Origin of the sequence: Caldicellulosiruptor bescii DSM 6725, assembly GCF_000022325.1 — a bacterium.
GTDB lineage: Bacteria > Bacillota > Thermoanaerobacteria > Caldicellulosiruptorales > Caldicellulosiruptoraceae > Caldicellulosiruptor > Caldicellulosiruptor bescii.
This window is the reverse complement of the sequence record NC_012034.1, coordinates 1-57671: the sequence shown is the minus strand read 5'-3', so window position 1 is coordinate 57671 and position 57671 is coordinate 1. Positions and strand designations below refer to the sequence as shown.

The 57671-nt window shown below is 34.4% G+C and carries 38 protein-coding genes and 5 pseudogenes (1 of these 43 running past the window's edge); 8 read left to right on the top strand and 35 right to left on the bottom strand.

Annotated elements, in window-relative coordinates:
* The 7 genes in view from ATHE_RS00200 to ATHE_RS00170 are tightly spaced (at most 16 nt apart) and all read right to left on the bottom strand, a layout consistent with a single transcriptional unit that may run on beyond the window.
* Positions 1-1244, bottom strand: the 5' portion of a protein-coding gene (locus ATHE_RS00200) for a vWA domain-containing protein (protein ID WP_012660716.1). It extends 577 nt beyond the left edge of the window; only the first 1244 of its 1821 coding nucleotides appear in the window; it begins with the start codon at positions 1242-1244; its stop codon lies off the left edge, out of view.
* A complete protein-coding gene (locus ATHE_RS00195) occupies positions 1241-2143 on the bottom strand; it encodes a DUF58 domain-containing protein (RefSeq protein ID WP_231503206.1) in 903 nt (300 codons plus the stop codon). Before ATHE_RS00195 ends, ATHE_RS00200 begins: the two co-directional genes overlap by 4 nt.
* Positions 2137-3114: an AAA family ATPase gene (locus ATHE_RS00190; protein WP_012660714.1), complete on the bottom strand. Its 978-nt coding sequence runs from the start codon at positions 3112-3114 to the stop codon at positions 2137-2139. The genes ATHE_RS00195 and ATHE_RS00190 overlap by 7 nt, the downstream gene beginning before the upstream one ends.
* A 7-nt stretch (positions 3115-3121) precedes the next feature.
* Positions 3122-4576 carry a hypothetical protein gene (locus ATHE_RS00185; RefSeq protein WP_012660713.1) on the bottom strand — a complete coding sequence of 485 codons (1455 nt, stop codon included), beginning with the start codon at positions 4574-4576 and terminating at the stop codon, positions 3122-3124.
* A gap of 16 nt (positions 4577-4592) precedes the next feature.
* Positions 4593-5534: an ABC transporter permease gene (locus ATHE_RS00180; protein WP_012660712.1), complete on the bottom strand. Its 942-nt coding sequence runs from the start codon at positions 5532-5534 to the stop codon at positions 4593-4595.
* Complete coding sequence (locus tag ATHE_RS00175) at positions 5524-6456, bottom strand: ABC transporter ATP-binding protein (protein WP_012660711.1); 933 nt, start codon at positions 6454-6456, stop codon at positions 5524-5526. Before ATHE_RS00175 ends, ATHE_RS00180 begins: the two co-directional genes overlap by 11 nt.
* Position 6457: 1 nt before the next feature.
* Positions 6458-8842, bottom strand: coding sequence for a hypothetical protein (locus ATHE_RS00170; RefSeq protein ID WP_012660710.1), 2385 nt, complete (start codon positions 8840-8842; stop codon positions 6458-6460).
* 297 nt (positions 8843-9139) lie between these two features.
* Here ATHE_RS00170 and thiT point away from each other — a divergent pair, with 297 nt between their 5' ends.
* On the top strand, positions 9140-9772 hold the full coding sequence (thiT, locus tag ATHE_RS00165; protein WP_012660709.1) for an energy-coupled thiamine transporter ThiT: 633 nt from the start codon (positions 9140-9142) through the stop codon (positions 9770-9772).
* 66 nt (positions 9773-9838) lie between these two features.
* On the opposite strand, the gene ATHE_RS00160 is transcribed toward thiT, so the two are convergent.
* The 4 genes from ATHE_RS00160 to ATHE_RS00145 form a co-directional block, all read right to left on the bottom strand.
* Positions 9839-10414 (bottom strand): Uma2 family endonuclease, encoded by a 576-nt coding sequence (locus tag ATHE_RS00160; protein WP_012660708.1) that lies wholly within the window; start codon positions 10412-10414, stop codon positions 9839-9841.
* A 25-nt stretch (positions 10415-10439) separates the two neighbouring features.
* Positions 10440-13778: an SNF2-related protein gene (locus ATHE_RS00155; protein ID WP_012660707.1), complete on the bottom strand. Its 3339-nt coding sequence runs from the start codon at positions 13776-13778 to the stop codon at positions 10440-10442.
* 129 nt (positions 13779-13907) lie between these two features.
* Positions 13908-14768: a TPM domain-containing protein gene (locus ATHE_RS00150; RefSeq protein ID WP_012660706.1), complete on the bottom strand. Its 861-nt coding sequence runs from the start codon at positions 14766-14768 to the stop codon at positions 13908-13910.
* Positions 14769-14785: 17 nt separating this feature from the next.
* Positions 14786-15355 carry a LemA family protein gene (locus tag ATHE_RS00145; protein WP_012660705.1) on the bottom strand — a complete coding sequence of 190 codons (570 nt, stop codon included), beginning with the start codon at positions 15353-15355 and terminating at the stop codon, positions 14786-14788.
* Positions 15356-15598: 243 nt separating this feature from the next.
* Here ATHE_RS00145 and ATHE_RS00140 point away from each other — a divergent pair, with 243 nt between their 5' ends.
* A complete protein-coding gene (locus tag ATHE_RS00140; RefSeq protein WP_012660704.1) occupies positions 15599-17122 on the top strand; it encodes a WG repeat-containing protein in 1524 nt (507 codons plus the stop codon).
* Between the two features lie 28 nt (positions 17123-17150).
* On the opposite strand, the gene ATHE_RS00135 is transcribed toward ATHE_RS00140, so the two are convergent.
* On the bottom strand, positions 17151-18506 hold the full coding sequence (locus ATHE_RS00135) for a TrpB-like pyridoxal phosphate-dependent enzyme (protein ID WP_012660703.1): 1356 nt from the start codon (positions 18504-18506) through the stop codon (positions 17151-17153).
* Positions 18507-18533: 27 nt separating this feature from the next.
* Here ATHE_RS00135 and ATHE_RS00130 point away from each other — a divergent pair, with 27 nt between their 5' ends.
* From ATHE_RS00130 to ATHE_RS00120, 3 genes are all read left to right on the top strand, one after another.
* A complete protein-coding gene (locus tag ATHE_RS00130; RefSeq protein WP_232421990.1) occupies positions 18534-18833 on the top strand; it encodes a hypothetical protein in 300 nt (99 codons plus the stop codon).
* A gap of 100 nt (positions 18834-18933) precedes the next feature.
* A complete protein-coding gene (locus ATHE_RS14050) occupies positions 18934-20229 on the top strand; it encodes an AAA family ATPase (protein ID WP_012660702.1) in 1296 nt (431 codons plus the stop codon).
* Entirely contained in the window at positions 20219-20815 is a 597-nt protein-coding gene (locus tag ATHE_RS00120; protein WP_012660701.1) for a hypothetical protein, read from the top strand. The genes ATHE_RS14050 and ATHE_RS00120 overlap by 11 nt, the downstream gene beginning before the upstream one ends.
* A 55-nt stretch (positions 20816-20870) precedes the next feature.
* Here the strand turns inward: ATHE_RS00120 and ATHE_RS15310 are convergent.
* The 5 genes and pseudogenes from ATHE_RS15310 to ATHE_RS00100 form a co-directional block, all read right to left on the bottom strand.
* A pseudogene (locus ATHE_RS15310) lies at positions 20871-20957 on the bottom strand (peroxiredoxin); the annotation flags it as partial.
* Positions 20958-20986: 29 nt separating this feature from the next.
* The gene (locus ATHE_RS00115; protein WP_012660700.1) at positions 20987-21421 is read right to left on the bottom strand and encodes a type II toxin-antitoxin system VapC family toxin; all 435 of its coding nucleotides are present in this window, start codon (positions 21419-21421) and stop codon (positions 20987-20989) included.
* Positions 21405-21644, bottom strand: coding sequence for a type II toxin-antitoxin system Phd/YefM family antitoxin (locus ATHE_RS00110; protein WP_012660699.1), 240 nt, complete (start codon positions 21642-21644; stop codon positions 21405-21407). Before ATHE_RS00110 ends, ATHE_RS00115 begins: the two co-directional genes overlap by 17 nt.
* A 306-nt stretch (positions 21645-21950) precedes the next feature.
* Positions 21951-22532 (bottom strand): Uma2 family endonuclease, encoded by a 582-nt coding sequence (locus tag ATHE_RS00105; protein ID WP_012660698.1) that lies wholly within the window; start codon positions 22530-22532, stop codon positions 21951-21953.
* 241 nt (positions 22533-22773) lie between these two features.
* Complete coding sequence (locus tag ATHE_RS00100; RefSeq protein WP_012660697.1) at positions 22774-23436, bottom strand: peroxiredoxin; 663 nt, start codon at positions 23434-23436, stop codon at positions 22774-22776.
* Between the two features lie 256 nt (positions 23437-23692).
* On the opposite strand from ATHE_RS00100, the gene lexA reads away from it, so the two are divergent.
* Both lexA and ATHE_RS00090 read left to right on the top strand, forming a co-directional pair.
* Positions 23693-26152: a transcriptional repressor LexA gene (lexA, locus tag ATHE_RS00095; RefSeq protein ID WP_012660696.1), complete on the top strand. Its 2460-nt coding sequence runs from the start codon at positions 23693-23695 to the stop codon at positions 26150-26152.
* 108 nt (positions 26153-26260) lie between these two features.
* Positions 26261-26934, top strand: a pseudogene (locus ATHE_RS00090) (IS256 family transposase); the annotation flags it as partial.
* A 379-nt stretch (positions 26935-27313) separates the two neighbouring features.
* Here ATHE_RS00090 and ATHE_RS00085 read toward each other — a convergent pair.
* Positions 27314-27757 carry a hypothetical protein gene (locus ATHE_RS00085; protein ID WP_012660695.1) on the bottom strand — a complete coding sequence of 148 codons (444 nt, stop codon included), beginning with the start codon at positions 27755-27757 and terminating at the stop codon, positions 27314-27316.
* A gap of 23 nt (positions 27758-27780) precedes the next feature.
* A complete protein-coding gene (locus ATHE_RS00080) occupies positions 27781-29700 on the bottom strand; it encodes a hypothetical protein (RefSeq protein WP_231503204.1) in 1920 nt (639 codons plus the stop codon).
* A 279-nt stretch (positions 29701-29979) separates the two neighbouring features.
* On the opposite strand from ATHE_RS00080, the pseudogene ATHE_RS00075 reads away from it, so the two are divergent.
* Positions 29980-31107 (top strand): annotated as a pseudogene (locus ATHE_RS00075) (IS256 family transposase); the annotation flags it as partial.
* A 159-nt stretch (positions 31108-31266) separates the two neighbouring features.
* On the opposite strand, the gene ATHE_RS00070 reads toward ATHE_RS00075, so the two are convergent.
* The 16 genes and pseudogenes from ATHE_RS00070 to dnaA form a co-directional block, all read right to left on the bottom strand.
* Positions 31267-32040: a hypothetical protein gene (locus tag ATHE_RS00070; RefSeq protein WP_012660693.1), complete on the bottom strand. Its 774-nt coding sequence runs from the start codon at positions 32038-32040 to the stop codon at positions 31267-31269.
* A gap of 3 nt (positions 32041-32043) precedes the next feature.
* On the bottom strand, positions 32044-33354 hold the full coding sequence (locus ATHE_RS00065) for a hypothetical protein (protein ID WP_012660692.1): 1311 nt from the start codon (positions 33352-33354) through the stop codon (positions 32044-32046).
* Positions 33355-33795: 441 nt separating this feature from the next.
* Entirely contained in the window at positions 33796-34578 is a 783-nt protein-coding gene (locus ATHE_RS00055) for a hypothetical protein (RefSeq protein ID WP_012660690.1), read from the bottom strand.
* An 8-nt stretch (positions 34579-34586) separates the two neighbouring features.
* The gene (locus ATHE_RS00050; protein ID WP_012660689.1) at positions 34587-35834 is read right to left on the bottom strand and encodes a hypothetical protein; all 1248 of its coding nucleotides are present in this window, start codon (positions 35832-35834) and stop codon (positions 34587-34589) included.
* A 110-nt stretch (positions 35835-35944) separates the two neighbouring features.
* Positions 35945-45028, bottom strand: coding sequence for an S-layer homology domain-containing protein (locus ATHE_RS00045; protein WP_012660688.1), 9084 nt, complete (start codon positions 45026-45028; stop codon positions 35945-35947).
* Between the two features lie 709 nt (positions 45029-45737).
* Positions 45738-45800 (bottom strand): annotated as a pseudogene (locus ATHE_RS15305) (hypothetical protein); the annotation flags it as partial.
* 181 nt (positions 45801-45981) lie between these two features.
* Positions 45982-46185 (bottom strand): hypothetical protein, encoded by a 204-nt coding sequence (locus tag ATHE_RS15300; protein WP_408605153.1) that lies wholly within the window; start codon positions 46183-46185, stop codon positions 45982-45984.
* 14 nt (positions 46186-46199) lie between these two features.
* Positions 46200-46322: pseudogene (locus ATHE_RS15295) on the bottom strand (hypothetical protein); the annotation flags it as partial.
* 252 nt (positions 46323-46574) lie between these two features.
* Positions 46575-48485 (bottom strand): beta-propeller domain-containing protein, encoded by a 1911-nt coding sequence (locus tag ATHE_RS00035; protein WP_012660685.1) that lies wholly within the window; start codon positions 48483-48485, stop codon positions 46575-46577.
* Positions 48486-48773: 288 nt separating this feature from the next.
* Complete coding sequence (gyrA, locus tag ATHE_RS00030; RefSeq protein WP_012660684.1) at positions 48774-51203, bottom strand: DNA gyrase subunit A; 2430 nt, start codon at positions 51201-51203, stop codon at positions 48774-48776.
* A 238-nt stretch (positions 51204-51441) separates the two neighbouring features.
* On the bottom strand, positions 51442-51567 hold the full coding sequence (locus ATHE_RS14540; protein WP_012660683.1) for a DUF2281 domain-containing protein: 126 nt from the start codon (positions 51565-51567) through the stop codon (positions 51442-51444).
* Positions 51568-51584: 17 nt separating this feature from the next.
* Positions 51585-53492, bottom strand: a complete 1908-nt coding sequence (gyrB, locus tag ATHE_RS00025; protein ID WP_041727272.1) for a DNA topoisomerase (ATP-hydrolyzing) subunit B — start codon at positions 53490-53492, stop codon at positions 51585-51587.
* A gap of 41 nt (positions 53493-53533) precedes the next feature.
* On the bottom strand, positions 53534-53818 hold the full coding sequence (locus ATHE_RS00020; protein ID WP_012660681.1) for an extracellular matrix/biofilm biosynthesis regulator RemA family protein: 285 nt from the start codon (positions 53816-53818) through the stop codon (positions 53534-53536).
* Positions 53819-53849: 31 nt separating this feature from the next.
* Positions 53850-54911, bottom strand: coding sequence for a DNA replication/repair protein RecF (gene recF, locus ATHE_RS00015; protein ID WP_012660680.1), 1062 nt, complete (start codon positions 54909-54911; stop codon positions 53850-53852).
* A 25-nt stretch (positions 54912-54936) separates the two neighbouring features.
* Entirely contained in the window at positions 54937-56043 is a 1107-nt protein-coding gene (gene dnaN, locus ATHE_RS00010; RefSeq protein ID WP_012660679.1) for a DNA polymerase III subunit beta, read from the bottom strand.
* 219 nt (positions 56044-56262) lie between these two features.
* Positions 56263-57627 (bottom strand): chromosomal replication initiator protein DnaA, encoded by a 1365-nt coding sequence (dnaA, locus tag ATHE_RS00005; RefSeq protein ID WP_012660677.1) that lies wholly within the window; start codon positions 57625-57627, stop codon positions 56263-56265.
* Positions 57628-57671: the final 44 nt, after the last annotated feature.

The following is a 57671-nucleotide window of genomic DNA, read 5'->3' as shown; positions in this document are numbered from 1 at the left end:
TCAATATACACAGCCTTTTGCACAGCAAAATCCATCCCAATAATGTTTTGTGAAATAGCTGACTTTACAAACCTTGCATATCCTTCATTGCTTGCATTTTTCCCTATCTTTATCCCTAAAAGCTTCAAGGCACTGCTGTTCTTTGGCAATACAAATATGAAAGCTCCTTTTTGAGGAAACTTTTGTGGTATGCACTGGTCGAATATGTATATATCAAAATCACCAGCAATGTTTTTGACATCTTGAGTTTTATAAAATTCAACGTCATCAAAAGTAAGCCACACTTTTTCAAAAAAGAAATTTCCTTTTCCTACATACAAAACTTTTTGTTTTGCCATCAAGGGCTCTAAAACTGTCCAAAAGACATTGTCTTTTGTTACTTCGTCTGGATAATTTATTCTCCCCCACACAACCTTGTAATTTCCTTTGATATTTTCAAACAAAAAAGTACCCATTTTCCCTGGCAAAAGGGAAATGCTTTTCAATCCTACCAGTCTGCTGTCTGCAAAAAGTTCAAGATCAAAACTCGCTTTTTGAATTCCTCTGTTTTTAATTTCTACCAGAGCATCAAAACCATCTTTTCTTGAGACACAAGATATATTTTCAATGCTAACATTATCTTTTGGTTTTGGAAACTTGTAAAGTTTTGCATTTTCTAAGTGAGGCATATTCTTGTCGGTAAATATAAACAAAGTTGTATCTGAGGGTTTGAAAAGCTTTGAAATAATATTCAAGCTCTTTTTCACATCTGTTACATAGTACGTCTGAACTATCCTGTCAATCGCATCCTTGGCAAAGCTGCGCGTGCCTTCTTTTTGCAAAATCTCGACTGTGTCTGAAAAAGTCACAATGCTGACCTTTGTTGTGCCCGGCAGTGTATCTATTATCTCTCTTGCTATCTCTTTTGACTTTTGAAGATATGACTTAGAATCATCTGCCACACAGCTCATAGAAGCACCATTATCAAAGGCAAAAACTACATTTTTGCGGGTATTTTTTATAAATATATTAGGAGCTGCAAGATACATTGAAAAACTGAAAAGTGCAAAAATCCCCAAAAGTAAAAGCAGGCTGAATCTTAACTTTTGCGCCGGCTTTACAACTCTTTTTTGTTTTTTCAATCGCTCCCATAAAAACGTGCTTGGAATGGTTACTTTCTTGTGCCTTGGTTTTATCATATACAAAAAAATTAATATCGGGATTGTCAAAAGAAACAAAAGAAAAAGTGGCTGTGAAAAGTTCATCTTCCCACTCCAATCATATTCATCACAGTTTTTTCAAGTGCACTTGAGCTCAAGACCTCATAAAACCTCCCATTTGCCTTTTTTAAAATTTCTTTGAGCCCATTTTGATACCTTCTCAGCTCTTCAACATATTCTTTAATTAAACTATTTGACAGCTCCACATCAATAGCTTTTGCGCTCTCACTGTCAATCAGCTGACAAAATGTATGTTCAAATGAAGGATATGCTTCAATTTCATCTAATATCTGACAGCAGCATACAAAAGAGCACCTTGCAGAAAGCATTTTCAAAACTTTAGCTGCTCCTTCAAACAAAAAATCAGAAAAAATAAATGAGATGCTTTTTCTTGGAATATAAATATTTTTAATATTTTCAAAATTTGCTGTACCCTCGAAATTAGCATCCTCTAAAAACCTCACAATCTTTGGAAGGCTTTGCTTACCTTTAAGATAACCTGATGATAAAATGCCATTTTCCTGCACCAAAAATATATTGACACTGTCAAGCCGCGAAAGAGCAATGTATGAGAGGCAAAAAGCTAACGCTTTTGCCATATCACCTTTTTTGACTTTGCTTCCGAAATCCATCGATTTTGACATGTCAATGAAAAAATTATAAGTTGTCTGTCTTTCCTGTTCAAAAAGCTTTACATAAAGCCTCTGGGTTGCCACAAAAATCCTAAAATTTACCTTTCTAAAATCATCGCCCGGCATGTACTCCCTGTGGTCGCTGAACTCAAGCGAATTTCCCCGCCCTTTTGATTTCTGCTGCCCTTCAAACTGTGAAATTATCTCGATTCCAAATTTAAATTTTAAAGTGCTAAGTTTTTTCAGCGTTTTGTCATCAACAAGCCCGCCAAACATCAAAATTCTCACCACTTTTTTAAATTTTTCTACCACTCTTTTTGTCTTTGCAAAATCATATCCACAACGTCACTTTGAGTAAGACCCTCAGATATTGCTTCAAAGTTCAAGCCAATCCTGTGACACAGAACGCTTTTTGCAAGGCTTTTTATATCATCAAACGCAACGTTTGGTCTTCCCTCAAAGAGCGCATTTGCTTTTGCACCCAAAACAAGGTGCTGAAGAGCTCTCGGTCCTGCACCAAACTTAAGATACTTTCTTGCAATGTCGTTCTCTTCAATGTGCGGCTGTGTGCTCAAAACAAGCCTTGTTGCATATTCCAAAACAGGCTTTGCAATGGGTACTTGTCGAACAATTCTGCCTATGTTCACTATCTCTTTCCCTTCAATGACCTTTTGAGGCTCGGGCATTCGACTTTCCACCGTCAGGTTTACAATCCTTATCATCTCATCAAAGCCTGGAAGTGGAACATCAATTTTAAACAAGAACCTGTCTTGCTGTGCTTCTGGAAGTGGATATGTCCCTTCTTGCTCAAGAGGATTTTGTGTTGCAAGAACAAAAAATGGTTCATCAAGCTTGTAGGTCTGCCCCATTACAGTGACCGTCTTCTCCTGCATTGCCTCAAGAAGTGCTGACTGCGTCTTTGGTGTTGCTCTGTTTATCTCATCTGCCAATACTATGTTAGCAAAGATAGGACCTTTTTGGAATGTAAAATTCAAACTTCCGTCCTTGTCTTTTGAAATTATATTTGTTCCCACAATATCTGATGGCATGAGGTCAGGTGTAAACTGAATTCTTGAAAATTTCAGGTCCAGCACCTTTGCAATTGACTTTACAAGATGAGTCTTGCCAACGCCCGGCAATCCTTCAAGAAGGATGTTTCCACCACAGAATATGGCAATCAAGACCTTTCTGATAACATCCTTCTGGCCAATTATAACCTTGGAAATTTCGCTTTCTACTTTGTTTAAAACCTGCATTGTATATTCAATATCCTGCAAAACCAAATGCTGATCACCTCATGTTCTCTAAATTTTCAAAATACCGTTTGGTTATTTCCTTTGCCCATAAAGGAACTTCATCTGCTTCGATATATTCATTTGCCTCCTGTTTGTATTGTGAAAAAACCCTGTCAAAACTCAGTTTCTGCCCTCTTTCTCCAATGCCCTGTTTTTGGGATACTCTTCCACTTTCCTGTCCTATGTCCGCCAAAACCTTTTTAGATGCATCAAGGCTTAGAAGATTTTTTGTATAAATGGAAGGCATCTGTACTTTATTTGAAGTTCTGGGAATGGCTGCACCAAGCCCTTTGCCTTTGTTATTTAAATTATCAACTTGGCTTATCCCTTCACCTCTTCCTTGCATGCCACCAGGTGCACTAGCTTGACCAGATGCATTTTGCACACTATTTGCACTTGCGCCTGAGCCTGAGTCGTTTGAAGTTCCATTTGCCTCGGCAGAGGAAGACTGCACTTGCTCTTGCTGGGCCTGTCCTTGATCATTTGATGCAGTCAAGCTGCTGCCTGCATCCTGGGAGTTTTCACTTTTGGAAAAAGCAGAGATGCTCTTACTATTTTCACTCTTTTGTGCACTACTTTGTCCATTTGAACTGGGAGATGAGCTTCCACTTTTATTGTCGCTTTTTGTATTAGCATTTGCAAGAAAATTTTTTGTACCACTTTGGGCTGACTTGTTGTCCTGTGTAATAGAATTTTTGAACTTTTCCACTGCTGAATAAAACTGGGGGCTTCCAGGACTATTTTTCAAATCATTGAGCAAAAACCATGCCTTTTGCTTTGCAAGTTCTATTTCGCTTTTGGTTTTGGCAAGTTTTATTTCCTTTTTAAGTTTTGACAATACTTCATCAATCTTTCTCTTTTCAACCTCATTAAGCTTGTAACTTTTTAGCACCTCTTTTTTCTGCTTTTCTATCTTGAGTATTTCCTTTTTCTTAAGGCTGCTCAGAAGATGTAATCTTTTTGCCTCATCCATTTTAGGACTTTGAACATTTGTTAAAATGAAAAATACAATGAAAAGTGATGCTACAAACATCCATTTATTTTTTTCAAGCTTAGGTTTTATCAGTTTTTTTATGTCTATATTTTTTATAATCTGTGCCGTTGTTTGCTTTATATATCTTGAGATTTCGGTATCAACGCCAATGAGTTCCAATGATGTTGTCAGCCTTTCTTTCAAGCCAAAACTGTCAACTATAAGTGCTGAGTGCTGAAGAGTTGGCTTCCTTGAGATAACAAAAACTACATATATGCCTAAAGACAGCAGCAAAATAAATATCTGGTAGAAAGCTTTGTAGTACATTGGGACAATCTTTGATAAAGCTTCTACCAAAATAACAAAAGACAAAGAAGCAGATACACACTGCCACAGACGCGTCAAGAGGCTGCAAAGTATCTGCCTTCTTTGCACTTTTTTCAAAAAACTCAAAATCTGCATTTCACTTTCATGCATAAATTACCATCCCCACCTAATTGGACTTTCTTCTAAATATTCTGATTCTTCTCAGAGGACTTAAAAATAGCGCACTCAAATAAATGTTCAATATTGTTCCAACTATGCAAATGATAAGGTGTATCTGATACCCTTTAATTTTGTATGAGTATTGAAAAAAAGCAGCTGGAGCTGAATTTAAACGAATACTTATAAGCTCAATTAGAGAAAAAGCTGAGCTTAATGAAATTGATATTAAACTCCAGAAATTTTGAGCTTTTCCAGGCTGGGGCGAGTTGGCAACCAATACCTGTGCACCAGTCAAAAAGATAAAATAGCTAAAGATGGTAGAGGCAATGACAATGCTTACCACAATCACAGTTGCTGCTATGCTCTTTTTGATAACTGTTGATAACAAAAGGCTCAGCGAACCATAAAAGAGGATGAGCACAAAAACATAGAGCATAATAAGCAAGATATTCCCCATAGATGTTATACCATAAAAATATAGAAGTACCAATATCGGAACTGCAGAGAAGAAAAGTATTACCGCTTCACCAGCTGCTGCTATCATCTTCCCAACAACAATTTCAAAATTGGTCAAAGGCGTTGAAAGAAGTATGTCAAGTGTTTGATTTTCTTTTTCCTTTGCAATTGCCTGGGAACTCAAAATTACAACCAACAGCCCGAAAAACCCAGCAAACAGAAAAATAAGTAAGATACAAAAGGTAGTGAAAAAACCTCTGTAGGAACTTACCACAACAACCGGCTTAGCATATGATGTTAAAAACATTATTGTAAATAGAGTCATAAGAAGTAGCCACCCAGCAATGGTAAACGAAAACTTAAGCCCTCTTGTCCTCTGTTTTATCTCTTTTGTGACAATAGGATTTGAGAAAATGGCCATCATAAATCTTTTTATGTTTTTCAAAACTTTTTCACTCCCCTGTTTTTTTGAAATAATCTTTCTAATTTTCACTGCCTAAAACTACCTTCATAAACGCTTCTTCAAGGCTGCCCTCTACCGTGCTTACTTCACATACCTTTGCACCTTTGTCAATCAAGCTCTTTATCAATAAAAACAAATCATTGTCATCACCATCAAAACTCAAAATGTACCCACCTTCAATGACTTGAATATCACAAACCGATGGAAACTCTTTAAACACCATATAAGCCTCATCAAAGCCATCAACAAACCTTATCTTAATCCTCTTTGTGCCGTGCGCAAGCAGGGTAATCTGGTTGATATCACCTTGGGCAACCATCCTGCCGCCATTTATTATCCCGACATGTGTGCAAAGCTCTGATAGCTCAGGAAGAATATGTGAGCTTATTATTATGGTCTTTCCCATATCTTTTAAATTTTTCAATATCTCCTTCATCTCAATTCGAGACTGCGGGTCCATACCAGATGCAGGCTCATCTAAAACGAGAAGTAGTGGATTGTGAATCAGACACCTTGCCAAACACAGCCTCTGTTTCATGCCTCGTGAGAGAGAATCAACAAAGTCATATTTTTTATCGGTTAGCCTCACAAGCTCTAAAAGGTCATCTATCAGTTTTTGCACCTTTGTCCCGCGTATACCATATGCCAAAGCAAAGAATTCCAAATATTCGTTCACTTTAAGATTGTCATACACACCAAAAAAGTCAGGCATATAACCAATAAGAAATTTAATCTTATTAGTCTTTTTAGCAACATCAATCCCATCAATTTTAACTATTCCACCGTCAGCCCTCAAAAGTCCGCACATGATTTTCATTGTGGTTGTTTTGCCCGCCCCGTTTGGACCAACAAAACCAAATATCTGCCTGCTGTCAACCGCAAATGAGAGGTTATCTAAAGCCTTCTTTTTCCCATAAAATTTTACAAGCCTCTCTACCTCAACAAGAGCCATGTTATTTTTCACCACCTTCTGCAGAAATAAGAGGAATGGCAGTCACAGACCTGTCATCTTTGCCAACAATTCTAATTTTTATTTTGTAATCTTGGAAATATTTTTCTATTTCATCTTTTCCAAATGCAAGTGGTTTTTCAAAGCTTGTCTTATCCCATTTTTGTGTTTTAACATTGAAGATAAATTCCTCAACGTTATATCTTCCATACTGCATTGGCATTTGTATCAAAACCTTTTCTATTCTGTCCAAATACCCCGAAAGGTCATATTCAAGCACCAATTCACCCTTGCCATAAAATGAGATTGCATAGTTGGGTGTAATGTAATTTGCATTTGGGAATGTGTTTTTTATCAAATTGGGAATAACAGAACCTGGGAGAATAATTCTTTTGTCTTTAACAATGGCTACTCTATCGAGGTCTTTTCTGAACACAGCTTCGCTGTGGACTTTTAGAATCTCTGAATTTATGTTCAGCTTATCATCTTTGTAATTTTCTATATGCCCTATCAAAAACGGGTTTGACAAATCCTTGGGCAAAACGCTGTACAAAAGGTCTATTTCTCTGTTAATAAGTTGGAAATCTCTAATTCTTGGGGTCTGATTGTTATAAAATGTGTTTCTTATTTCGTCTGCCAACATACTGTACACATTTGAGATTGTCTTTGTGACCTTGCTGTGCGGTTTTAATTCTTCTATGTAAACATAGCTATTATACAGAACTACAAATATATTTTTTATTTCATAGTCAGACCTATTGTTTATTTCCACAGTTATCTTTGACATATCCTTTATGTTAAAATTCACATCAAGAGGAATATCATCCACTTTGTAAACCGTTTGATCCTTTATACTTTTCATAAAAGGTGCTGTCAAACCTTTGAAAGCTATTTCTTGCCATGGATAGTATTCATAACCATTAGTTGGACTTTCACCCACTGGCAAATTCTCGTATTCAAGCAAAAGCGGTTCTATTTTTTGATTTTCTATTCCCTTAATTTTTATGTCTGTTTTGAAAGGAGCAAATATCTGATAATACTTGTCCACCACATACCCTTTTCCATCTGAATTATAAACAATAAAATTCAAGGCATTCACATTGGGCTGATTTATCCTGTAAAAAGTTGCAGCACCAAATATTATTGCTGTCCAAACAATACTTTCAACTAAAATCAGCTGCCATGTCAGGTGACGCTTGTTAAGTCTTCTTAAAATAAAGTAATTGCCAAAACTTACAAAAATAATATATATAGCTATCAGTATTAATATTATGGTGTTGTTTGGCCACTTCACATTCACAGCAGTGTAAAGGTGGCTGTTGCCTGCATATCCCATAACAGCATTTGAAGGAATGTAAAAGTTAGTGTTTATGTTTTCAATTATTATGTTAAAAATCTGCTTCTTTTCTTCCCCAGTCATTTGTCCATCAAATGGATCAAATGAAGTTACCAGAACTGTCCCTTTTCCATACCTTATCTTCTGCATGTGTTTTTGGTTTATCATTTCAGCATTTTTAAGTTCAAACTCCGCATATTTAATCTTTTTAAGTACTATATCCTTTTGATTGTTTGACCCAACCACATTTCGGGTATAATCTTTTTTGCTTACCCTCTTTAGTAGTATATCTCCAGTTTTTATCTTGCCAATACTCCCTACAAGAAAATCATCTGTAAACACAGAAAGATTTTTTTGATAATTTTCGCCCAAGGTTATTATAAGATTTCCACCTTTTGCTACATAGTCCTTTAAAGTTTGATACTGCTCAACTGTCAAATTTGAAGTTTTGTAGTTGTGAATGATAATAAATTCAAACATCTCAAGCAATGACTCTCTTGTTGGAAATTTTTTGCTGTCTAAAATAACAACATTTGCAGCTTTTCCGCTATTTTCTAATACATACGAAAGGTCACTTGCTGCACCTCTATAAGAAAATATTCCCACACAGCTTTTTACATAAAAAGGTTTAGGTTTTACTTTAACTGAAGAAATTAATCTGCCATCAGAAGTGTAAATTTTAAAATATTGTTCACTAACACCATCATTACCAAAGAACACAGGAAGAGCAATTACTTTTTTTGAATTGCCTGCTATCTCAAATTGCTTAGAGAAAGAAAAAGCTTTTATTTTTGTCTTCTGAGAACCTCTGTTTATAATAACCGCATTATTATCAATAATCCACCTCTCAAAAGAAACCTTACCTTTGAAATTGTTCGGATTTGAGTTTGTCAAAGTGATTTTTGCCTCGGCCATTTTTTGGAGTTTTAATGTATTATCAATTCCATATTCAATATTTTCAATATTTATAAAGCTATCCGCTGGAGCAATTTGAATATACCATAAAAAGATAAAAATAATAACAGCAAAAGCTGTGCAAAGTCTTTTCTTCATTGATTTTGCCCCTTTCACTTGAAATTGTTATTAAGAAATTATTTATCAATTTTTACTCTCTATCATTTTATCAAATTTTATTTTTTTGTCAATGATAGAAATAATTATGTTAGCTTGCTTCATTAATTATTTTGCCATATCCTTCTTCTCCATAATATTACTATCATTTTGCTCCGTCATTTGTTTTTTTGGTTTCTATTCTCTACTTTATTTTTTACATCTCAAAGGGATAGTTCTTGTGATATAATTATTGAAGCCGCAAATTTATGCAAACTTTAAAAAAGGAGATGAAAGCTGATGAGTTATATTGCAAGCATATTCAAAGACTTTGCAAAACTAAAATGGTATTCACTTGCGATAGTCATCGTTTTGATATTTATTAGCGTCTTTTTGTTCCTTGCGCAAAAACGACAAAAGTTCACAACAAAAGCTCTTGTATATGGTGGGGTAGCTATATCACTATCGTTTATACTTTCGTTTATAAAATTTTACAGAATGCCACAGGGCGGTTCAATCACACCTGCAAGCATGCTGCCACTCTTTGCATATGCTTATATGTTTGGTCCATTTGCGGGTATTGTTGCAGGAATGGCTTATGGAATACTGCAGCTAATACAAGACCCCTATGTTGTCCACTGGGCACAGCTACTTTTAGACTATCCACTATCCTTTGGTGCTCTCGGATTTGCAGGATTTTTTAGAAAGAATCTGCCTTTGGGAATTTTAGCAGGTGGCTTTGGAAGATTTGTATTTCATTTTATATCTGGAGTTGTGTTCTTTGCATCATACGCGCCAAAAGGTACAAGTCCGGTTGTGTATTCTGCCATCTACAATGCAACTTATCTTGGTCCTGATCTTGCCGTGTGTTTGATAATAGCCTTTATCCCGGGCTTGAGAAGTGCTATTGATAGATTAAAGTCCCAGGCTTAGAGAAGAAGTGAACTTTTTAAAACAAAAATTTTGGGCAGGCAGGCTTTTCACCTGCTTGCCCCGCTGTTATATTTTAAAAATCTCATCCACATGTACTTCTAAATCAGGAAAAGTAGCAACCTTTATTATGTCCCCTTCTGAAAACATCTTTGGTCTTCCATAGCAGCCGTCTGGCTCTAATACCAAACAAGTGATTATTTTATTTTCCGGTTCTACAACCCAGTATTCTTTTACACCTGCCTCTTCATATTTGTTGAACTTCAAAACTCTATCCAACTTAACTGTAGAAGGCGAGGTTATCTCTATTATCATTTGCGGGGCACCTATATACCCTGTTTTTGCAAGTTTTGATTTGTCACAGATTATAGTCAAGTCTGGCTGAACAACGGTTGTGGCATTTTCAACTTCATGTTCATCCTTTGCCTCCAAAAACACATCAAATGGTGCTGAGAATATTTCGCAGTCTTTATCTTTCAAATAGTTACCAAATATGATCATCAGCTCTTTCAAAACCTTTTGATGCTGCCAGCTTGGCGCAGCATGCAAAAACAAAGTTCCATCAATCAAGCTATATGCTTGATTTTCAGAAATTCTTTTCAAATCTGAATAAGTGTTAACATCACTTTTTTGCATTTCTTCCATAACAATCACCCTTTGAAATACTTAATTACTCTTCAAGAAGCTGCATGAGCTCATCTTCAGAAAGCTCTGTGAGGAATGTCTGGGCTGAAGAAACTATGCTGTCAAAAAGATCCTTTTTCTTCTGCTGAAGTTCAAAGATTCTCTCTTCAATGGTGTTTCTGGTAATGAGCCTGAAAACTTGAACAGAGTTTTCTTGACCAATCCTGTGTGCTCTGTCCATGGCTTGATTTTCAACAGCAGGGTTCCACCAAAGGTCATACAGTATCACAACATCAGCTCCAGTAAGATTTAGCCCAAATCCGCCTGCTTTGAGCGATACTAAAAATACCTGTTTTTGCCCACTGTTGAACTTGTTTACCATATCAATTCTCTCTTCTGATTTTGTTGACCCGTCCAGGTAAAAATATTCAAAACCTTTTTCTTTTATCCTTTCTTCTAAAATCTTCAGCATCTCTACCCATTGAGAAAATACAACAACTCTGTGCCCGCTTTCTATAACATCTTCTAAAATCTCTTCAAAAAGTTCAATCTTGCCAGATGAACCTTCATAGTTTTGCAAAAACAGTTTCGGATGACAGCATATCTGGCGAAGCCGTGTAAATATTGAAAATATTTTAATCTTGCTCTTTTCAAATCCTTTTAGATCTATCTCTTTTTTGATATCCTCTCTTGCCTTCAAAAGATACAGCTTATATATATTTTCCTGTTCAGGTGTCATATTAACTTCAAGGTTAGTCTCAATCTTTTCTGGAAGCTCAGACAAAACATCTTTTTTGAGTCTTCTTAGAACAAACGGTGCTATCATCTTCTGAAGAAGCTTTAAAGCTTTTTCATCATTTTGTTTTTCAATCGGTTTTTCAAACCTCTCAGAAAACCTTGTGTGCGTGCCAAGATACCCTGGCAGCACAAAGTCAAATATTGACCACAGCTCAGACAAATTATTCTCTATCGGCGTGCCGGTCAAAGCAAAACAGCATTTTGCGTTTATTCTGCTGACAGCTTCTTTGCTGAGCGACTGCGGGTTTTTGATGTGCTGAGCTTCATCCACCACGCAAACTGAAAATTCTAAGTCTTTGTAAAGGTCAATGTCTCTTTTCAAAAGCGAATATGAGGTAATCACTATATCATAATCTTTGAGATTTTCAATGATTTCGCTTCTTTTTGCAGGAGTGCCATCAACCACAACTGTTTTTAAATCAGGTGTAAACTTTTGTGTCTCCTGCTGCCAGTTGTAAACAAGTGAGGTCGGCGCAACAACCAAACAAGGTCCTGCTATCTTATCCTTGCATGCTGATATAAACGACAAAACCTGCACTGTCTTGCCAAGACCCATGTCATCTGCCAAGATGCCGCCAAAGCCATTCAAATAAAGATGCGAAAGCCACTTCACACCAACTTTTTGATATTCTCTAAGCATACTATCCAAATGTTCAGGAATTTCAATTGTGGTATCTTCTACCCTCTTCATCTTCTGAACATAAATATCAAAAGCATCATTTTTTGAAACACCAATGCTTGACTTCTCGAGCACTTCAGCCAAGTAAAGAGCATGAAACTTGCTGAAAACCGCTTTTCCTTTCTTGAGGTCTTTTTTGGAGATGTCAAGCGCTTTTACAATCTCATGAATATTTTCAAGCTCTGGGTCACTCAAGAGCAGGATTGTACCGTCTTTGAGCCTGTGGTATTTCTTTTTCTCTTCCAAAGAAGCCAGAACATCCGGCACTTCATCCTGCGGAATATCCTCAGCTGAAAGCCAAAACTCTATCGATGCATGATTCAAACTGACTTTTACATTGAATTTTGCCTTCTTTTTTATCTTAAAACTCTTGAAAGTCTCTGAATAGTACACATCTGCAATGTTCATCAGAGCTGAAAGTCCACCGGTCACAAAGCTAAAAATTTTTTCATCATCTTCTAAAACATATAACCCTTCTGGATTTTTATCAAAACCATAAGCTAAAAAGATGTTATGAATTTTTAGCTCTTTTATTAAATCTCTTTTTATTCCCGTTTTTTGGGGTTCTAAATCCTTTGAACCATCTGTATATTTCACTTGCGCAGAAATTCCTTTTTTATAAGTATCAAACAAAATCTTTAATTTTAGTTCCGCATCATCTTTTATGTTTAAAAATTCTTTTACTTTTGGTGATATCTCAAACTTGCAGCAGTCTTTTGCAATAGGATAAGTATATGCTATAAACTCTTTTAAATCTTCTTTATTCAGCCTTATTTCTCCCTGAGGCTCATCCTCTACAAATTCAACAGCGTTAAAGTAATGAAGTGGATAGATTATAAAGTTTTGAGGTTCTTTGAGTATAGTCAGAGTATCTTTGTATACTATAAATCTTGCTTGTTCTGTCCAATCAAGTATATCTGCCTCTTTCAAAAACTCAGATTTTACAACTGCCTCTTCTCCATCCAAATCGACAAAAATGTCAATTTCAACTGGTCTGTGAATGTCAACTCTTATTTTTCCATATTCATCTGTTTGGCTATGAGCTTCTTCATAGGAAATAAAAATCTCCTGCCCATTGATAATTTTGAAAAATTCATCCCACCAAGAATAAGGAATATTAAAATAATCTCTGTGGATAATAGTTGGTTTTATCTTCTGTAATTTATAGATAAATTCTAAAAGTTCCTTGTCTTCTTCTGGAAAAATGTGAATATACGGATTATATGTAAACTTTTTGCTAATCTGAAATTCATTTTTCTCAAAATAAGCTTCTAAAAAAGATTCTATGTCTCTAACAAAATATTCTTTTCCAATGTTCTCAAGGTGTATCTTGAGCCTTACATTTAAAACATCAATAGATACAGACTCAATTATTTTTTTCAAACTTACATTAGGTTTTATATTTGTCTCTGATATCAGCCTTGTTGCTGCATAGCTATATGCCTTCTTTATTTTTTCTAACCTCACCTTAAATTCTGATTTTCTTCTTTGTTTTTCTTCTTCCAATACCTGCCTTTTGATTTCTTCAAAAATTGGCGTTGGATAGTCTACAACTTCCACATCGCCTTTAGAGAGAGCTTTTAAAAGTGCAACCGAATGCTTGCAAAGTCCTTTATACGTCTGAGCAGCCTTACATTCACAATAAAATCCCACCTTATAAATGCTTATTTTTATCTTATCTTTTTCTTGTTTTATATCAGTGTCAAGTTCTAACATGACATTATAAGTGCCTGTATCACCTTCTACCCTTGCTTCGACTATCATAAGCTCTGGATTAAATTTTGGATTTCTCACCCTTTTGTGGTTGTAAAGCTGCACTCCGCGAATATAAACATTATCATTTGAAGCAAGTCTTCTCATCATATCATCTGTTATTGAATCATATATTTTTTGTGCAAGCTCTTGCATCCTGTTCTCAGCTCCAGTGTTCTTTTAATAGTGTTCTTTTAATTTTGAAAGCTCTCGAATATAAATCTTTTTATACTTATTAATTTTACCATATCAGAAAATCAAAATAAAACAAAAAAAGCAGGCTTTTTACCTGCTTGCACCGCCACCGCCAGATGACCCTCCACCAAATCCGCCAAAGCCACCACCAGAAGAGCCACCACCGCCACCAAAACCACCAAACCCACCAAAATGGTGATGGTCTTTATCCCAAGGGTCTTGTCCCCACCAGTATGTTCTTCTTTGTCTTCTGTTTATAAGTGAAAAGATTATTATCAGAAATACAACAATAAAAACACCAAATCCAGATATATCTATTTCTTCATCTCCTACATAGACTGTTGTGGAAGAACTATCTTGAGCAACATCTTTCGAAGCACCATACTCTGAAAGCCCATTTACTTTTATCCCATACTCATTTGCAACCTCGCTTGCCACTGCAAAAAATGTATCTTTTATTCCCTTCGAATACTCTTTACTCTCAAATGCAGGTATAGCGTACTCGTCAAGTATCCTGCCTGCCTTTCCATCTGGAATTGCACCTTCCAAACCATATCCAACTTCTATTCTTATTCTTCCTTTTTTGCCTGAAAGTAAATTCTCTTTATTGACAAGAATCAAAACGCCATTGTTAAGATCCTTGTCACCAATTCCCCAGCTATTGAATAGCTCATTTGCATACTCTTCTATTGTGTAGTTTCCAAGACTTTCTACTGTCACAACCACTATCTCTGCTTTTGATTTATCTTCTATCTCTTTTGCCAAAGCCCTCATTTCATCTTCATCAGAGCTATCAATCAAGTCTGCATAGTCAAAAATGTAGACATTTTCAACAGGCTTTTTGGGAATCTGAGCAAGAGCTTCAGCAAAAGATGCAAACAGAAGGCTTAAAACTGCAATTACAAACACTGCTGCAAGTACTCTGAGAACTAAACTTGGTTTTATTTTCATCACCAATCTTCTCCTTTTCATTTCGAAAAGTCAACAGAAGGCACACTCTTAGCTTGGCTTGATGCTTGAAAATACTGGCGCTCTTCAAACCCAAACATCCTTGCAATCAAAACGTTCGGAAAAACCTTAATTTTCATATTGTATTGTTTTACTGCATCGTTGTAATCCTTTCTTGCAACCGCAATTCTGTTTTCTGTACCAGATAGCTCATCCATAAGCTGCACAAATGTTCTGTCGGCTTTAAGATTTGGGTAGTTTTCAACTATCATCAAAAGCCTTGAAATTGCCGAGGAAAGCTCATCGTTTGCCTTTGCTTTATCTTCTACTGTTGAGGAATTTAAAAGCTTTGACCTTGCCTGAGCAAGAGTTTCAAAAATCTCTTTTTCGTGTTTTGCATATCCTTTGACAGTGTTAACTAAATTGGGTATGAGGTCTGCCCTTCTTTGCAGCTGATTTTCAACTTGGCTCCATTTGCTGTCAACATTTTCTGCCAAACGAACAAGGCTATTATACGTCGAAAAGGTGTACATAACAGCTACTACAACCAAAACTAAAGCAGCTAAAAGGATCTTTGTGCTTTTCTTCAATTTTTCACTTCTCCTTCCTATTATATTTTTTGACTACATGTATCTATATACCCACTATTTTATTGTACTAAATTTCATGCTAAAAATTAACTGTGCACTTTTTACTTTTTGGTTGAATGTATTTGATAAATTGCTTATAATATCCTTAGAGTTATTTTTTATCAAATTGATTTGATTTAGGCAGATTTAAATGTTACAGAAGAAAAACATGGCAAGAAAAATAGTGAAATGGAGGAGATTTTTATGAGAAGGATTAAAAGTTTTATATGTCTTGTATTGGTATTTATCTGGCTCACTTACAGTCTGACTTTTGCGCATGCTCAGCAAGCCTCTTCTCAAAAGTTTGTGTATATAAAACCGCAGTTTGAAAATGTAATGTTCTGGGAAAACGGCTGGATTTCTTATTTTCAAGGTGGCAAATGGGGAATTCTTAGCTCATCTGGCAATGTTCTTTTAAAGCCTCAGTTTGATAAGATAGAACCTGTAGTTTACGACAGTCCTTCAATAATGGGTATTGAGGATAAATTTTACAAAGATATCTTTGTTATCTGGCAAAATGGCAGAGCAGGTTTTGTGGATACAAGCGCCAAAATTCTTGTAAAACCAGAGTTAGATTCTCTTGAGGTTTTAAATCCTTGGCTAAATTTATATTTTTGCAAAAAAGAGGGCAAATACGGTTTTTTGAATCTGGATAAAAAAATCTATGTCAGTCCTCAGTTTGACAAAATGTACTTTGTGGTTGTACTCCCATATAACCCAAATGGAAAATATCCAAATCCCCATGCCAAGTGTACTTTGTCAGATGAAAACAAAAAAGAGTTCTGTCTTTATGCTCTTGATTTGAAAGATGGAATATGGCCAAATTCTTATTTAGAATACATTCTTGTATCAAAAGATGAAAAGTGCGGAGCTGTTAATATAGATGGAAATGTGTTTGTAGATTTTAAATATAATTCTTTTGAAGAAGCTTTATCAGACAGCAAGTTTACAGAAGCTGTGAAGAATATGTTAGCAAATGAATCAAAACCTGCAACATCTTTGAGTAAAAATGAGTCAAACAAAACATCACCTGATTATATTTCCAGCGAAATTATTGGCAATAAATACTTCCTTGTGTTTCAAAAAGCAACCAGTAAAGGTTATACACAAACTAAAAGCAAAGAATACTATGATAATGTCAAAAATATTGGGTTTACCAATTTCATTGCAGTTTGTAAAAATAAAAAATGGGGAATTGTTGATATAAACGGAAAATACGTAGTTAAGCCTCAACTTGATGATATAAAAGAACTCAGCGAAGGAAAAATAGCTTTTAAACAAAATGGAAAATGGGGATTTATGGACAAAAACTTTAAAGTAGTTATAAAACCTCAGTTTGATAAAGCAGAAAACTTTTCTGAAGGATACGCTGCTGTAATGAAGTCAAATTTATGGGGATATATTAATCCTTCTGGAAAGTTTGTTATAAAACCTCAATATACTCAAGCAGGTCCATTTTTTGCTCAGATGGCTGCTGTTGCTACAAAGGATTATGTAGGGCTTATAGATACAAAAGGCAGTTTTGTAGTAAAGTTTTCAGCTAAGAATTCTCAATATTCTTTTGTGGACAGTGAAACCTACAGGTTTAGATATGCTCCAGATTCCATAATAAACTCCAGAGCTTATGAGCTTTATAAATATACACTTAAATTCCCCAAATTTGGCTATGTTGTGATTGATAAAAAATCAAAAAAGGTTGGACTTGTTTTAAGAGGGCAAGGAAAATAACCTTGCCCCCTTGGTTTTTTCTTCTGTTTTATGGCAATTTGATCAATGATTTTTTAATATCTTCATCAGAAATCTCAATATCCTCAAGCCTGCCGTTTAAATAATCATCATATGCAGCTAAATCAAAGTTACCATGTCCGCTCAAGGAAATTAAAATTGTCTTTCTGACACCTTCTTCACGTGCTTTGATTGCTTCATCTATTGCAGCTTTGATAGCATGAGCAGATTCAGGCGCTGGAATAATGCCTTCTGATCTTGCGAATAAAATAGCTGCTTCAAATACTTCTCTTTGTTTATATGCTCTTGCTTCAATTATTCCATCCTTATAAAGTCTGCTAACAATCGGCGAATCACCGTGATATCGGAGCCCTCCTGCATGAATACTTGGTGGAACGAATTGGCTTCCTACCGTGTACATTTTAAGAAGAGGTGTGAGCCCTGCAACATCTCCAAAGTCATATGTATACTTACCTTTTGTTAAAGTTGGACATGCCGCAGGTTCAACTGCTATTGCTCTTACATTCCTTCCATTTCTTAATTTATCCCTCAAGAAAGGAAAGCTAATTCCTGCAAAGTTGCTGCCACCTCCGCAGCATCCAATAACTATGTCGGGATATTCATCTATCTTTTCCATTTGTAGTTTTGCTTCTTCTCCAATTATAGTTTGATGCAAAATAACATGATTTAAAACACTTCCTAAGGAATAGTTTGTATCAGGATGAGTTGCGGCATCTTCCACTGCCTCGCTTATTGCAATGCCAAGGCTTCCGGGTGAGTTCGGATCTTGTGCAAGAATTTTTCTTCCTGCCTCTGTAAGTTCACTTGGACTTGGTATTACCTTTGCTCCGAATGTTTCCATTAATATCCTTCTGTAAGGCTTTTGATTGTAGCTTACCTTTACCATGTATACTGTGCAATCAAGTCCAAAGAAGTTGCAGGCAATTGCCAAAGCAGACCCCCACTGGCCCGCACCTGTCTCTGTTGCAAGCCTTTTTATTCCTTCTTTTTTGTTATAATATGCCTGTGGTATAGCAGTATTTAACTTGTGGCTTCCAGATGGAGTTGCACCTTCATACTTATAAAATATTTTTGCAGGAGTATCAAGAATTTTTTCCAGTCGTTTTGCTCTGATAAGCGGAGTTGGTCTGTACTGTTTGTAAAACTCTAACACTTCCTCTGGAATTGGTACAAATGCCTCTGTTGTCATCTCTTGTTTTATTAGCTCTTCAGGGAAAATTGCTTTGAGTTTACTTGGGTCAATCAATTCTTTTGTTGATGGGTCAAGCGGCGGGTCAAGTGGTGTTTTTAAATCAGCAGTGATGTTATACCAGCTATGAGGTATCTCATCTTCAGTTAAAAAGACCTTGTAAAACTCCTCTCTCATCTTATCTTTCTCCTCTCATCTTGAGTTTTGGTTGATAGTTTTATTTTATACTTAAAGCTTGAGGATTGTCAAAATGTTATTGATGTATTATATAAAATCTACCGTGCTTTGAAACCAAATGGTGTTCTGTATGCGTCATTTAAATATGGAGATAAAGAAGAATATAGGGATGACGGTAGGTTTTTTAACTATTATGATGAAAAGTCTTTTTCTGAATTAATAAAAAATCTTGCATACTTTGAAATATTGGAAATTTTGATAACAAACGATGTCCGAAAGGGCAAAGAAAATGAAAAGTGGTTAAATGTGATTTTGAAAAAATTTTAGATATCCTAAATTACAATATTTATAGCTGTCTAAAACTTCATTGAATAGTCAATAATTATAATGTATAATAAGAGAAGCAAACAAATTTGAGGTGAATTAAATGGAATTATCAGTAAAAAACGTAGGAATTATTGAAACTGCTAATATAAAGTTAAACGGACTAACCGTGTTAACAGGCGAAAATGACACTGGGAAAACTACAATTGGTAAAATTTTATTTACTATTTATTTTGGCTTTAATGATTTTATGAAAAACATGGAAAAATATAAAGTACAAATATTTAGAGATGACTTGATAAGAATATTTAAATTAATAAGGATGGTTAAAATTCCTTTTGAAAGAAAATTTAGAAATCTAATTCTTGATGATTTTCTTGCCTTCGGAAAAAACAATGAATTACTTTCATGGCTCATGGAATTAAAAAATGCAGTAGAAAATTCAAATGGCATTGACAAAAACTTAGAAAAAGAAATTGTGAAATATATCAATCAAGCAATAGAAAAAATTAACTTATTAGAAGATAAAGAAACTCTTAAAAAATTTGCTCTTGACAAGATTTTAAATAGAGAATTTTACGGACAGATAAATAATCTTTTTTTTGAAAAACCTGCACAAATAATTATTTGTCAAGAAGATGAAAACGAAGCATTTATCAGTATTGTTGAAAATTCAATATCAGAATGTTTTATTAATGATTTTTTATCTTTCAAAGATGCTACTTTTTTAGATTTAGCTATAGATGCTTTTCCTTTAGCTATTGATATTTTTCCTTTCGATCCTTTTGATTTTAGTACTCATGGAAATAATTTAAAATCGAAAATTTTTTTTAAAATACCAAATGAGAATATCTTAGGCTTATATTTGAATACAAAGAAACATAATCTAGAACCTATTGAGAACATTTTTAGAAATGTTCTTACAGGAAACATTGTCAAGAAAATTGATGGTAAAATTTTGGAATATAATATCAATGGGAAAAATATAAAAATAGAAAACTTGGCATCTGGTTTAAAAGTATTCATAGTTCTAAGATTGTTATATGAAAATGGCTATATATCAAGAGAATCTCTATTAATAATCGATGAACCTGAAACTCATCTGCATCCTAAATGGCAGTTAGACTGCGCAGAACTTTTAACATTATTCGTCAAAGAATTAGAAGCTAACATTTTGTTAATTTCCCATAGCCCATATTTTATTGAAGCTATTGAAGTTTTTAGTGAACATTATAAAATTGAACATAAGACAAATTTTTATTTAGCAACAAAGAAAGAACCGCACTTTGTAGTTTTTGAAAATGTAAATCAACAATTAGAAAAAGTTTATGAACTTCTTTCATTCCCTTTTGATAAATTAGAAGAAATAAGAGAGAGGGATATGATGAATGGAAATTGAAAAATGTATTGAAGCTTTTTCTCAAATTAAATCTAACTTTTTTACTCATTTAGCCACAATAAGTAAAAGTAAACAAAAAACTGTTCTGTGCAATGATACGAATTTTCTTGTTATTAATTTAGAAAAAATTCAGTCGGAGATAACAAAAATAGGCTGTTGTGTGGCAGATGGGTTATGGTTCGATAAAGAATTAGGATTAGTTATCATAGAGTTTAAAAGTGGAGAAATCAATGATAATGAAAAACATCGTCTGAAATTACAATTATATGAAAGTATATTATTTGTTATTCCTGAAATTATTTCTAATCGGCTTAAAATTAATGTTACTTTTAGAGATATATGGAATTTAAACAAATGTTTTATAATCGTATATAACTCAGAAAAACACATTTTATATAGTAAAAATTTTTCTGTTCACGCTCATATAAAGAAAAAATCACAATTAAACTCTGATAAAAAATCATTAACTTTAAATACAGACTACATATTAAAGAGCAAACTTTTTGATAAAATTTTTGTTTGGTCTGAACATGAATTTCAACAGCGTTTAGACGTTTTTAGAAAACGCAAATTGTTTCCAAACTGAAAGGGCTGCTCATATATTGAGCAGCCCTTTCTTGATATACTTCTTTAAAGTATTCTCACAGCTTCTTATAACAAAACCACCAGTCAAAACATTCAATCTCGCCATCTTTAGCTTTTTGAAGTCTTTCTTTATGACAGTTTTCTGGAACTTTCGAAATATAGACGTTATCATCTAAAGAAAATCTTTAAGGTCAGTTTTCTGTAATCTTTCAACAAACTCAGAAGGTGAAATAGCTTCCATTGTAAGTTTTTTAAGTTTATTATCACGCGTGATAACAAAGTCTGCTTTTATTTTTTTAGCACATTGAATCTGCAAGGCATCTTCAAGACCATTTATAGTCGAACTTTCCATGGCTTTTTCAATGTCTTTTTTTGTTACTGAAACCAATTTAACAATGTTTAAAAGTCCTTTTATTGCTTTTGTTGCTTTGTCATTTCCCAATTCCTTTGCAATAAAATAATAAAGGTCAGTGACAACAAACGAAGCAATGTAGCCTTCAATAAGTCCTTCTTCAGCATACTTTAAAACTTTGTATGAATCTTTTTCAAAGGGAGACCTTTTAAAAATAACATCCAGAATAATATTTGTATCAATAAGAACTTTCATACTTTTTTATCCTTTCCTCTCTTATTTGTTTTATTGTCACCTCTTTATTTGGATAATTCTCCATAAGCCCATATAGAAAATCGGCATTTGGTGTGCCTTGTTTTTTTATAGGAACAATCTTTGCTACTTCCTTACCATTCTTTGTTATAATTATTTCTTCTTTTTCTGCCATCTTTAAATATTTTCCAACTCTCATTTTAAATTCGGTAGCATTTACTACCATGATTATCACCTCTTTTAAATATAGCTATTTTGATTATAATAAGATTAGCTATCAATTTCAACATTATATTTGCCTATGTTAGTGTCAAGATACTGTAGATGAATTTTAAGCAACAAATTCTTAAAATAAATCCTTATGTCTTTAGCCAACAATTGATTATTCTTGAGCAATTCCTCGTTCAAACTTTGAAAAACTTAAATCTTCCTTATTTCGAAAACTAAATCCCAAAAATCAAATAAGACTTCAAAAATAAACATCAATTGATAATAAACAATATTCGAAAGAATAAAGAGATGGATATAAAAATTATTCTACAACTCCAAAAATTTCATCTAAATTTATTATTAAATCTTCAAAGATAGAAACTTTGATTTTATTGCCTACAGTGTATACATCAGGTCTACCATATCGACCATTTTCTTGTAGAGTAAATACACTTATAATTTTATTTTCAGGTTCAACTATCCAGTATTCTTTTACTCCATGCTTTTCATATAAATTAAATTTCTCTATTTTATCTTTACTTGCAGTTGAAGGTGAGGTAATTTCAACAATCAAATCAGGAGCACCTTTTAATCCTTCATTGTCTATTTTTGATTTGTCGCAGACTACTACAATATCAGGTTCTACAACTGTTTTTATTTCTTCATTGTTTTTTTCATTTGCAGAAGGAAACCTTACTCCAAAAGGCGCACTAAATACTTCGCACTGCTTGCCCTTAAGATACATTGCAAAGTTTATAAATAGTTCTCTTAATATTCTTTGATGAATTGTGGATGGAGGAGCCATTAAATAAACCTTGCCGTCAATTAATTCTATCCTTTGATCATTTGGCCAGTTTAAATAATCTTCATAAGTGTAAATCTCTTCTTTTTTAGGTAAATACATAAAAAACACTCCTCAAATTTTCTTCTTTTTATTTTTTACTTATTATTTTATATCATTTTTTTACTTTTACCAAGAGTAAGGTTTTATCTTAAATTCTATAAATATTTTTTCCTTTTAAAATTTTAAATACTTGGTTAGTAATCTAATCCTTACTTTTAGCAAAAAATTCATACTTCAAAAACACAAAATTAGAGAGGCAATCCACTCTCCTTTTGGATAGCCTCTCTCAAAGCTATTTATTTTACAGCTTCTTATAACAAAACCACCAGTCAAAACACTCAATCTCGCCATCTTTAGCTTTTTGAAGTCTTTCTTTTGCTAAGTCTTCTGTTGCAGCAGGTGGAATTATTACCTTGTCGCCAATCAACCCGTTGTTTGGCCAGTTCTCTGGCAATGCAACACCGTTTTGGTCTGATGTCTGCAATGCTTTTAGCGCTCTTAGTATCTCGTCAATGTTTCTTCCAACCTCTTGAGGATAGTACATCATAAGCCTTAAAATTCCTTTGTCATCTACTATGAAAACAGCTCTGACGGTGTTTGTCCCTTTTGCCTCATGAAGCATTCCCAAAGTGGTTGCCACTTTCCCAAGCTCATCTGCAATGACAGGGAACGGAATTTTTACACCAAGCTTTTCTTCTATCCACTCAATCCACTTTATGTGAGCAAAAACTTGGTCAACCGAAAGGCCAATCAGCTCGCTATTTAGTTTCTTGAATTCTTCAGCCTTTTTTGCAAAGGCTACAAACTCTGTTGTGCAAACTGGTGTGAAGTCGCCTGGATGCGAAAAGAGCACAAACCATTTTCCTGCATAGTCATCAGGAAGCTTTTTCACACCATGAGTTGTTTTTACCGTCATGCTCGGAAACTTCTCTCCAAGCAGCGGGATTCTGTTTGTATTTTCCATTATAACCACTCCTTTAAAACTTTTTTGTCCAATTTATTAATACCATCGTGAAAAGACTTATAAACACAAATTAATAAACGAATTTTTATTTTTTATTCTCTTCAAATTTGTATAAATTGCAAAATTGAAATGATTTTTTCTCCTCTCATTTGCAATATTCCTTTCTTGCTATGGATTTTGTTTGCAAAGAATACAAAATTGGTTTATAATAATATCAAAAATAAAAAACGTTTGTTTTTGTGTGGGGGTAATCTTGGTGAATTTGAACATTGAGCAGAAGAAACTGTCTCAGGCAAAACCAAATGGGCATATGCTGGTAAAAGGTGTTGCAGGTTCTGGAAAAACAACAGTTGCAATATACAGAGTAGTTTATCTTCTAAATGAATATTGCTTTGCGCCCGATGACAAAATTCTAATGGTAACTTTTAACAAAACTCTGGTAAATTATTTGAAATACCTCTATAACAAGTTGGAAGATGCATATATTTCATTTGATGCTCTGGTAAATGACAACAAGGATAAGGTTAAGATAGCTTCAATTGACAGCATAATCTATGGATTTTTCCAGGAATACAAAGAATATTCTGGCGAAAAACTTGAGATTGTCAACAACAAGGCTACAAAATATAATTTTCTCAATCAGGCAATTGTTAAGATCAAAGAAAAATACCCAAAGGTTCAATATATAGACCTTTCTTTTGCCAATTTTCTTTTAGATGAGATTGAGTGGATAAAATCATGTAATATAAGAGAATTAGAGGAATATCAGAGCACTGATAGGATAGGTAGAACAGTTCAAAATCAGAAAGACATACCTCAGAAGATAGCAAAGAATTCAGAAACAAGAAAAGCTATATTTGAACTTATGCAGCTTTATACCTCGCTTTTAAAAGAAAATGGACTTGTCGATTTTAAAGACATGGCTTTGATTGTACTGGATTATTTGAAAGCAAACGAACACAAGATTACAAAATATACGCACATTATAATAGATGAAAGTCAAGACCTCACAAAAGTTCAATTAGAAATTTTAAAGCTTCTTTATAACTCCGAAAAAAGCTATTCCAGCATAATGTTTATTGCAGACACAGCCCAGAGCATTTACACACACTCATGGCTTATCAGGGGAAGGTCGTTTGCAAGCATTGGATTTGACATGACAGGAAAAAGCTATACGCTGTCTAAAAACTACAGGACAACTGTCCAGATTGCAAATCTTGCATATAGCTTAATAGAAAAGACACCAGAAATAATAGAAGATGAAAATTTTGTAAAACCTGCTTTAATAGACAAGCAAGGACCTTTGCCTGTACTAAAGATTTTCCAAACCGAAGAACAAGAAGCAGAGTTTGTCTACAATGAAATTGTGAACAACTTAGCATTTGAATTTCAACTAAAAGATATTGCAGTGATTTGTAAAAATAGAAAATATTTGGAGTCTTTTTACAATTATGTCTCTTCAAAAGGGCTGAAAGCCATATTTTTAAACTCAGATTCGGGTGAAAACTTTGAAGAAGAGGGTATAAGGCTTATCACCATGCACTCTATAAAAGGTTTGGAATTCAAAGTGGTTTTTATCATTGGACTTAATAGCAACATCATTCCATACTCATCATGCGAAGACAATGAGGTTGCAAAGCTGCAAGAGACAACTGACAAAAAGCTCTTTTACGTTGGTATGACAAGAGCAAACGAAAGGCTGTATTTGTGCTGCTCAAGAAAACCATCAAAATTTTTGAGCGAGCTTAATACAAAACTTCTTCGAATTGATTCTAAATGCAATCTTCGCAGTTTTTACAAGCTGAGGATTGATGATTACAGATACATAAACAAAATCAGGGATATCTACTGCAAAGAAGAAGAGGTTCGCCAGTGGCTTATAAATGAACTTATTGAAACTTATAAATACCCTGAAGAGTTGATTGATGTTGAGTACAGGATAAACGTATTTTCAAAACCTGCATTTGTGGATGTTGTTGTGTTCAGGTATGATTCAAATAAAGAAAAGGTACCATTTATCATTTTTGAGGTAAAACCATATCTTTCTGGAATAGGTCAGGGGGCAGAGCAGCTGAAAAGTTATTTGAATGTGGTTCCAAGATGTTCTTTTGGAGTTGTAACAGATGGAAACAGCATTTTAATATTTGACAGCAGATTTGAAATTGTTGACGATTTTCCTCACTTTGATATAAGTATGCTTCCTTCTCAAATTGAAGAATATGAGGTTGTAGATTTCAGAAGGTCAAAAACTTACAGACTCAGAAAATTGGTAGACACAGGACATATTGACTTAGTTCAAGATGGACATCTCATAGAGATAAAATCAGAAGATGTGCTCACGATAAACCTTTATGAAAAGGTTGCAGCAGGAACACCCGTTGAAACATCTGATGAGGCAATTGGTAAGGTTGCCCTGCCGACTTCTATTATCTCTGACCCTGAAAGATATTTTGCTATTAAAGTTAAGGGCGATAGTATGGTGGAAGCAAATATAAAAGATGGAGACATTGCAATTGTGCAAAAATGCAATACTGCGGAAAACAGAGATATTGTTATTGCATGGCTTGACGGTGAAATAACTGTGAAAAGATTTTGCAAAATGGGAAGCACAGTCCTGCTCATTCCCGAAAACAGCAAATATGAGCCAATAAACATCAAAGAAGGGGAACTTCGTATAGTTGGAAAAGTTGTCGGCGTAATTAGGAAAAAAAGATGAATTTTCGTTCATAACGAGACTATAAATAATTTTGTGTAAAGCATAAGAGCCTCCTTCTTGGTAAGAATCAGAATATAAACAAAAATAACCAAGTGGGAGGCTTTTATTATGGAAAATGTTTTATCAAAAGAACAATTACTCGAATTCATAAGAAAAAATAACATCCAGAGTGTAAGCGACATTTATGAAAGCTTGAAGGATCTATTCAAAGACTTACTACAAAGCTTTTTAGAAGCAGAAATTGAAGAAAGTTTAGGTTACGAAAAATATGATGTCAAAAACAAGCAGACAACAAATTCACGAAACGGTTATAGTCAAAAGACTGTCAAAACCAAGTTTGGTGAAATGGAACTTGATATTCCAAGGGATAGAGAAGGCGAATTTGAACCCAAGATAATTCCTAAGTACAAAAGAGATATTTCAGAGATTGAAGACAAAATTATAGCCCTGTATTTCTGTAGAAATGACAACACGAGACATTCATGAGCAAATTAAAGATATTTTATGGTATCGAAATATCTAGCGAAATGGTTAGCAAAATTACAGAGAAAATTATTTCTGAGATAAGAGAATGGCAAAATAGACCTTTGGAAAAGATATATCCGTTTATTTTCATGGACGCGATTCATTACAAGATAAAAGATGAGGGTAAAATTGTAAATAAAGCTGCCTATGTTGTTTTAAGTGTTAACATTGAAGGATATAAGGATGTTTTAGGGATATGGATTGGAGAGAGTGAAAGCTCTAAATTCTGGTTGGGTGTTTTGAATGACTTGAAAACAGAGGTACAGAAATTGGGATATAATATTAAATCAGCTTTTGATAATGTATCCTGAGCGTTTGAAAGAGTATATAAAGTAGATAGCGATTACCAGTTCGCATTTTAAACTGCTTCCATGGAAGCAGTTTAAAGCAACAAATAAAAACAGAGCAAAACAGCCCAGTATTAAATTTTGTCCAGGATTTTAAAAATTTATGCATAAAAATTTTTAAAATGGTAATACTAAAAAATAGAAGGTAGACAAGCTTATCCTTGAATGATTTCTTACCAAGAAGGTTGGTTTAATTTAAATACACAAAATTATTTACAGACCCTACTAAAAAGCTTATATTCTAACCAAAGGGGATTTTACACAAAAATTTGGACTTGACCTAATTCTCTCATAAATAATCACTATCAAAATAATCTCCTTCATCTTTTTCTTTAATAACACCTGCAATTAATACTAATATAATGCATATAATTAGAAATCTTTCAACACTGTGCGCTCCCCAACTAAATATTTTAATTACAGCTCTAAATAAAAATGGATATAAAAAATATGCTAATACAAAGAAGGCCAATACATACATTATAGATGCTGTAAATGCTACAATATTCAAAAATAATACGCATAATTTTTTTGCTGATTCACTCTCTATTCTTCCTAAAATTAAAGATAATATCCACAAACTTGTGCTGATTGCTAATATAAAAATCAACAACTTATGATTTTCTTTCCATGGCAGTTTAACTGGTAAAAAGAAAACTATTAATAAAGATATATAAATTCCCATCATAACTTTTATCGAACCCTTAATCATGTCCGAAATTTTGCATGCCATAACAAACTGCTTCCCTTCTTATACTATTTTTCACCCATTTCTATTATCTCGCTTTCTAATACTCTGTAGACAAAATCATATGCTTCACCATTTATTTTATCTCTAATCTTTTTTTGATACTTTTTTACTGCTAATCTAAAAAATATATCAGGTATACGGAAAGCTCTCAAAAAGAGCAATATTATTTCCATCAGCACACTTCCAACACCAAATAGAAACCCAATTAGTCCTAACATAACTATTACTATATTAATATCAAAAAAATGAAAACTCCAAAAACCCTTCAGTATTTCTCCTTTATATCTACTATTGTATAACTTTGCATTAGGAAATGTTTCTATAAACTTAGTCCATTTTATAAATTCTTCTTTGGGATTACCACCTAAAATAAAATTTAATTTGTTAAGCAGTATATTACTTATAGTATGTATCTTCAGCACCTCTTGTTCTGCCAAAATATCTCTCACAGGCTCTAAAAATGTCCCTGCTGGTGGTACAAATGGAAATTCTACTATTGATTCACTCGGATAGCCTACATCTGAATCTGTTAGTGACAACTCAAATGCTAATGTCTTCCCAAAACCTTTTTCTTCAACGTCTTGCCAATTTATATTTTTCTCTGCCCAATCTTTAGCATATCCTGCAGTCATCAACATTGCCACCAACACAACCATAATCGAATTAATTATAATTGTAATTACCCAGGTTTTAAATTTTTTCTCTACAACTTTTTTAAACATACTCTTTAGTTCTTCTAATACTCTACCACATTTCTTTTCTGCTTCATTCAGATTTATCTTTATTTTCTCCCCTAATTCAATATTCCCTCTGCCTTTCAACCTTATCCATTTTCTCAGCTTACTTTCTTTTCTTATAGGTAATTCACTTATATCTTTTTCTTTTTCTCTAATTAATTTTATCTCATATATATCATCTAATGTATATTCCTCCAATTTATATAACTCACTATTAAAAAACTCTCCGCTCTCATAATATTCTTTTTCAACCAATACTATTTCTCCACCTTCAAGCCAAAGCTCTCCTTCTTCTCTCATCTCTTTTGCATTTCTTACTCCAATTAAACATTTGTTTATACCCTCTATTTCAATATAATCCCCATTCCATTCTTCATCCTCTTTGCTACCTACTAAAGAACCAACTGCTCTTTTAAACCTTTTGATTAACCATATCATAATTACTACCATTAGAATTACCACTATACTACATGTTATAAACCATATTGCTGTCAGTAAATTTCTTTCACCTATATACGGTATCAAATTCCACATATACTCCAAAATAACCCACATACCCAAAATTACCGCTAATATTAACATAGGTATTGGTGATATATAAAAGAGACCTCTAATATCTACTTCCCTTTTACTCTTCTCTTTTAGTAAGTTTATCTCTTCCTTCGCAAGGTTCTCACACATCTTTTTTATACATGCTTCATCTAAACTAATTGGTTTTCTTTCCTCCTTAATTATTTTTTCATCTATGCATCGAGAAATTTTCTTCTTGGTTTTTATAATTCTTCCATATGGTCTATATGGAATTATATCTAAATTAATATTTGTCCCTATTACATATCCGTTTATATACTTATTCTTATTAACTGAATATGGAATATATACACATCCGCCATTAGGTATATTAAATCTTTTAAATATATAATACTCTTTTTCCAGTTTATTCCCATATTCTTTCTCCCCATATATTTTGCCAACTATATTATAATCATCTAAACCTTCTCGCAACAAATTGGTATTCCTAAGATCCTTATCAGACACTGTATCTATTTTTAATATTCTGAAAGGAAGTCTTGCAATAAATATTACTAATTTTATCAGATATTTTGAACAGTGAATAATATAAATCGCAATAAGAAGTATAAAATACTTAATTATAAAATAAATTACACCTGGTATTCCAACTGTCACTAGTAAAAAACTTCCCAATAACAAAAAAAGCTGTCCACCTATTATCCCCCATACCTTTAAACTGTCAGTATTTGTTCTTAACCCCAACTCAAGCAAATCTGTTGTATACAATATAAATCTTACCATGAATATTCCTAACAACGCTGTACCTAATACTATCAACATTCTCTTTATTACTCTCTCTTTCTCGAACATCTCTAATTTTCTCTCACCTCACAATATCCTTTAATTTACTTTTCTCCTATTTCAGTCCATTAAAAAACAACTTTCTGAGGCTGTCTCTTAGAAAACTTGCTCGATAGCTTTATGTTATCGGAAAGATCAGTGTACCTTGCTAAAAATGATAATGACAAAGGCAATGGTTTTTACGATAGAAAACTTGCAACACCTGTTGGCAGTCTTGAAATCTCTGTTCCTCGCACACGTACTGGTAATTTCCGACCTTCTATCCTCTTCTTTTCGCTACAAAAGAGTTGATAGTTCGTACACCGACCTTCTTATGTCGCAAGTATGTCAATGGTTATTCTTGAGCATTCCCTTGTTCAAACATTGAAAAACTTAAATCTTCCTTATTCCAAAAGCAAAATCCTAAAAATCAAAGAAGACCTCAAAAATGAACTTCAATTATTCAAACAAAGAGAATTACCTTCAAGTGCCTTCGCACTTATTATTGATGGTTACCACTGTGAAATCAAAGATAATTCTAAGGTTAAACAGGCTACTTGTTATGTTGTCCTCGGTATCGATTTAGAAGGTAAAAAAGACATTTTCGGTGTCTACACTTTCTTCGGCAAAGAAAATAAAGCTGATTGGATGAAAGTATTTGAAGACTTAATTACAAGAGGGCTAAAAGAGATTCTAATTGTCATAAGTGATGACTTCCCTGGTATTATAGATGCTGTCAAACTTGCTTATCCTCTTGCTGACCATCAACTGTGTTTTGTCCACCTCCAACGTAATGTCAGAAAACATATGACAAAAGAAGATGCTTCAGCTTTTAACAAGAGTTTAGACAGACTTAGAATTTCTTCCTCCGATTTTGACGAAGCTGTATTGAAATTTAAAGAACTTTGTAAAGAATACCTTGTAAAATATCCCCGCTTCGTTAAGGGAATATCCGAAAAAGCAGAGTTCTATCTTGCCCATATGAAATATCCTGAAGAATTAAGAAAACATATTTACACCACAAACGCTGTTGAAAGTATCAACAGTATAATTGAAAAAATCAGAGTAAATTCAGGTGGGTATTTTCAGTCTGTTGATGTTTTAGAAATTAATATTTACTTACAACGTGAGAATTTACGCCGCACAAAATGGAAAAATGGAGTTCCCAGTATTAGAAAATGCATCAATAACATAACCCAACTTTACAACTTACGTTATAAATTGGAAACACAAAATTCTTGACAAGTCTCTAAATTCTGTAAAAAAACAAAATGTGCAAATGCTCTCCAACAGCTCAAATGAGCCTGCCGGAGAGCATCACTCTTTATCAATATACTGATACCCTGCTTACCCTCGGAACTATCATTTCAACTCACTTTCATACTATTACATTCCGGCTGTTTAATTGCTTTCCTGTCTTAAATTTCTTGCTTCTTTTCCATCATAAATTATTTTTCTTACTTCTTCTTTTATCATCTCATATATCTCTCTTTCTTCTTCATCTTCTACTCCTTCTTCTTTCTTCAAAATTACTACCCACAAGTTTATTACAAACTCTACCATAGTTACTATAATTAAAAATAACATATTGCAAAATGCATATGTAGTCCAAAAAATAAAACTTATAATACTAACTCCGATAAATATTACATTCATATCTAAAAAATGAAATGCCCAAAAATCTTCTAAAATATCATATTTATACTCTTTTCTGTTCATTTTAATATTCTCTGATTTAATCCATCTCATAAAAGCTTCTTTTGGATTTTCCAATAAAATATAGTTAAGTTTTTTCAACATCATTTCTATTGCCTGTTTTTCTTTTGAGGTCAATTCTATTAAATTTTCTGAAAGAGTAATTTTGTCATCTTCCGTTACGTGCCGCCATATAAATGCAATCAAACTATAACATCCCACAGTAGGAAAGTCAAAAAGTTCATTACCTATAAACCCAGGTTCTATTGATAATCCAAAAACTAATGTTTTTGTAATAGGCCTTATCCTATCATCCACATTTAGCTCATTCCTATTAACTACCTCTTTTGCGTACTTGAATAATAAGAAAGTAAAAATTACAGCAACAACTAACACTACAGCTTTTTGCAATGTACTAATCTTTGTAATAGTGCTTTTTCCTTTTTTGTCTTCTATGTCTCTTACTACTATCCTATTCATCTTTTAAGCTTCACCACCTATTCTTACCAAGCACCATAGCGTGCTTTTTACTTCTTCATCAGAAGAATACTTACTTATTAATCTCACCTCATACAATCCTTCTACTCTTTCTTTTTTTATTTTTAATTCACTCAAAAGCTCTTCAACTTCTTTGTCTCCCTTTTTCACTAACACTATATTTTCGTCGTCTTTTACAAATATACCTCCTTCTTTTACCTCAGCTTTCTTATTTTCCCTGTATAGTATCACTGGTATTTTTACTATTTCTATGTTAAGTTTTTCTTCATCTTTTTTTTCTCTTTTATAAAAACCTTTGACCACAAAAATTGCTAATAGCATTACCATCAGTAGCATACTCATAATCCATATGATCTTGTGTACGGTTATACGACTACTATTCGTTATATCCTGTATTAACCAATATGTAAATTCTATTGTTACAAATATCCCCGCAATTAACGAGCCTACAATTAACGATGGAATTATTTTCGCAAAAAAACCTCTTGAATTACCTAAAGCTGTTACATAATAAATGGGTGAAACATTACTACAACTGACCATTGTCTTCTCTTGCCTTCTTAATTTAAGCAATTTTATAGCAGCTCTTGCCACTTTTTCTGCTAATATTTCTTCATTAATTCTCTCTTCAGCTTGTTCCTTTTTATTTTCTTTATTTTCTACTATTTTTTCTTCTAATAACTCTTCTATCAATATTTTTCTACCTGAATCTTCTTCATGATACCATATATTTTTGCCTATAACATATCCATCTACATATCTATCTTCTATTACAGAGTAAGGTAAATATATCTCTCCTCCTCCTTCAGTCACAATTCTCTTAAAAATATAAAACTCTTCTTCTGTTTTATATTTACAATATGATTCGTCACATTTTAATATTAGTACTATTTCTTTTTTGCTACTATTCACTAAAAAATCTCTCTTAAACGCTGTTGTCTCAAAATATTTATTTACAACCCAAAACTTCCTTACCACAACTGCTACAGTTACTACAACTATTATTTTAAAAATTGTCAACAGTTCATACAATGCTAAATATGGAATATACCCTCCCCCAGAAAAAATGAAAAACGGTAATATTACTCCTACTAAACCCAAAAAAAGAATGTACAAAAATATCTGCTTAAAAAATACTATAATACCATCTGATGAATCCCCTGTTATTCTTTCGCTCACATACGCTATATCTGCAAAATACCATATAAGCCTCAGAACAATCAACACTAACCAAATTACTGCCAATGCCTTTATTAGCTTATTCAGCGCTTTCACTACCCTCTCTCTACTCTCCATGCTCTTCCCTCTCTTCTCCTTTTAATCCCAAACTAAACTTTATCAAAAACAAAATATAATATTGCACTATCATCCTTCTCATAGGTGCATTATACTAGAATTCTTAATTTTCTTCTAATGTCAATTTTCATAAATCCCCTTCATCAGACCTAGTTATAATGTCATACCTTTTAAGAAGATAAGATATTATAACCATTACAAGCCATATACTTATTAGCCTTGACTCTTCTTTTATTCCCTTTTTAAGTATATTAATAACATGTTCATGTAAAAATGGATACAAAGAATATATTAACAATATAAATGCCGATACATACATAATAGATGCCTTAATTGCTACAAAAGTTAGTCCCCACACGCATATTTTCTTGCTTGTCTCGCTTTCTATTCTATTTTGTTTTTTCTATGTCAAAGAAAATATTTTTATTTATCCCTATTTTACTAACTTTGATTTCTTGCTTCTTCTTCCTTATAAATTGCTATTTTTATCTCTTCTTTTATTTTCTCATATATCTTCCTTTCATCTTCATCTTCAATTCCTTCCTCTCCCCTTAAAATTGCTTCTCTTCTCTTAAAGACCAAATCTCTTATATCCTCTATTAACGTAGATATGCTGAATATTAATGTAAATACTAATACACTTACTGGTGCTCCAATACATCCTATCAACACTACAGTACTGAATATCACTACTATTACATTGACATCTAAAAAGTGGAATGCCCAATAAAACGTTAAAATATCTTCCTTTTCATATTTTTTTAAATCTATATCTTTCGATTTCACCCAATTCATAAAATTTTCCTCTGGAGAGTTGTCCATTAAAACATATTGAAGCTTGCTCAACAGCAGTTCTATTACTGATTTATTTCTTGAAAAATATTCTATTTTTTCTTTGCTATCACCCTTAAACCAAGTAACCATGTATATTATTGGTGTGAAAATAGCTTCTGTAATAGGGTATCCCAAAATAGTGTCATCGATAGAGCATGGGGATAAGATATCTAGCGATAAACTAAAAGCCAATGTATTTATAAACGACCTTGTTTTTTCATCTACATCCAATCCAATTCTATTAACCCAATCAGTTGCATAGTTAATAAGCAAAAAAGCAATAATTATAGTAACAACTACTATCAAAACTTTGAAACTTACCAAATATGACTTAATACGCAATCTGTTATATATTGGATTTTTTACACCTTTCACTAATATCTTGCTCATGTCTCAATTCAACTCCTTAATTTTACCCAATACTTTATTTTGTTCTCTTTTTTGGTACCATATATTAATCTTACTTCATACAATCCTTTTTCTTTTTCTTCTTTTAATTTCCCCAAAAATCTCTCGCCTTCTTCATCTCCTTTTTTTACTAACACTATGTATTCATCTTTTACAAATGCTTCTTTTTCTTTTATTACTGTTTCTATTATTCCTTCAGAACTTTCACAAAATATTACATGTACCTTATCTATCTCTATATCAAACTTAAGCGGTTTTTCTTTTTCATAAAATCTCTTAACTACGTAAAGTACTAATATTAACACTAAAATCATTATATTTATAATCCATAATATTCCTTGCAAATTTATCTCACTACTTGCTATCTTAGATATCAACCAAGACACAAAATTTGTTATTAAAAATACCCCTGTAACTAATAACGTTAGTACTATATCCTTAAATCTTGGTTCAGTATCAAAACTTTCTTCTGTTATACTCTTAATTAACTTTGCAGCAGCTTTAGCACATTTTTCTGCTAGAATTTCACCACAAATTTTTTCTTCAACATGCTCTTTTTCATTTTCTATTATTTCTTCTTTAATTGCGTCTACCAATAACATTCTTTCTGATTCATTGCCATCACAGTAGTATGATATATTCTTACCTACAACATATCCGTTTACATATCTATTTTCAATTAATGAGTACGGTAAATATAATTTTTCTCCTTTCACTTTAATACACTTAAAAATAAAAAACTCTCCATCAATCCTGTGCTCCGCTCCTAAAAGTGAATCCGTTTTTTTGGCCTTTTCATATCTGCCAAATACGCTTATTTTCCTCTTACTCCTATCAATATAAATCTCTTCATCTATATCTAAACTAGCTTCAATTACTTCTTCATTTACCTGCATCGCACCAAATTCCTTCTTGACAAAAATTGCTTCAATCTTTTCTGAAATTGTTGTTGTGAAACCAGCAATCAACACCGTAATTATTGAACTTAATAAAAAAAATAACACTACAGTAAATAAAGCTACAATCAATATAGCCACACTATAAGCCAAAAAAGAACCTATTGTTTGTTCCAAGAACAATGATAGAACATCTGTCGTATCTATCGATAATCTCTCAAATATATAAGTTATGTCTGCAAAATACCATATAAGCCTCAGAACAATTAACACTAACCAAATTACTGCCAATGCCTTTATTAGCTTATTCAGCGCTTTCACTACCCTCTCTCTACTCTCCATGCTCTTCCCTCTTTTCTCCTTTTAATCCCAAACTAAACTTTTTCAAAGACAAAATGTATAAATGCTCTCCTACAGCTAAAAATAAACCTGTAGGAGAGCACTACTCTTTATCAATATGCTAATACCCTGCCTACCCTCGGCACTATCATCCTTCTCATAGGTGCCATATAGCCGAATTTTAAATCTACTGTCGGCGTCCTCGGCTCGCCTCCTCTTACCGCCCCTAAGTTTAAATCAGCTCCCATCTTTGATTGTATGCTCCAGCTAAAATTCAATCCTTGTGCTGCTACTCCTTTTATTTGTCCAACCTCATGTTCACCTGCAGTGCCCCAGATACCAATTGTCGCTGGACTACTTACTCCACTTCCTCTTGTCCATTTTACATCCTCGCCTGTTTTTTTATTATTTTGAACAATAAACTCGTCTAATACTCCTCCACCACTTTCCCCTTGGATCCCTGAAACATTTGTTATTGAATACTTTTGCATTTCCAATTTATTTACTATATATTTTGTAAACTTTCTTCCTGCTCGTCCCAATATCCTTCCTAAGTTAATACCCTTTAATGCATCAAGTGAACACTTTTTGCCAAAATTTGATAATCCCGCCTCTAAATCTTCTATCAAATATTTTGCAACTACTCTTTTAGCAGCAGCATCCCAACTTTCCGCTTTCTTAGAGGGAGGTAATTTAAATATTCTCCTCAATCCACCTCCAAATAGTTTCACGTTTCCTGTTGCTGAGCCAAACGCACCAAATGCAGTTCTCAAAAGTATATCGAGAGAAATTGATCCTGCGGTAACTTTTTCACCAGATATCATATCTATCGTCGCATCCGCACCTGTTTGGGTCAGTGCTTTTAACCCAGCCATAACCCATGTCTTTGGAGTGCCTAATTTATCAATAAAAGGTTTTGCAACATCTTCTGTAAATTTATTTATAAATTTTGCAACCTTAGAGTTAGGTTTTTTAACAGCTTTTTCACTTCCCCATCTTACTAATCTTTCTGTTAGTTTTGCTACTTTCGGTGCAACTTTAGTTATTTTTGTACCAAGCTTTATTGAACTTGCTATTCCTCCTGTTACTATACCAACCATTGACACTACTAAATTTGTTCCAATACTCTTCCAAAGATTGAAATTTTTCCTATCTATTATATAATCTAACAATACTCCACTTACAGTCTGCACTGCTAATCCTACTAACAGTGGCACTATCGCAAACTCTCCATCCGGATCATATAAATTCACAGGATTGTTTGTACAGTAAGTGTATAGGTTCAAACTTTCTGGGTCTGTTATATCTCCCTTTATGCCATCCTCTTTCACAAACCTCCCTATCCTACTATCGTAATACCTTGTCTTTAAATAATACCATTCTAATTCCTTGTCATAGTAATATCCAGCATATCTTATCGGGTTCTCTTGCCCTGTCTCTATTTCTTTTATTACATTACCATACAAATCATATTCATATATATTCTTCCTCTGCCCACTTTTGTCAAACGTGATAAGTACATCTCCATGCCCATCTTTCATAAAATACTCTGTATTACTACCGTCCGTCCTTCCTATCATACTCAAGCCCCATATGCTGCTGAATCCTTTGCCCGTTGCATCGCTTTCATAAATAAGATTGCTGCCAGACCAGTAGTATGTTTTTACATCATTTGCTGTTATCTTCTTTGTTCTGAGCCCATCTCCGTCGTATTCAAATTCTACCACATTATTGTCAACCTTTGCCCATACCATCCTGCCAAGCTCATCATATCTAAATTCACTTACTTTAATCTTCTCTTCTATCTCATAAACATCTTCATATACCGTCTCGTAAACTACGTCTTTTACAGTAATACTCTGCTCAGAACTTGAATTTTGTAAATTGTATGCACTATTGTACACACTATCATATACTGAAATCACTACTGTGCTATTGTCCAAACTATATGCTGAGTTATATACGCTTGTCTGTACCTGAACATTCTCTGCAGTATATGCATCTTGATATACAGTCTGTAAATCTTGCTTTTCTATCTCTTTTGCAACTACTTTGCTTCCCTGACCCTTGTATACTCTTGTGCGCCATCTTTCCTCTGCTCTTATCAAATTCCCATTGTTGTCATAGCCGTAGCTGTTAACACCTACAATATTCCCTTCTCTGTCTCGAGATTCAATGCTCAATAGTCTATTTAATTTATCATATGTGTAAGTCTTCTCAACGCTGTATACTTCTCCATAATCGTATCTAATATTCAGCCCTTCAGAATTAAGACTATCTCTGCTTATACCTGTCGGGACCTCTACTATCTCCTTTATTCTATTGCCTACATTGTCATATTCATATCGAGTTAATCGTCCAAATCTATCTTTGACTTCAGCTACTCTACCTACCTCATCATACTTGTACTCTGTCCTACCTATAGGCTCCTGTTTGTATATCATATTGCCATTGTCATCATATCCATATTCATACTTGTAAATATATGTGCTTGTGCCACCACCTTGTTCTATCACACTGCTAGGAGTATAATACTTATCTATCTCATTCCTTACAACATCTCTCGCTGTAACCACTAATCCTTTAAGTAAGTTCCTGCTATCATATTCGTACTCAAACTTCAGCTTATTCGGATACTCTATTGATTTCACATTTCCATTCTCATCGTATGAATATCTTGTGCTACCATCTGAGGTTATCACCTCTTCAAGCCGATTCATCTTATCATACTTGTATTGCGTCACATATCCGCTCGGGTCTTTTACCTTTATTACATTACCTTCTTGGTCGTATTCATATTCTATACTCTTGCCATCTGGGTATATTTTCCTTATCAACCTATTTAGCTTATCATATTCATATTTGTTTATCCCTGTTTTGTCTGACATCTGGACTCTGTTGCCTTCCTCATCATAACTATATCTCACCTCTACTCCGCCAGCTTTAACATGCACTACCCTGTCAAGTTGGTCATAGCTGTACTCTATCCTAACTCCATTCTTGTCTATCGCATATACTATATTCCCTACTAAGTCATAGCTATATCTTTCTTCATTGCCGATTGCATCTATTACTTTGACAGGTCTGTCTATCTCATTGTATTCATACCTTGTTATATTGCCATTCCCATCCTTGACCTCAATTAAATTATCCTCTTCGTCATACCTATACTCTGTCACAGCTCCATTCTCTTGTGTAACTCTTACCAACCTGTCCAAACTGTCATACCTGTAGGTTACATACTTGCCGTCTGGTCGTATTATCTTTACTATATTCCCATTCTCATCATATTCATAAACAGTTTTCCTGCCATCGTTGTCTTGTACAGTCCTCAACCTGTTCAATCCATCATAACTATAATACATTCTGTTCCCTCTTGCATCTATTCTGCATATTACATTGCCTTCTCCATCATACTCAAATCTAATCTTATTTCCATATGGATCAATTATTGTCACTAGTCTGTTATTTGCATCATATTCATACTTTGTTGTGTTTCCTCTTCTGTCTGTCTTTGCTATATTATTCCCAACAGCATCATACTCCAGCCTACTTTCATTTCCATACGCGTCAATCACCTTTACTACCCTATTCAATTTATCATACTCATACTTTGTTGCATTTCCTCTTCTATCAATAAGCTGTGTTCTATTACCCACCTTGTCATATGCGTATTTGATTACATTTCCTAACTTGTCCTTATATACAACAACTCTACCAAGCTCATCATACATATATTCCTCGCTTCTTCCTTTTGCATCTGTGACCTTGACAACTCTGCCCTCTGCATCGTACTCATACTCTGTTTGTGCTCCGTTTGGTGCTATTACTCTTTTTACTCTGTCAAGAGCATCATATTCGTACCTTGTTTCTCTTCCTTTTTTGTCTTTAAAGCAAATTACATTTCCACAACCGTCATACTCATATGTTACTGCTTTGCCGTTGCTGTCTTCTACCTTGATTACCCTGTTTAATTTGTCGTAGTAGTATTTTGTCACATATCCTTTTGGATTGATGATACTGATTACATTGCCATTATTATCGTAGTTATAGCTCCTTCTAGTTCCATCTGGATAATATGCTGTTATTAACCTTCCTGCTAAATCATATACATATGAAGTAGTGGCACCATTTTTATTCGTCTCTGATATTTTATACCCTTCAGCATTGTATTGGTAACTTCGGGTTTTACCTAAAGGATCAATCACTTTCGTAAGTCTTCCTAATAAATCATATTCATATCTTGTCTCTTTTCCTAAGGCATTTACCTCTGATATTTTCCTGCCTGCTAAATCATACTTGAATTTGGTTTTATTGCCTTCTGCATCTTCTATCTCAACAAGTCTGTTCAGTTCATCATAAGTATATTTGGTTACTCTTCCTTCAGGGTCTATCTCCTTTATCTTGTTCCCTACAGGATCATAAAAGTATTGATACTCTCCACCCATCGCATCAATTTCTTTTATAAGCCTGTTTTTATCATCGTATACATATCTTGTTTTGTTGCCAAGGCGATCGATTTCTTCTATTAAATTACCTACTTTGTCATATACATATACTTTTGTTTTACCAAACGCGTCTATTTCTTTTGTAATTCTGCCTTCTGGATCATACTCAAACCTTGTTACATATCCTCTTTCATTTATTTCTTTTATTTTTCTGCCTAACTGGTCATATTCATATTTTGTCTCATAACCTTCTGCGTCAACCACTCGTGTTAAATTGTTATATTCATCTTCATAATAGTATCTCGTCTCATTCCCATTTTTATCTATATACTTTGCAAGTAAACCATTGAGTTTTATGCCCGAATTTATAGAATAATATTCATATCTTTCCTTGTTTCCAAGTGGATCAATTTTCTCAATTAAATTTATACCCTCGGCATCATAAATATATTTGGTAGTAGCACCAATCCTGTCTGTTTGCTCAATTAAATTATTATTGTTATCATATTTCATTTTTATTGAATTACCATAAGCATCTATCACTTGGATAATATTGCCACGTCCATCGTATATTTGTGTAGTCTTTGCTGTTTCTAAACTAGGAGAAGTCTTTATTATCTGAATTGTGACCTGCTTTGTCATGCTACCTTTCTCTTTCAGCTCTTGATATTTTTCCCGTGTAAGACCGCTCACAACTACATCCTTATCCAAATCAGGAGTTGTCACGTCTATCCACTTTGAACCGTCATTAATCTCATACTTGTAGTCACAACCCCCACCCAATGCATTTCTCTCTTTTATTGGTTTTAGCTCTTCATTGAATACTACCATACTCTCATTACCATTTTCGTCTATATAATATCTTACTCTGTCTTCATCATCGTATATGAAAAATCTGATTATATCTTCCCCGTCGTATTGCCTCACTATCCTACCTAAAATATCATATTCATTCCTTACCACCTGGTGCCCGTTCGCATCAATTATCCTCTTGAGTCTGTCTTTCTCATCATATTCATATCTTGTCTCTGCGCCATCAACCCCAATTACTTTTATTAGTCTATCCTTGTCATCATATACAAATTCTACTTTCCTACCTATTTTACCCTTGATGTTCTCTCTTATACATACCAGGTTATCCCCTTGAAAGATAAATTCTAATTTTCTGCCAAAAACATCTCTTGCCGCAGATATCTTTTCACCAGAATACTCAATAGTAATGTAATTTTCATTTCTATCACCAATTTTGATAAGTTTTCCACTCTTGTCAAAAACATATCTCGTCAAATCTCTTTGTATCAATATATATTCATTACCTGACAAAACTACCTTGTCAGCTTTGTTACTGTCTGACAAGTAAATCCCATCTCCATTATCATCCACAAATACTATCATACTACCACTTGGATATGTTACTTCAATTCCATTGTTTAGCTCTTTGACATATGCTGCGCAAATATATGCAGATTTACCCTTATACACAATTCTGTGCCAACCACTGCCGTTCTTGTTGCCATCCTCTTCAATCTGCACCTTTGTCCCCTTAGTCAAATACCCTATCTTTTTGGTATTTACATTCGGTCCTTCTCTTACATTCAATACCCCTGCTTGGACTATTCCGACTCCCGCTACCTTTGTAAGCTTGCTGTCAAAATTGGTTCTAAAACCTTTACCTATTATCGTCTTTTGTTGATTAGCAAAAGAATTGTAATACCTCACAAATTTAAACTCAGGACCATTCCCCTCTATACTAATATCATCAAACTCTTCCATATAATTTCCCGTAAGTAAATTAGTCATAGCTGTGGTTATCCATTTATGAAACTCTTCATTGTCTAAACCTACATCATTGTACTCTATACTTAACACTTCTTGAGGTTTGAGATTCTTTTCTGCTTCCTTTTGAAGGGTTATCCATTTAGTTAGTTTCTCGTATATTAGCTCTATTTGCTTGTCTACATCTTCTTGAGAAAGTCCTCCTGTATTATCAACGTAAAAATAGCCTCCTTTTGTCTTATCAGCTATATCATGTAATAACTCCCTATCACAATCTTTACCCAATGCGATGGTATTTACTACTATTTCTTGTTTTATTAATTCTGGTAGTACATCGTTTGGATGAATTCCTGTGTTGTGATATCCGTCTGATAAAAGTACTATTATCTTTTTAGATTGCTCTTGGTCGAATAATCCCAGCGCAGCTTTCAATCCTCCTCCTATATTCGTAGAACCACCTGTCCATCTCATCGCATTTAGGGCTTGTAACAATTTGCTCTTGTCAGATGTCAAATTTGATCTAACACTTACAGAGCTATCGAAATCTACTAACCCAACTCTATTGTTAAGTTCATCTATATTTTGTATAAATTTCTTTGTTGCTTCTATTCTGTAATAATTTGGGTCATTAGACGACATACTACCTGAGTTGTCAAGTACAAACACAATATCTACTTTGGAAAGATCAACTGGCATATTCTTATCACCAAGTAAAAATGTGCTAAAATGCTCTGTCTTACCCGAAACTCGATTATACACTGTATCTACTACAACATCTTCTAACGGCTCTAATATCTTCTTGTCATAATTGACATAATACAGCATTAAATTATTCTCTTCTACACCATTAAGTTCTGCTTCATCATAGTTCACTACTATCTCTGCCTTCTTTATATCAAATCCCCCTGCAGTTATCTCTATCGCTTTACCTACTATTCCTTTCAATGAGTTAATAAACACATTGTCAGACCTCTTTACCTGTAAGGGAGCTATTAAAATATTTGCATCAGAAAGTGCTCTTACAAAAACTTTACCATCTTCCGATACCGCATATTTCTCGGCACTTGTCAAAGGATTCTTTGTCAATGGGTCTGTTCCCATCACAACCTCTGCTCCATCATATATCCCGTCATTATCTGTATCCGGTACTAATGGATTTGTTCCTTTCTTTACTTCATAACCGTCACTCAACCCATCTCCATCACTATCATTCTTCTTCAAACTTGTTGCATATTTTAACTCATCTACATTTGTCAACCCATCTCCATCCTCGTCGTCATCAGGATTAAATTTAGCTGCAACTGTAACTCCTTCCCCCATCGCTACCTCATTTGAGTATTCACTTTCTCCTAATTCGTTAATGGCTTTTACTACATAGTAATACACTGTACCTGATGTCAAATTAGTATCTTCAAACACATTGGTAAGTAAGTTTTCTGCAATTGCATAGTATGGTCCTCCACTGACTGTGCTCCTGTAAAGAGTATACCTCTCTGCTCCATTCGCTTTCGTCCATGTAAGACGTGCACTTGTCCCATTGTATGTCCCAAATAACTTTGGTGATTGTGGCAGTGCTTTGTACACTACCTCATTTGAATTCATACTGGTCGTACCATTTGCTCCCACTGCTGCAACCACATAGTAATACGTTGTTTTTCCATCCATAGGACCATCAATATACGCCGTAGTAATAACTCCGCTTGCCAATACCTCATACTCCCCGCTTACCTTCCCTCTTTTTACAATGTAACTCCTTGCACCTTTTACCTCATTCCAAGTAAGCTCTACATACTCACCTTTTTTTGCTATTTTCAATATTGGCGCTGAAAGTTTTTCTTCTAATGGGCTATAACTAGAATTTTCTTGAACTAAATTGTTTGATTCTCTTTGGGTAAATAATGGATCTATTTTATTCACCGGTTCTTCTATGTTTTCATTCTTTGTCAGTTGGACGCCCTCGTTCACTCGTATCCTTGCAACCTTTTGTATTTTTATCTTTTCCCCATTATCTGTCAGGATGGTTACTTCAACAGTCACAATATAATTCTTACCCTCTTCTGCATCTGTCGGGCTCCAAATCGCACTCTGATTATCTTTAGCTACCTCAAGTTTACCACCACTTGCCTTCCACTCTGCTGTAAACTTGACACCCTTTACTTTGCTCTTTAGTGTGAGCTTCGCCTTTTCTATTATACCTACTTCCTCTTTATCAACAACAAGTTCAAAAAATTCGCTCGCATTTTCTTTAGTTATTTGAGGCTTCTTTGCTCTATAGGTAATGAATAAATCCGCTTTCAATGCCCTTGCAACTATTACTGCTGCTTCTGCTCGGCTTATATAACTTCTTGGTCTAAATGTACCATCGCTATAGCCTTTGATCAAGCCTTTCTCAACTGCAAAAATTATTTCGTTATATCCAAAATTGTTAACACTCACATCTTTAAATTTTACCTTCTTATCGTTTTGCTTGCCCTCACTTGCTGCTTGCTCCCTATATTTGCTCACCCTTATCACCATTAAAACAAACTCTTCACGTGTAATTCTCTGATTTGGTCTAAATGTCTTGTCTGAATAACCTTTAACCAAACCATATCTCGCAGCTACATTTATGTAATCTCTGCTCCAATGATTTGAAATATCTTTAAAACTATCCTCTTTTAATTTCTTTATTTCCTCCTCAAGAAGCTCCTTCTCAAATATAGTTCTTAGTATAATCACAACAGCTTCCGCTCTTGTTAACTTCTCATCTGGCTTTGCTAACATTACTCCATTTGCCTTCACTCCACTAATTATTCCCTTCTCTATCAACCATCTAAATTCATCCTCTGCCCAGTGTCCTATTAAATCTTTGTAATTTGACTCTTGGTTCTTGAGATTACTACTTTGTGAAAAGACATATAGATTTGTATTAAGGGTGAAGATTAAAAGAATAAGAAATGTTAACAATACTCTCAATTTCTTTGGAAATCTCACTTGTATCTACCCCCATCAAAAATAATTGATTTATTTAAACTAATTTATATACTCGGGTAGTATTTTATACAATAATGCAAAAAATGTCAACCATATTATTGTTAAATTAACGTTAACTTCTTGCATAGTTAGAAGAGTATTTGCCGTAACAAAAAAAGTGGGAAAATGTTTGAAAAGAAATTGTTGACTATCATGTTTATTCGCAAATGTAAATTCCCATGCCAAGGTCATTTTTCTTCACTTTTCCTGTAACCAAGTAAATTAAGTTTTTATCACTTTTAAAAACCATAGCCTGCACATATCCCTTTGGCTAAATATTTCTCTCCCGTCAATTCTGTATCCGTTGCAAAATGAGAAAGGATATTTTTTAATTTTTCGTATTAACTATTTTTTCTTTCAATGGTTATATCTTTTATTCAATAATTTTATATTTTGTTGCCTTAAAAATACGAAGAAGAAAGTATTACAAAAAATTAAGGGCTGTTCCAAAAAAATAATTGGATAACCCCTTTTTTACAATATATAGCTTTTGTTCTATTGAGTTTTACCTATATATTGCAAACAAAATTTTAAAATTTCGTTTTTATCCAGGATTCTATTGTATTTTATTGCAAAATCTTTATTATAAACTACAAATTATATTACCCCATTTTGCTAATCATACAATTATACTAAGGTTTTAATTCAATGATTATCACATCATTTCACACTATTTAATAACGACTGGGACAGGAATAGGTGAATAGACACCAACACCACCATTCCCCAATTGACCTCTGCCATTTGTTCCCCAAGCCCATACTGTGCCGTCTTTTTTTTAGTGCTAAGGAATGCCATTCACCAGGTGCAATTGCTACCACATTTTTTAATCCTTCGACTTAGACTGGAACAGGGGAGTATTCATCGGTACCTCTCCTCAATTGTTCGTAATAATTATATTTACATTCCCACACTCAAACGGTACTATCTTCCTTCAGCGCTAAAGAATAATCTTTGCCAGCGCCAATTGCAACCACATCTTTTAAACCTCTGATTTGGAAAGGAACAGAAAAATCTCTATTACTGCCATTTATGAATTGAATACTTTCATTTAATCCCCAACACCAAACTGTTCCATCTTTTTTTAGCCCTAAGGTATAACTGTCCCCTGCCGCAATTGTCCCAATATCTTTTAACCCTTTAACTTGAACAGGAACAATGGAATATTCACACCAGCACCTCTATTCCCCAGCTGACCATCTTTATTACTTTCCCAAGCCCAAACTGTGCCATCTCTCTTTAGGGCTAAGGAATGAAAACTACAGCAGCAATTTGAATTATGTTATTCTCTAATTTACTTAATTATGTAGTTTCTAAATAACTTTTACTTTGATATGTAGCCGTTAAAACTGGAACAATAACGCTCAACAATATTGCAAAAATCATAATAACACTACCTATCTTCTTTTTCTTAACTTTCATTATTCCTCTACCTCCTTGCAACTTCGAATTTCATCCCTTTGCAGGAATACCCAAGGGGGTCTCTTGTTTTTTATCATCTACTCTTTCAATCCAACCTCAACCTTGCTATCTCCTTGAAGCTTTCAAGAGAGCTTGCTTTTATCATTGAGTTTGAAACTGAGTAGAGCACATCACCAATATACAAAAGCCTGTCTATCTCCTCACAATATCCATCACCAATTTCATGCAAAATCTTGCCCCTCAAAACAAAACCTTCTTTCAAATCTATGCTATATACAAAAGCACCTGTGAAGTTATGCCCTTTTTTGTCGTAAACCTCTACAGGGAATGCAAAAATGTTTTTACTTTTATCAAACAAAAGCGCTTTGTGATTATTAAGAAGTTCAGAATAAGTACCCTTGCCCCCAATTATGATTTTGAACAGCTCCTTTGGATTTTTTACATCCTCAACATTGAACATTGCAATTTTCAGTCCTAAAGGAATTGCATATTCTTCATTTAAATCCTCTGCATCCCTGCCAAATCCTATTATGTGATTTTCATCATATGGATGAAGATATGTTGAGTATCCTGGAATTTTAAGATACCCAAGCACTTTTGGATTATGAGGGTCTTCAAGGTCAATTACAAAAAATGGGTCAAGCTCTTTGAAGGTAACAAGATATAGTCTTTTTCCAATAAATCTTGCTGAATATATTCTTTCTCCTTTTGCAATATTATCTATCTTCCCAACTACTCTCAAGTTTTTATCAAGAACATACACAGCATTAAAATAATCGTAATTTTTTTCTGGAAAATAAAGCCTTTCACCAGTTGTTGCAATTCTGAAATAACCATCTTGTTCATCCATTGAAAATTGATTCAACACTTTTCCACTGACAACACTTGCTGCCTCAAGATTAATTTTCCCTTTTGAAAGTTCAAATCTGCTAATCATTGTTTTTCTTACATAACTATACCATGGTCTTGTATTATCTTCCCATTTTTCAGGCCAGTAAACTTTTTTTATTACTTCAGAGCACAAATAAAGATTTTCTTGCGAACAGTAAACTATATTCCCTCCACCAAGCACACACTCAACACAAATTTTATCTTTTGACTCAATATCGAAACTTCCAATAACAGTAATGCTACAGTTTATAAAATCTGGAATATACTTTATTCTGTCAAAGTTTATATATATCTTTTTTGAACTACCTGTAATACTATCTGAAAAGTATGGTTTGAAATCTTGCTCAGAGTAGGATTTATTAGCGTAAATTCTATATGGGAATTGCTTTTCTATCACAATGTAAAGACTTGTTCCTATTTTCCTTGATGTCAGATATCTTCCCGAAATTGAAACCCTTCTTATTTCCTTAGGATTTGATTTGTCAGAAATGTCATAAACAATACAATACGTCTCTATCAATAACTGATATGGCACATAAACTTTTATTTTCTTTGTATCGATATCAGGAAAATTATTTTTTTGAATAACAGGTTCCCTATCTACAATCTTTTCTTTTTCACAAATAACAACAAGATACCTGCCATCAACATAAAATTCTTCTGGATAGAACTCATCGCTCAATTTAATTTTAGATAAAACTTTCATTTCCTCAGGTGGATAAGCTTTAACAATTACAATTCCATTATCTTTTATCTTTGGATATGGTTTTGCAATGTATATATACTGCCCGTCTGTCTTTGCAATATCAGCTTCATCAACGCCCATAACCTGCACATTTGTCTGTGAATAAAAAGACTCAGAACCCTCTTTATTTTCACCCTTTATAACAAAATCTGGTGCTGATTCATACATTATATTTTCCCCTGATCCCATGTATGGATTTTTTTTCAGAGCTTCATCAACAAGTTTTTTAAAGTTGCTAAAAGTTCCTACTTTTTGTAGAAAGCTTTTTGGTTTCGACTGGTCTGACATGACAAAATTGATACCAGAAGATAATATTATAAATAAAGCTACCATCATTCCTAAAAAACGTTTTTTCATCATCCACAGCACTTCCTTTAAACTTTTTTAATTTTAAAACGCATAAAATGCTAAATTGTTATTATTACAATTCAATTACATAACTACAAATATTATATCAGAAAATAAAAAAGGTTTGTTGAAATATTTTGCCTTTTTTATTGACAAAAAAGTTACCCATAGCAAAATAATTTATGCTTAAGTTGAAAATACCAAAATTAATAAACTTAAATTATTGAATTTAAAAAAGCCACAGATAATTTTTACTTGGAGCTATCTGTGGCTTTATACGTTGCATATTATTCAATTTTTCTACTCATCAACCCTTATCCTTGCAATTGATGAAACTTTTATATTATCTCCATCAATTCGCATAAGTTTAACACCCTGTGTATTTCTTCCCTGAACTGGAATTTGAGAAACCTCAAGCCTTATAAAAATCCCTTCTGTTGAGCAAAGCATTATCTCATCCTCATCATTTACCATCTTTATATCAACAATTCTACCTGTCTTTTCTGTTACCTTGTAAGTAAGTACACCTTTTGCACCGCGCTTTGTTTTTCTATACTCTTCAATCTCGCTTCTTTTACCAAACCCGTTTTCTGTGACGCAAAGAAGATACTTTCCATCGCTTGCTTTTTCCATTCCAACAATAAAATCGCCATCTTCCAGCGTCATACCTTTTACACCCTGTGCAGACCTTCCCATACTTCTTACATCGTTTTCGTTGAACACAACACAGTATCCATTGCTCGATACAAGCACAATCTCATCGTTTCCAGATGTGAGTTTTACATCAACAAGGCTATCATCATCTGCAAGGGTTATTGCTTTTTTACCTGACTTGCCTGTGTTTTCAAACTCGCTCAAAAGCACCTTCTTTATTGTACCGTTTTTGGTACACATCATAAGATAGCCTTCTTTAAAGTCTTTTACAGCCATAGTAGCAGTAATCTTTTCGTCCTTGCCAATCTGAATGAGGTTGACAATCGCAGTGCCTTTTGCCTGGCGCGAACCTTCGGGCACTTCATATGCTCTCAAGCGAAATACCCTTCCTTTGTCTGTGAAAAAGAGTATATAGTGGTGTGTTGTTGTGACAAAGACATCTTCAACAAAATCCTCTTCTCTTGTTGATATTCCTGTGATGCCTCTACCACCTCGTTTTTGGCTCTTGTACGTGTCAAGAGGAAGCCGTTTTATATACCCAAAATGGGTAAGTGTGATTACAGTTTCCTGCTCTTGAATCAGCTCTTCTTCCTCAAAGTCTTCATGTTCATCTTGGATTATCTTTGTCCTTCTCTCATCCTTGTACTTTTCTTTTATCTCCAAAATCTCTTTTTTTATAATTTCCTTTACCATCGCATCACTTGCAAGCACGTTTTTGTAATATTCTATCATACGGATTAGCTCTGCAAGCTCTTCTTCAATCTTTTGCCGCTCAAGGCCAGTTAAGCGCTGAAGTCTCATGTCAAGAATTGCTTGAGCTTGGACCTCTGTAAACTGAAATCTGCTAATGAGCCTTTCTTTTGCCTCATTTACTGTTCTGGATGACCTAATGATTGAGATTATCTCATCTATGTGGTCAAGAGCTTTCTTGAGCCCTTCTAAAATGTGAGCTCTTTCTTCTGCTTTTTTGAGGTCATACTTTGTTCTTCTAACAATTACCTCTTTTTGATGTTCAATGTAAAGATTTAGCATATCCATAAGAGTGAGAACTTTTGGCTGGTTGTCAACAAGCGCAAGCATGATTATGCCAAAGCTGTCCTGAAGCTGGGTGTTCTTGTAAAGCTGTTTTAAAACTACATTTGCATCCGCATCTTTTTTTATTTCAATTACAATCCTAAGACCTTCTTTGTCAGACTCATCTCTTATATCAGAAATTCCATCTATCCTTTTCTCGTGAACAAGCTCGGCAATCTTTTCAATAAGCCTTGCCTTATTGACCATATAGGGAAGTTCTGTAACAACTAATCTCTGTCTTCCCTTGGAGGTCTGCTCAATTGTTGCTTTCGCCCGTACGATAATTTTTCCTTTTCCGGTTGCATAAGCATCCCTTATACCCTTTTTGCCGATGATATACCCGCCTGTTGGAAAATCAGGCCCTTTGATTATTTTCATTATATCATCTAAACTTGCATTTTCATTGTCAAGGAGATACACAATTGCGTCAATCACTTCTGCAAGGTTGTGAGGCGGTATGTTTGTTGCCATACCAACCGCAATTCCCTGGCTGCCATTTACCAAAAGATTAGGAAACCTTGATGGCAAAACCTTTGGTTCTTTTGCCGATTCATCAAAGTTGGGCATGAAATCAACTGTCTCTTTTTCAATGTCGCGAAGCATCTCAAGAGCAATTTTGCTCATTCGCGCTTCAGTGTAACGCATAGCAGCAGGCGGGTCGCCGTCAACCGACCCAAAGTTTCCATGCCCGTCAACAAGAGGATGGCGCATGGAAAAGTCCTGTGCCATTCGAACAAGGCTTTCGTACACAGCAGCATCGCCGTGCGGATGGTATTTGGCAAGAACATGCCCGACAACTGTTGCAGATTTTCTGTAAGGCTTGTCAGGTGTAAGACCTATCTCGTTCATTGCATAAAGTATTCTTCTGTGAACAGGCTTTAAGCCATCTCTCACATCTGGCAGGGCACGAGATACAATTACGCTCATTGCATAGTCTATATAACTTCGTTTCATCTCTTCCTGTATCTCAACAGGAATTATCCTAAAATCGAGCTCTTCCATGCTTTAATTTTTCCTGGTCAATCAAACTGTGCACATTAGCACAAGTTTGACGGCTGGGGTATTTGTAGTCCGCCAAATCAAGGCTTCCCCATCCCCAGCAGGCGGTATTTGGGAAAGCCATAGCCACTCAAAATCTTTCTATTAATTTTTTAGCAATCAACAATACATCCTCAATACTCAACATTATCATTTATCGACTAACTCCTTTAATATCTCGTAATTTTCTTCAATAACTTTATCAATTATTTCTTCTATATTTTTTTTCCATTTCATTTTTTTTAAATTCAATAAAATCCAAAACTTCTCTCTGAGTCTCTTCAGGCAGTTTTATAACTTCTTCATAAATTTTTTTCGCAACTTCCACTTTGAAACACCTCTTTTCTATATATCCAAATTCCTTACATACTTAGCATTCTTTTCAATAAACTCCCTTCTTGGCTCTACCTTGTCGCCCATCAGAATTGTGAAGATCTCCTCTGCCATCACAGCATCTTCAAGCTCAACTCTAAGAAGAATTCTTCGTGCAGGGTCCATGGTGGTCTCCCAAAGCTCTTGTGCATTCATTTCACCAAGTCCTTTAAAACGCTGAACCTGAGCATCTTTCATCTCCTGTAATATCTTTTGAAGTTCTTTATCGTTATAAGCATATCTTACCTGCTTGCCTTTTGTTATCTTGTAAAGCGGTGGCTGTGCAATGTAAATGTGGCCGTTTTCTATTAAAGGTCTCATGTATCTGTAAAAGAATGTAAGAAGAAGAGTTCTTATGTGAGACCCGTCAACGTCAGCATCTGCCATTATTATGACTTTGTGGTATCTTAGTTTCTTTAAATCTATGTCATTTCCAATTCCAACGCCAAGTGCCTGAATTAAAGGAAGAAGCTTGTCGTTTGAATAAATCTTGTCCTGGCTTGCCTTTTCGACGTTGAGCATCTTACCCCAAAGAGGCAAGATTGCCTGATAGCGCCTGTCACGCCCTTGTTTTGCAGAACCGCCTGCAGAATCACCCTCAACTATGAATATTTCGCACTTTGCAGGGTCTTTTTCTGAACAGTCTGCAAGCTTACCAGGCAAGTTTGAACTATCTAAGGCAGACTTTCTCTTTATTACAAGCTCTCTTGCCTTTTTTGCCTCTTCGCGAGCTTTTGCCGCCAAAATGGCCTTGTCGATAATCTTTTTTGACACATCAGGGTTTTCTTCTAAAAAAGCTGCCAATCTTTCAGAAACAAGATTTTCAACAGCCCAGCGTGCTTCGCTATTCCCAAGCTTTGTCTTTGTCTGTCCTTCAAACTGCGGCTCGTGAATCTTAACAGACACAATTGCTGTCATACCGTCTCTTATGTCCTCACCAAGAAGTTGTGTATCACCTTTTATGAAGTTATACTTTTTTGCATATTCATTTACAGCTTTTGTAACAGCAGTTTTAAAGCCTATAAGGTGAGTGCCACCGTCTATGGTTGCTATGTTGTTCGCAAATGAATAGATGTTCTCACCAAAATCTTCTGTGTACTGCACTGCAACCTCAATGAGGATGTCGTTTTTCTCGCCTTCAATGTATATAGGCTCTTGGTGCAAAACTTCCTTGTTTCTGTTCAAAAACTTTACAAACTCTGCAATACCACCATCGTATTTTAGCTCAACGGGTTTTACATTTTTTTCTCTCTCATCAACAAAGACTATCCTTATCCCCTTGTTCAAAAACGCAAGTTCACGAAGACGCTGCAGTATCACATCGCCGTCAAACTCTATGGTCTCAAAAATCTCATCGTCAGGCAAAAATGTAACTTTTGTACCTGTCCTGTCGGTAGTACCAATTACTTTTAACTCACAGGTTGGTTTTCCTCTTTCATACCTTTGATAGTATACCTTGCCGTCTCTGTAAACTTCAACTTCCAAGTACCGAGATAGAGCATTCACAACAGATGCGCCAACACCGTGAAGACCTCCGGATACCTTGTAAACTCTTTCATTGAACTTTCCACCTGCGTGAAGAACAGTAAATACAACCTCAACACCGCTTTTTTGAAGCTTTGGGTGAATATCAACCGGAATTCCTCTTCCATCGTCAATTACAGTAACAGAGTTGTCCTTGTGAATCACAACTTCAATGTTTTTACAAAACCCTGCCATTGCCTCGTCAATTGCATTGTCAACAATCTCATACACCAAATGGTGAAGACCTCTCTGGGAAGTTGAACCTATATACATTCCAGGACGTTTTCTTACAGCCTCAAGTCCCTCTAAAACCTGTATCTCGCTTGCTGAATATTGCTGAGAATTTGTATTTATCATATCCAATTTGTTCTCACCTTCCAAACTAATAATTTTTAAAATCATTCTTGGTCTAAATAGTTTTCAAAATAGAGGTTGAAGTTCAAAAGCCTTTTTGCGATTGTCCCCGGCGACACAGGAGATATTATTCCGTACATTCTTCCATCAACCTCAAGGATTATGATAGACTTTTTTATATCATCATTTATAACAACAATCCTATCTTGAGCCTTCAGGTTTTCTAATATTTTAAGATTATCCTCTGAACGCACAAAAGAATCCCAGCTCAGTATCACAAGAAGTTCTGCGCTGTTGATTACATAATCCTCACCAATGTGAGCAAACATCCTCTTTACACATCCTTAAAAAAAAATTTTTTTACATACTTCTTTCAAGAAAAATCAAGTTTGCACTGCCAAACTCCAGTATTTCTTCTCTTTCAAGAACACTTAAATCTTCTGCAGATGTCACAAACGACTGGTATTGGCTTATAAATTTCACAAGATTTTTTCTTTTAAAACTATCAAGCTCAGAAAACACATCGTCTAAAATTAGCACAGGCTCCGAATAAAGAAGAGAAGTTGCAAGCACAACTGAGACTGCCGCAAGTTTTATCTGTCCTTCAGATGCAAAATTTATTGCCGGTTTTTTATCTATCAAAATCTCAAAGTCATCTCTGTGAACACCTTTTGTTGTATATCCAAGACTCAAATCTTTCTCAATATTCTTTTTTATCTCTTTGTAATATTCTTTCTCGGTTGAAGCAGCAATTGATGGCATATATTTAAGTTCAAGCATTGATTTGTTTTCAAACACTAAACTAAATATCTTTTGCGCTTCAATGGATAGTTTATTTATAACCTCCTGTCGTTTTTGAAAAATTAAAAATCCAAGCTGACTTATTTGCATATCGTACACATCTATTATATCCTTTTTATCATAACTTTTCAAAAACGCGTTTCGTGAAAGAAGTGCTCTGTGGTACTCTGAATAAACTTTTGTCATGTAAGGGTAAAGCTTTGTAACTTCCATATCTAAAAATCTGCGCCTCAGTTTTGGCTGATGTTTTATAAGTTCTGTTGCATCTGGCTCAAAAAAGACAAATTTAAATGTACTTATCAGCTCAGACAATTTCTTTATTTTCTTATCATTTATCATTATTCTCTTATCTAAGGCTTTATCTACATAACAGAAAACATTATATTCAGTGTCTCCAACCTCGGCCAACATCTCAAGCTTGAAATAGAAAGAATCAAAGTTTATTGCATCTATATCTCGACTTTTAAAAGATTTTCCACACATACAAAAATATAGAGCCTCAAGAAGAGAAGTCTTTCCTGAGGCATTATTACCGACAATTAAATTCATTTTATCTTTGAACTCAAAAAACCTTTGTTTGTAACCCCTGAAATTTTCAACGTAAATGCTTTTTATCTTCATACTCTTACAACCTCTAAAAAATGCTTTACTCTGGCATCTTTATAGGAAGAACAAGGTAGATGTAGTTAGGGTCGTCTGGCTTTTGCACAATTGAAGGGCTTGTCTGCGATGTTATAAACAGGTTTATTTCACCATCAAGCTCTTTCAAAACGTCTAAGAAATACTTGACATTAAATCCAACTCTGATGTCTTTACCTTCGACTGAACAAAGCACATCTTCTTCATACCTTCCATCAGCAGACACAGATTTTACTGTGAACATCATACCGTTTGTCTCAAATATGACAGCTTGGATGTTGGTTTTTTCATCTTTTGACACTATTGAAGCTCTTTCAAGTGTGCTTTCTAAAACATCAGATGAAATTGAAATTTTGGTTGAATACTCTGTTGGGATTGCACTTTTGTAATCGAAAAACTTTCCGGAAATAAGTGTAAGTATCACCGTTGTTGAACCTATCTCAAATGTTGCCTGGTTTTCAAAAAATGATACTCTTACCTTTTCTGGCTCTTCAATGTCCACTATCTTTGTGATATCATCCAAGTTTTCAGCAGGCACAATCTTCGAAAAACTTCCTTCAACCGCAACTGGTTTTATTTTGCATATTGCAAGTCTGTGCCCGTCCATCCCAACAAGATTGACAAAATCATCATCTTCTTTTTCAAAGAGCACGCCTGTAAATGTTGGTCTTGTCTCATCTTTTGAGGTTGCGAATATTACCTTGTCAACAGCATCAACAAACTCGCTTGCAACAAACTCGCAAAAACTCTCAGAAGGTTTTCTGTCCATCTTTGGAAAATCAAGCGGTTCAAGAGTAGGAAGCCTAAACTCTATCTTCTGGCTTCTGATTTTTACCTCGTTTTCTTCCCTTATAACTTCCACGTCACCGCTTGGCAGTTTTTTGACTATGTCAGAAAGAAGTTTTGCTTTTAAAAGTGCTGATCCTCTTTCTAAAATCTCTGCTTCAAATTCTGTTTGCATCTGCATTTTCATATCGTTTGTGGTAAATATTATTCTATCTTCCGCTTCGATTAATACACACTCTAAAATTGATGTTACCTTTGTTGATGCTGCAGCAGGTATTACCTTGGAAATATTATCTTGTAAAACTTCTTTATCCACAATAAACCTCATTTTTTTCCCTCCTTTTTTCATGTGGGAGTTTCAGATACATACTACCAAATAAAACTCTCAGTAGTATTCACAGTAATAGCTGTGGATAAGTTAATAACAGTGTCAAAAGCTTGTGAAATTTGAGGTTTTGGATGTATATATTCCTGTTGATAAATTTTAAAGTTTTCAACTAAATTCACATGTGAAAATTGAAATTCACACAAAGTTATCCACATGTTATTATTCTCTGTGGATAAGTCTTTTTTTGATTGTTTCAACAGTATTTTTTGTGTTTGAATCTGTGTTGATAAGTTCCTTGATTTTTTCACAGGCATGAAGTACTGTAGTGTGGTCCTTTCCGCCAAACGCCTCGCCTATTTTAGGAAGCGATACATTTGTAAGTTCCCTTGCTAAATACATAGCTATCTGTCGCGGGAATGCTACGTTTCTTGACCTTCTTGATGATTTAAAATCTTCAAGCCGAATACCAAAATAGCTTGCAACTTCTGCCTGGATATCCTCTATTGTGAGCTCTTTTTTTGTGTTTGTGTCGATAAACTCTTTCAAAGCCTTTTCAGCAAGATCTAATGTTATTTCTTTATCAGGAGCCATTAGCTTTGAATATGCAAGAATTTTATTGAGAGCACCTTCGAGTTCTCTTATGTTTGTTTCAATCTTTGATGCTATAAACTCTAAAATATGCTGTGGCACAGGTGTTCCTTCAAGCTGGCATTTTTTGCTCAAAATTGCTATTCGCGTCTCAAAGTCTGGCGGCTGAATGTCTGTTATAAGTCCCCATTCAAAACGAGAGCGGAGCCTGTCTTCTAAGGTGTTTATTTCTTTTGGTGGCCTGTCTGATGAAAGTATTATCTTCTTGTTTGCCTCATACAAAGTGTTGAAGGTGTGGAAAAACTCTTCTTGTGTTCTTTCCTTTCCGCCTAAAAACTGAATGTCGTCAATTAAAAGAACATCGACGTTTCTGTACTTGAGCCTAAACTCGTCTGTCTTTTCATCTCTTATTGCGGCTATAAGCTCGTTTGTGAATATCTCTGATGTAACATACATAACCTTTGTGCCAGGATAAAGCTTTAAAACGTGATGACCTATTGCATGCATAAGATGAGTCTTTCCAAGCCCGACACCGCCATAAATAAAAAGTGGGTTATAGGTTCTCTCACCCGGTGGTGTTTCTGCCACGGCCAGTGCTGCGGCATGTGCAAGTCTGTTGTTGTTCCCAACAACAAAGGTTTCAAAAGTATATTTGGGATTTAGCTGTGTTACTATCTCTGGTTTTTCGTCTTGCTTTGGTTTTAGAAACCTTTTGTACTTTTCAACCTCATCAGGAAGAATTACTTTTATGCTGAGATGCGGTGAAAATAGCTGCCTTATAGCATTTAAAATGACAAGTGAATACCTGTTTATTACTATATCCCTGTGAAAATCAGCAAATGCTTTTAAAATCAATGTATCATTGTCGTCAAAACAAAGAGGTACAAGCGATTCAAACCATGTGTTATATGATATATCTGTCGGACTTGGATTTATTTCTTTTTTCACAGCCTCCTTTATCTTTTCCCACACTTCGTTCACGTCATATTCTACCATGTGAATATCCACCCTTTTTATGTAGTTTGAAATTCTCACTTTTT

Bases quoted from the DNA above. Each gene is read 5' to 3' on its own strand.
- ATHE_RS00035 (WP_012660685.1), bottom strand. From the start codon at position 48,485: ATGATGAAAAAACGTTTTTTAGGAATGATGGTAGCTTTATTTATAATA.
- ATHE_RS00135 (WP_012660703.1), bottom strand. From the start codon at position 18,506: ATGAGAGAGGAGTTTTACAAGGTCTTTTTAACTGAAGATGAGATACCT.
- gyrA (WP_012660684.1), bottom strand. From the start codon at position 51,203: ATGGAAGAGCTCGATTTTAGGATAATTCCTGTTGAGATACAGGAAGAG.
- dnaN (WP_012660679.1), bottom strand. From the start codon at position 56,043: ATGAGGTTTATTGTGGATAAAGAAGTTTTACAAGATAATATTTCCAAG.
- ATHE_RS00100 (WP_012660697.1), bottom strand. From the start codon at position 23,436: ATGGAAAATACAAACAGAATCCCGCTGCTTGGAGAGAAGTTTCCGAGC.
- ATHE_RS00160 (WP_012660708.1), bottom strand. From the start codon at position 10,414: ATGGAAGAAATGCAAAAAAGTGATGTTAACACTTATTCAGATTTGAAA.
- gyrB (WP_041727272.1), bottom strand. From the start codon at position 53,492: ATGATAAATACAAATTCTCAGCAATATTCAGCAAGCGAGATACAGGTT.
- dnaA (WP_012660677.1), bottom strand. From the start codon at position 57,627: ATGGTAGAATATGACGTGAACGAAGTGTGGGAAAAGATAAAGGAGGCT.
- ATHE_RS00065 (WP_012660692.1), bottom strand. From the start codon at position 33,354: ATGGAGAGTAGAGAGAGGGTAGTGAAAGCGCTGAATAAGCTAATAAAG.
- ATHE_RS00185 (WP_012660713.1), bottom strand. From the start codon at position 4,576: ATGCATGAAAGTGAAATGCAGATTTTGAGTTTTTTGAAAAAAGTGCAA.
- ATHE_RS00020 (WP_012660681.1), bottom strand. From the start codon at position 53,818: ATGTTTGCTCACATTGGTGAGGATTATGTAATCAACAGCGCAGAACTT.
- ATHE_RS00070 (WP_012660693.1), bottom strand. From the start codon at position 32,040: ATGAATAGGATAGTAGTAAGAGACATAGAAGACAAAAAAGGAAAAAGC.
- ATHE_RS00175 (WP_012660711.1), bottom strand. From the start codon at position 6,456: ATGGCTCTTGTTGAGGTAGAGAGGCTTGTAAAATTTTATGGGAAAAAG.
- ATHE_RS00150 (WP_012660706.1), bottom strand. From the start codon at position 14,768: ATGAAAATAAAACCAAGTTTAGTTCTCAGAGTACTTGCAGCAGTGTTT.
- ATHE_RS00120 (WP_012660701.1), top strand. From the start codon at position 20,219: ATGGAAATTGAAAAATGTATTGAAGCTTTTTCTCAAATTAAATCTAAC.
- ATHE_RS00050 (WP_012660689.1), bottom strand. From the start codon at position 35,834: ATGGAGAGTAGAGAGAGGGTAGTGAAAGCGCTGAATAAGCTAATAAAG.
- ATHE_RS00055 (WP_012660690.1), bottom strand. From the start codon at position 34,578: ATGAGCAAGATATTAGTGAAAGGTGTAAAAAATCCAATATATAACAGA.
- ATHE_RS00155 (WP_012660707.1), bottom strand. From the start codon at position 13,778: ATGCAAGAGCTTGCACAAAAAATATATGATTCAATAACAGATGATATG.
- ATHE_RS00085 (WP_012660695.1), bottom strand. From the start codon at position 27,757: ATGGCATGCAAAATTTCGGACATGATTAAGGGTTCGATAAAAGTTATG.
- ATHE_RS00110 (WP_012660699.1), bottom strand. From the start codon at position 21,644: ATGGTAGTAAATGCTACCGAATTTAAAATGAGAGTTGGAAAATATTTA.
- ATHE_RS00115 (WP_012660700.1), bottom strand. From the start codon at position 21,421: ATGAAAGTTCTTATTGATACAAATATTATTCTGGATGTTATTTTTAAA.
- thiT (WP_012660709.1), top strand. From the start codon at position 9,140: ATGAGTTATATTGCAAGCATATTCAAAGACTTTGCAAAACTAAAATGG.
- recF (WP_012660680.1), bottom strand. From the start codon at position 54,911: ATGAAGATAAAAAGCATTTACGTTGAAAATTTCAGGGGTTACAAACAA.
- ATHE_RS00140 (WP_012660704.1), top strand. From the start codon at position 15,599: ATGAGAAGGATTAAAAGTTTTATATGTCTTGTATTGGTATTTATCTGG.
- ATHE_RS00170 (WP_012660710.1), bottom strand. From the start codon at position 8,842: ATGAAGAAAAGACTTTGCACAGCTTTTGCTGTTATTATTTTTATCTTT.
- ATHE_RS14050 (WP_012660702.1), top strand. From the start codon at position 18,934: ATGGAATTATCAGTAAAAAACGTAGGAATTATTGAAACTGCTAATATA.
- ATHE_RS00105 (WP_012660698.1), bottom strand. From the start codon at position 22,532: ATGTATTTACCTAAAAAAGAAGAGATTTACACTTATGAAGATTATTTA.